This window comes from Enterobacter sp. RHBSTW-00175 (assembly GCF_013927005.1).
Taxonomy (GTDB): domain Bacteria; phylum Pseudomonadota; class Gammaproteobacteria; order Enterobacterales; family Enterobacteriaceae; genus Enterobacter.
The window spans coordinates 1,782,733-1,840,403 of the sequence record NZ_CP055930.1; the positions used below are offsets into that span (position 1 = coordinate 1,782,733).

The 57,671-nt window shown below is 50.1% G+C and carries 53 protein-coding genes and 1 pseudogene (2 of these 54 only partly in view); 15 read left to right on the forward strand and 39 right to left on the reverse strand.

Going from position 1 to position 57,671, the window contains the following annotated elements; all coding sequences use genetic code 11:
* Together HV107_RS08490 and acpT are read left to right on the forward strand one after the other, a co-directional pair.
* Positions 1-452: the end of an AI-2E family transporter gene (locus HV107_RS08490; RefSeq protein WP_182062854.1), read on the forward strand. It extends 598 nt beyond the left edge of the window; only the last 452 of its 1,050 coding nucleotides appear in the window; its start codon lies beyond the left edge, outside the window; it ends in the stop codon at positions 450-452.
* A gap of 103 nt (positions 453-555) precedes the next feature.
* The gene (gene acpT / locus HV107_RS08495) at positions 556-1,176 is read left to right on the forward strand and encodes a 4'-phosphopantetheinyl transferase AcpT (RefSeq protein ID WP_182062855.1); all 621 of its coding nucleotides are present in this window, start codon (positions 556-558) and stop codon (positions 1,174-1,176) included.
* On the opposite strand, the gene arnF is transcribed toward acpT, so the two are convergent.
* The 7 genes from arnF to arnB are packed head-to-tail and all read right to left on the reverse strand — an operon-like array spanning position 1,109 to position 8,466.
* On the reverse strand, positions 1,109-1,513 hold the full coding sequence (gene arnF, locus HV107_RS08500) for a 4-amino-4-deoxy-L-arabinose-phosphoundecaprenol flippase subunit ArnF (RefSeq protein ID WP_182062856.1): 405 nt from the start codon (positions 1,511-1,513) through the stop codon (positions 1,109-1,111). The genes acpT and arnF overlap by 68 nt on opposite strands.
* Positions 1,510-1,848: a 4-amino-4-deoxy-L-arabinose-phosphoundecaprenol flippase subunit ArnE gene (arnE, locus tag HV107_RS08505; protein WP_182062857.1), complete on the reverse strand. Its 339-nt coding sequence runs from the start codon at positions 1,846-1,848 to the stop codon at positions 1,510-1,512. Before arnE ends, arnF begins: the two co-directional genes overlap by 4 nt.
* The gene (gene arnT / locus HV107_RS08510) at positions 1,845-3,500 is read right to left on the reverse strand and encodes a lipid IV(A) 4-amino-4-deoxy-L-arabinosyltransferase (RefSeq protein ID WP_182062858.1); all 1,656 of its coding nucleotides are present in this window, start codon (positions 3,498-3,500) and stop codon (positions 1,845-1,847) included. Before arnT ends, arnE begins: the two co-directional genes overlap by 4 nt.
* A complete protein-coding gene (arnD, locus tag HV107_RS08515; RefSeq protein ID WP_182062859.1) occupies positions 3,497-4,399 on the reverse strand; it encodes a 4-deoxy-4-formamido-L-arabinose-phosphoundecaprenol deformylase in 903 nt (300 codons plus the stop codon). The genes arnT and arnD overlap by 4 nt, the downstream gene beginning before the upstream one ends.
* A complete protein-coding gene (gene arnA, locus HV107_RS08520; protein WP_182062860.1) occupies positions 4,396-6,378 on the reverse strand; it encodes a bifunctional UDP-4-amino-4-deoxy-L-arabinose formyltransferase/UDP-glucuronic acid oxidase ArnA in 1,983 nt (660 codons plus the stop codon). The genes arnD and arnA overlap by 4 nt, the downstream gene beginning before the upstream one ends.
* On the reverse strand, positions 6,375-7,358 hold the full coding sequence (arnC, locus tag HV107_RS08525; protein ID WP_182063487.1) for an undecaprenyl-phosphate 4-deoxy-4-formamido-L-arabinose transferase: 984 nt from the start codon (positions 7,356-7,358) through the stop codon (positions 6,375-6,377). Before arnC ends, arnA begins: the two co-directional genes overlap by 4 nt.
* Before the next feature lies 1 nt (position 7,359).
* The gene (gene arnB, locus HV107_RS08530) at positions 7,360-8,466 is read right to left on the reverse strand and encodes a UDP-4-amino-4-deoxy-L-arabinose aminotransferase (protein ID WP_182062861.1); all 1,107 of its coding nucleotides are present in this window, start codon (positions 8,464-8,466) and stop codon (positions 7,360-7,362) included.
* An 83-nt stretch (positions 8,467-8,549) separates the two neighbouring features.
* On the opposite strand from arnB, the gene HV107_RS08535 reads away from it, so the two are divergent.
* A protein-coding gene (locus HV107_RS08535) for an IS1-like element IS1B family transposase (protein WP_095033700.1) occupies positions 8,550-9,247 on the forward strand; the annotation gives its coding sequence in 2 pieces (ribosomal slippage) (positions 8,550-8,799 and positions 8,799-9,247; 699 coding nt in all).
* A 465-nt stretch (positions 9,248-9,712) separates the two neighbouring features.
* On the opposite strand, the gene HV107_RS08540 is transcribed toward HV107_RS08535, so the two are convergent.
* Positions 9,713-10,219 (reverse strand): phenolic acid decarboxylase, encoded by a 507-nt coding sequence (locus tag HV107_RS08540; protein WP_182062862.1) that lies wholly within the window; start codon positions 10,217-10,219, stop codon positions 9,713-9,715.
* A 99-nt stretch (positions 10,220-10,318) separates the two neighbouring features.
* On the opposite strand from HV107_RS08540, the gene HV107_RS08545 reads away from it, so the two are divergent.
* Both HV107_RS08545 and HV107_RS08550 read left to right on the forward strand, forming a co-directional pair.
* Complete coding sequence (locus tag HV107_RS08545) at positions 10,319-11,179, forward strand: LysR family transcriptional regulator (RefSeq protein ID WP_182062863.1); 861 nt, start codon at positions 10,319-10,321, stop codon at positions 11,177-11,179.
* Between the two features lie 54 nt (positions 11,180-11,233).
* Complete coding sequence (locus HV107_RS08550; RefSeq protein ID WP_182062864.1) at positions 11,234-12,028, forward strand: SDR family NAD(P)-dependent oxidoreductase; 795 nt, start codon at positions 11,234-11,236, stop codon at positions 12,026-12,028.
* A 5-nt stretch (positions 12,029-12,033) separates the two neighbouring features.
* On the opposite strand, the gene HV107_RS08555 is transcribed toward HV107_RS08550, so the two are convergent.
* The gene (locus tag HV107_RS08555) at positions 12,034-12,561 is read right to left on the reverse strand and encodes an NlpC/P60 family protein (RefSeq protein ID WP_182062865.1); all 528 of its coding nucleotides are present in this window, start codon (positions 12,559-12,561) and stop codon (positions 12,034-12,036) included.
* A gap of 239 nt (positions 12,562-12,800) precedes the next feature.
* Between HV107_RS08555 and HV107_RS08560 the strand changes: the two genes are divergently transcribed.
* Entirely contained in the window at positions 12,801-13,463 is a 663-nt protein-coding gene (locus HV107_RS08560; RefSeq protein WP_182062866.1) for an HAD family hydrolase, read from the forward strand.
* A 47-nt stretch (positions 13,464-13,510) separates the two neighbouring features.
* Here the strand turns inward: HV107_RS08560 and HV107_RS08565 are convergent, their stop codons facing one another.
* From HV107_RS08565 to rcnR, 3 genes are all read right to left on the reverse strand, one after another.
* Positions 13,511-14,536, reverse strand: coding sequence for a TerC/Alx family metal homeostasis membrane protein (locus tag HV107_RS08565; RefSeq protein ID WP_182062867.1), 1,026 nt, complete (start codon positions 14,534-14,536; stop codon positions 13,511-13,513).
* Between the two features lie 165 nt (positions 14,537-14,701).
* Positions 14,702-15,100, reverse strand: coding sequence for a potassium channel family protein (locus tag HV107_RS08570; protein ID WP_182062868.1), 399 nt, complete (start codon positions 15,098-15,100; stop codon positions 14,702-14,704).
* 556 nt (positions 15,101-15,656) lie between these two features.
* Complete coding sequence (rcnR, locus tag HV107_RS08575) at positions 15,657-15,929, reverse strand: Ni(II)/Co(II)-binding transcriptional repressor RcnR (protein WP_000019951.1); 273 nt, start codon at positions 15,927-15,929, stop codon at positions 15,657-15,659.
* A gap of 122 nt (positions 15,930-16,051) precedes the next feature.
* Here rcnR and HV107_RS08580 point away from each other — a divergent pair, with 122 nt between their 5' ends.
* Positions 16,052-17,167 (forward strand): nickel/cobalt efflux protein RcnA, encoded by a 1,116-nt coding sequence (locus tag HV107_RS08580; protein WP_001572377.1) that lies wholly within the window; start codon positions 16,052-16,054, stop codon positions 17,165-17,167.
* A 257-nt stretch (positions 17,168-17,424) separates the two neighbouring features.
* Here the strand turns inward: HV107_RS08580 and HV107_RS08585 are convergent, their stop codons facing one another.
* The 7 genes from HV107_RS08585 to pcoA all read right to left on the reverse strand — a co-directional run bounded on the left by HV107_RS08585 (position 17,425) and on the right by pcoA (position 24,276).
* Complete coding sequence (locus tag HV107_RS08585) at positions 17,425-17,859, reverse strand: hypothetical protein (protein WP_000723070.1); 435 nt, start codon at positions 17,857-17,859, stop codon at positions 17,425-17,427.
* A 217-nt stretch (positions 17,860-18,076) separates the two neighbouring features.
* Positions 18,077-19,477, reverse strand: coding sequence for a copper resistance membrane spanning protein PcoS (gene pcoS, locus HV107_RS08590; RefSeq protein WP_001211180.1), 1,401 nt, complete (start codon positions 19,475-19,477; stop codon positions 18,077-18,079).
* Positions 19,474-20,154, reverse strand: a complete 681-nt coding sequence (pcoR, locus tag HV107_RS08595; RefSeq protein ID WP_001188930.1) for a copper response regulator transcription factor PcoR — start codon at positions 20,152-20,154, stop codon at positions 19,474-19,476. The genes pcoS and pcoR overlap by 4 nt, the downstream gene beginning before the upstream one ends.
* A gap of 54 nt (positions 20,155-20,208) precedes the next feature.
* A complete protein-coding gene (pcoD, locus tag HV107_RS08600) occupies positions 20,209-21,087 on the reverse strand; it encodes a copper resistance inner membrane protein PcoD (protein WP_229692861.1) in 879 nt (292 codons plus the stop codon).
* Between the two features lie 55 nt (positions 21,088-21,142).
* Positions 21,143-21,523 carry a copper resistance system metallochaperone PcoC gene (gene pcoC / locus HV107_RS08605; RefSeq protein WP_000025662.1) on the reverse strand — a complete coding sequence of 127 codons (381 nt, stop codon included), beginning with the start codon at positions 21,521-21,523 and terminating at the stop codon, positions 21,143-21,145.
* A 39-nt stretch (positions 21,524-21,562) separates the two neighbouring features.
* Positions 21,563-22,453: a copper resistance outer membrane transporter PcoB gene (gene pcoB / locus HV107_RS08610; protein WP_074133539.1), complete on the reverse strand. Its 891-nt coding sequence runs from the start codon at positions 22,451-22,453 to the stop codon at positions 21,563-21,565.
* Positions 22,454-22,458: 5 nt separating this feature from the next.
* Complete coding sequence (pcoA, locus tag HV107_RS08615) at positions 22,459-24,276, reverse strand: multicopper oxidase PcoA (protein ID WP_000925242.1); 1,818 nt, start codon at positions 24,274-24,276, stop codon at positions 22,459-22,461.
* Between the two features lie 234 nt (positions 24,277-24,510).
* Between pcoA and HV107_RS08620 the strand changes: the two genes are divergently transcribed.
* Both HV107_RS08620 and HV107_RS08625 read left to right on the forward strand, forming a co-directional pair.
* On the forward strand, positions 24,511-24,960 hold the full coding sequence (locus HV107_RS08620; protein WP_001023257.1) for a copper resistance protein: 450 nt from the start codon (positions 24,511-24,513) through the stop codon (positions 24,958-24,960).
* 288 nt (positions 24,961-25,248) lie between these two features.
* Positions 25,249-25,986: a peptidoglycan DD-metalloendopeptidase family protein gene (locus HV107_RS08625; RefSeq protein ID WP_000287501.1), complete on the forward strand. Its 738-nt coding sequence runs from the start codon at positions 25,249-25,251 to the stop codon at positions 25,984-25,986.
* A gap of 33 nt (positions 25,987-26,019) precedes the next feature.
* On the opposite strand, the gene HV107_RS08630 is transcribed toward HV107_RS08625, so the two are convergent.
* The 7 genes and pseudogenes from HV107_RS08630 to silC all read right to left on the reverse strand — a co-directional run bounded on the left by HV107_RS08630 (position 26,020) and on the right by silC (position 35,687).
* Positions 26,020-26,217, reverse strand: a complete 198-nt coding sequence (locus HV107_RS08630; RefSeq protein ID WP_000843494.1) for a DUF2933 domain-containing protein — start codon at positions 26,215-26,217, stop codon at positions 26,020-26,022.
* Between the two features lie 40 nt (positions 26,218-26,257).
* Positions 26,258-28,705: an Ag(+)-translocating P-type ATPase SilP gene (silP, locus tag HV107_RS08635; RefSeq protein ID WP_182062869.1), complete on the reverse strand. Its 2,448-nt coding sequence runs from the start codon at positions 28,703-28,705 to the stop codon at positions 26,258-26,260.
* A 126-nt stretch (positions 28,706-28,831) separates the two neighbouring features.
* Positions 28,832-29,272 carry a DUF411 domain-containing protein gene (locus HV107_RS08640; RefSeq protein WP_000758228.1) on the reverse strand — a complete coding sequence of 147 codons (441 nt, stop codon included), beginning with the start codon at positions 29,270-29,272 and terminating at the stop codon, positions 28,832-28,834.
* A gap of 86 nt (positions 29,273-29,358) precedes the next feature.
* A complete protein-coding gene (silA, locus tag HV107_RS08645; RefSeq protein ID WP_032620969.1) occupies positions 29,359-32,505 on the reverse strand; it encodes a Cu(+)/Ag(+) efflux RND transporter permease subunit SilA in 3,147 nt (1,048 codons plus the stop codon).
* Positions 32,506-32,515: 10 nt separating this feature from the next.
* Positions 32,516-33,808, reverse strand: a complete 1,293-nt coding sequence (silB, locus tag HV107_RS08650) for a Cu(+)/Ag(+) efflux RND transporter periplasmic adaptor subunit SilB (RefSeq protein WP_000157620.1) — start codon at positions 33,806-33,808, stop codon at positions 32,516-32,518.
* A 113-nt stretch (positions 33,809-33,921) separates the two neighbouring features.
* Positions 33,922-34,274: pseudogene (cusF, locus tag HV107_RS08655) on the reverse strand (cation efflux system protein CusF).
* Between the two features lie 27 nt (positions 34,275-34,301).
* Positions 34,302-35,687, reverse strand: coding sequence for a Cu(+)/Ag(+) efflux RND transporter outer membrane channel SilC (gene silC / locus HV107_RS08660; RefSeq protein ID WP_000475511.1), 1,386 nt, complete (start codon positions 35,685-35,687; stop codon positions 34,302-34,304).
* A gap of 189 nt (positions 35,688-35,876) precedes the next feature.
* Between silC and silR the strand changes: the two genes are divergently transcribed.
* From silR to HV107_RS08680, 4 genes are all read left to right on the forward strand, one after another.
* Positions 35,877-36,557 carry a copper/silver response regulator transcription factor SilR gene (gene silR, locus HV107_RS08665; protein ID WP_000697969.1) on the forward strand — a complete coding sequence of 227 codons (681 nt, stop codon included), beginning with the start codon at positions 35,877-35,879 and terminating at the stop codon, positions 36,555-36,557.
* Entirely contained in the window at positions 36,550-38,025 is a 1,476-nt protein-coding gene (gene silS / locus HV107_RS08670) for a copper/silver sensor histidine kinase SilS (protein ID WP_000555738.1), read from the forward strand. Before silR ends, silS begins: the two co-directional genes overlap by 8 nt.
* A 249-nt stretch (positions 38,026-38,274) precedes the next feature.
* Positions 38,275-38,706, forward strand: coding sequence for a silver-binding protein SilE (gene silE / locus HV107_RS08675; protein WP_000790483.1), 432 nt, complete (start codon positions 38,275-38,277; stop codon positions 38,704-38,706).
* A gap of 143 nt (positions 38,707-38,849) precedes the next feature.
* A complete protein-coding gene (locus HV107_RS08680; RefSeq protein ID WP_000694954.1) occupies positions 38,850-39,200 on the forward strand; it encodes a DUF305 domain-containing protein in 351 nt (116 codons plus the stop codon).
* A gap of 166 nt (positions 39,201-39,366) precedes the next feature.
* Here HV107_RS08680 and HV107_RS08685 read toward each other — a convergent pair whose 3' ends face one another.
* The 8 genes from HV107_RS08685 to HV107_RS08720 all read right to left on the reverse strand — a co-directional run bounded on the left by HV107_RS08685 (position 39,367) and on the right by HV107_RS08720 (position 50,696).
* Positions 39,367-41,193 (reverse strand): AAA family ATPase, encoded by a 1,827-nt coding sequence (locus HV107_RS08685; RefSeq protein ID WP_004118028.1) that lies wholly within the window; start codon positions 41,191-41,193, stop codon positions 39,367-39,369.
* Positions 41,194-41,755: 562 nt separating this feature from the next.
* Positions 41,756-42,055, reverse strand: a complete 300-nt coding sequence (locus tag HV107_RS08690) for a helix-turn-helix domain-containing protein (RefSeq protein WP_001097217.1) — start codon at positions 42,053-42,055, stop codon at positions 41,756-41,758.
* Positions 42,056-42,417: 362 nt separating this feature from the next.
* Positions 42,418-43,344 carry a hypothetical protein gene (locus HV107_RS08695; RefSeq protein ID WP_000262426.1) on the reverse strand — a complete coding sequence of 309 codons (927 nt, stop codon included), beginning with the start codon at positions 43,342-43,344 and terminating at the stop codon, positions 42,418-42,420.
* An 11-nt stretch (positions 43,345-43,355) separates the two neighbouring features.
* A complete protein-coding gene (locus HV107_RS08700) occupies positions 43,356-44,912 on the reverse strand; it encodes a TnsD family Tn7-like transposition protein (protein ID WP_024143025.1) in 1,557 nt (518 codons plus the stop codon).
* 41 nt (positions 44,913-44,953) lie between these two features.
* Positions 44,954-46,402: an ATP-binding protein gene (locus HV107_RS08705; RefSeq protein WP_001049182.1), complete on the reverse strand. Its 1,449-nt coding sequence runs from the start codon at positions 46,400-46,402 to the stop codon at positions 44,954-44,956.
* Positions 46,402-48,525, reverse strand: a complete 2,124-nt coding sequence (locus HV107_RS08710; protein ID WP_048217579.1) for a Tn7 transposition protein B — start codon at positions 48,523-48,525, stop codon at positions 46,402-46,404. Before HV107_RS08710 ends, HV107_RS08705 begins: the two co-directional genes overlap by 1 nt.
* Complete coding sequence (locus HV107_RS08715; protein WP_020833813.1) at positions 48,512-49,354, reverse strand: TnsA endonuclease N-terminal domain-containing protein; 843 nt, start codon at positions 49,352-49,354, stop codon at positions 48,512-48,514. Before HV107_RS08715 ends, HV107_RS08710 begins: the two co-directional genes overlap by 14 nt.
* Positions 49,355-49,496: 142 nt before the next feature.
* Entirely contained in the window at positions 49,497-50,696 is a 1,200-nt protein-coding gene (locus tag HV107_RS08720; RefSeq protein ID WP_182062870.1) for an NAD(P)/FAD-dependent oxidoreductase, read from the reverse strand.
* A 228-nt stretch (positions 50,697-50,924) separates the two neighbouring features.
* On the opposite strand from HV107_RS08720, the gene pitA reads away from it, so the two are divergent.
* A complete protein-coding gene (gene pitA, locus HV107_RS08725; RefSeq protein WP_182062871.1) occupies positions 50,925-52,424 on the forward strand; it encodes an inorganic phosphate transporter PitA in 1,500 nt (499 codons plus the stop codon).
* A gap of 54 nt (positions 52,425-52,478) precedes the next feature.
* Here the strand turns inward: pitA and uspB are convergent, their stop codons facing one another.
* Positions 52,479-52,814, reverse strand: a complete 336-nt coding sequence (gene uspB / locus HV107_RS08730) for a universal stress protein UspB (RefSeq protein WP_003861224.1) — start codon at positions 52,812-52,814, stop codon at positions 52,479-52,481.
* Between the two features lie 283 nt (positions 52,815-53,097).
* Here uspB and uspA point away from each other — a divergent pair, with 283 nt between their 5' ends.
* Entirely contained in the window at positions 53,098-53,535 is a 438-nt protein-coding gene (uspA, locus tag HV107_RS08735; protein ID WP_014072197.1) for a universal stress protein UspA, read from the forward strand.
* A 141-nt stretch (positions 53,536-53,676) separates the two neighbouring features.
* On the opposite strand, the gene HV107_RS08740 is transcribed toward uspA, so the two are convergent.
* The 4 genes from HV107_RS08740 to prlC all read right to left on the reverse strand — a co-directional run.
* On the reverse strand, positions 53,677-54,831 hold the full coding sequence (locus tag HV107_RS08740; protein WP_182059485.1) for an IS481 family transposase: 1,155 nt from the start codon (positions 54,829-54,831) through the stop codon (positions 53,677-53,679).
* Positions 54,832-54,959: 128 nt separating this feature from the next.
* The gene (locus tag HV107_RS08745) at positions 54,960-55,205 is read right to left on the reverse strand and encodes a hypothetical protein (RefSeq protein WP_182059484.1); all 246 of its coding nucleotides are present in this window, start codon (positions 55,203-55,205) and stop codon (positions 54,960-54,962) included.
* Between the two features lie 138 nt (positions 55,206-55,343).
* The gene (gene rsmJ, locus HV107_RS08750) at positions 55,344-56,096 is read right to left on the reverse strand and encodes a 16S rRNA (guanine(1516)-N(2))-methyltransferase RsmJ (protein ID WP_182062872.1); all 753 of its coding nucleotides are present in this window, start codon (positions 56,094-56,096) and stop codon (positions 55,344-55,346) included.
* A gap of 7 nt (positions 56,097-56,103) precedes the next feature.
* Positions 56,104-57,671 carry the 3' portion of an oligopeptidase A gene (prlC, locus tag HV107_RS08755; protein WP_182062873.1) on the reverse strand. It continues 475 nt past the right edge of the window, so only the last 1,568 of its 2,043 coding nucleotides appear in the window; its start codon lies off the right edge, out of view; its stop codon occupies positions 56,104-56,106.

Consider the following 57,671-nt stretch of genomic DNA (forward strand, 5'->3'; position numbering starts at 1 on the left):
AAACCTTACTGAGCCTGTGGACCGGGGTGGTTGTCTGGCTCGGGCTGGTGTTGATGGACATTCAGTTTGCGCTGATGTGGGGTGTGCTGGCCTTCCTGCTGAATTATGTGCCGAACATCGGGGCAGTGATTTCCGCCGTACCGCCAATGATTCAGGCATTTTTATTTAATGGCCTTTATGAATGCATGCTGGTGGGCGCGCTGTTTCTGGTGGTGCATATGCTTATCGGCAATATTGTCGAGCCACGCATGATGGGGCACCGGCTCGGGATGTCGACACTGGTGGTCTTTTTATCGTTACTCATCTGGGGATGGCTGCTCGGCCCGGTAGGGATGCTGCTTTCAGTCCCGCTTACCAGCGTGTGTAAAATCTGGATGGAGACAACCAAAGGTGGCAGCAAGCTGGCAATTTTGCTCGGCCCGGGGCGCCCAAAAAGCCGATTGCCGGGGTAATTCCGTATCCCGGTTAGCTATTATCAGGAGCATTGGATTATAGTATTGGTTTCGCCGCGGAACTTTGCGGTTATCTCTGTTTCGACTTAAGGCCCGACTTCATATGTACCAGGTTTTTCTGGGAAAGATCTCTTCGCTGAGCACAGACCGCTGGGCACAAGCTCTTGCCCTGCACGCTCCCACGGGCGTACAGCGCGACCGCTGGCTGGCCGGCCGCGGGTTGCTTTCCCGCCTGTTTGCACCACACCCCTTGCCGGAAATCGTCTATAGCGAACAGGGAAAACCGGGCTTTGCTGACGACTATCCACTGTGGTTTAGCATCAGCCATTGTGATGACGATATCGCCCTGATTGTCAGTGATGAAGGTGATGTGGGTTGTTCACTGGAACACATACGCCCGCAGGATAACTGGCGTACGCTTGCAAATGCGGTCTTCAGCACTGCCGAACATGATGAAATGGAAAACGAAAAACCGGAGAGTCAGCTTGCCGTGTTCTGGCGTATCTGGACGCGTAAAGGCGCCATCATCAAACAGCGTGGCGCGCACTCATGGCAAATAGTGAGTATCGACAGTGCTGCCAGCACCCTCCATACGGTAAGCCATTGCCAGGTCGACTCCCTGAGTCTTGCCGTATGCACGACCACACCATTTGGCCTTACGACGGCTCTGATCCATTCGGCCGACGACGCGTCGGCAGAAAAATGGTCAGCACACCCAGAATAATAAATCCGACACCCGCCAGCCCGTGCCAGGAGAACGTTTCTCCCCAACCGGGCAGCAGAATGGCTGCACCCCACACCAGGATGTAACTGAGACTCAGCAAGGCATAGGCTTTGCTGAGCGCCAGACGATGCAGCGCCAGATACCAGCACCCCATTGAAGCCACATAGCCCATCAGCCCAAGCATCAGCGACCCGGTACCCGGAGCAAAATGCCACAGCGCGATGATAAAAGAAAAATCCTCGCCAACCGGCGGGAGTGTGACCATGGCGTACCGTAACAACAGCTGCGCGATGCTGACTAACACCACGCTGCACAACGCCCAGAATGCGCCTTTCACAGGCTCCCTCCCAACAGGATTATCCCGACCATGATGAACCCTACGCCGAGCCAGTGGTGCGCCGCGACGTTCTCACGCCAGAACGTTTTCGCCGCCAGCGTCACCCAGACAAAGTTCAGGCTCAGCATCGGGTAAGCAATCCCTACCGGAAGGCGTTGTAGCACCACCAGCCAGACCAGCATTCCGAAGCCCAGCGCCAGCAGCGCCAGGCCAAGCCAGAAGACGATATGCGCACCACGCCGCCCGGATTTCGCCGGACGGGTGGCCTGTTTCTGGCACAGCTGCCCTGCACAGCTCAGCAGGCTAGCCAATACCAGCCAGAACCAGGTCATCATTGTGGCAGATACTGCAAGTAAGCCAGACGCCCCTGAATATACAGGCTGTCAGGTTTTGGCAACTTCAGGCGCTCAAGGTCATCGTTTTTCGACAACAAGATCACCACCGAGATCCGCCCCTGCTGGCGATGTTCTTCCAGCCATTGTGGGAAATCGGCTTTGCCGACAAAGCGGTCTTTCACATCCGGATAGTCCAGCCCGTAACGCACTTCGCCGCTCTGACCATACAGAACGATGTCATTACGCTTTAACTCCCAGGCCAGGCCAGACGCGACGCCCACGTTATTCGCCAGAACGAAACGGCTCTCCTGAAGCGGCTCACGTACGGTGTCCACCAGCGACTGCGGCTGTTTTGAATCCACCACCAGATTCGGGATAGCAAAGCCAATCAGCAGCGTCAGGCCAAGCGGACACAGTGCCGCCAGCCACCAGCGCTGCTGGCTCTGGCGCAGCGTAAACCAGCCCACTGCGGCCCAGATCAGGAAAGCCACAACCGCGCAGAAGACTTTATACAGCTCAACGGACGTCCAGACCGGGTGTTTTGACAGCCCCCACGGGGAAACCACCAGCGCCGCCACCACACCCAGCACACCAAACGCCAGGTTGATCCATCCGTTGATGCGCAGCACTTTGCCGCTCTTTTCCGCCACGGTGCAGGCGTAGTGCGCCATCAGCATCGCCAGCGGTGCAAAGCACGGCAGGATATAGGTCGGCAGCTTACCTTTGGCGATACTGAAGAACACCAGTGGCATAACCACCCAACCAAGCAGGTACAATCCGCCGCCTTCGCCCTGTCGTCCACGCCAGCCCTGACGCAGCGCACCTGGCAGCAAGGCCAGCCACGGCAGACTTCCGGCAATCAGGAACGGAATGTAATACCAGAATGGCGCTTTGTGCTGGGCATCGCTCTGCGCAAAACGCTGAATATGCTCAACCCAGAAGAAGTAACGCCAGAAGTCCGGTTCACGATGGGCAATCGCCAGCCCCCAGGGCAGAACAATAAGCACGCAGCTGAGGATAGCCAGCCAGCCAAACAGCAGCACCTCTTTCCAGCGCTTCTGGGCAATCACCCACGGCAGCACGCCAATGACCGGCACGGCAAGCGCCAGGAACCCTTTGGTCATCACCCCCATTCCGCAGGCAAGCCCAAGCAGCACATAGCCACCCGCTTTTCCGGCGAACGTTTTCGCCTGTGCAGCCAGCCAGAAGCTGCACATCGCAAACACCAGCCAGAGAGTGATAATCGGATCCAGCACGGCATACGTGCCGATGCCATACACCAGGAAGAGGGTTAAGAAGATAACGCCCGAAAGCAAGGCGACGCGTTTATCGCGCCAGATGCGCCATGCGAGCCAGATAACCAGCAGCGCCGCCAGCCCGGTGGAGAATATCGCTCCCGCGCGTACGGCAAAGTTGGTATGACCAAACAGCATCTGTCCGATACTGTTAACCCAGTATCCGGCTATCGGTTTTTCAAAGTAACGAAGTCCCAGGAAATGCGGGACGACCCAGTCCCCTGATGCCAGCATTTCACGGCTAATTTCCGCGTAGCGCGTCTCATCAGGTTGCCATAACAGGCGGATATCGACGGGAATAAGGTAGTAAATGACAAACAGTGCGAAAAGCGCAAAGCCATAACGGGCTGCTTTCATGATACCGGGCTCACGGTTTGTTGATAGCCAAGCCAGCCTTCCCGGCCAGCCATTTCTTTACGAACAATTTTGCCTACAGGCAGTGTGCTGAGGTCGTCAGGCAGCAGTTCGCTGAGTGGGCAAAACTGAATACCTTCCTCTGCGGCCATCGTCAGCAGCGCATCAAAGTCATGCTGATACGCAATCCCTTCCACTTCGGCGTGGATGGTATACACCGGCGTACCGGTATCACGATGGATGCAATCCAGAATGTAACGGTTAAAGCCCTCGGCAGTCACCTCGCGTCCCACCACTTCATCCCAGGTGGGAAGCGTGACCGGGATTTGCACAGTGCCAAACAGGTTTTCACCCAGCAGAGGCAAAAACGGCCCGCTGCCGCGACAGTCGCTGTTATAGCGAAATGCGAATGGCTGTTTCGCTTTCACCACGCGCTGATCCGCTCGCCAGCCTGCCACCGCCGAACACTGCACCGGTTTACAGGTAATGGCTTCCAGCTCCATCATGCCGCGTTCAACCTCACGACCCAGACGTGGGATATCCCACACACCGGCCCAGGCCTGCCACGCATGGTGATCCCAGGCATGTAGCCCTACCTCATGCAAACGCGATGCTTCGCGGATAATGTCTTCATTACCCGCGCCGATGCGCCTGCCAGGCCAGGCGGTTCCGGCCAGCAAAATATCCCAGCCGTACAGCGATGCTGCGCGTGAGCGCAGCATTTTGAACAGAAACGCCGGTTTAATCAGACGCCATAAATGGCGTCCCATGTTATCCGGCCCCACACTGAAGAAGATACTGGAGCGCACATCATGCTTGCCCAGTAACTCCAGCAGTTTGGGCACGCCATCACGCGTGCCCCGGAAGGTGTCGACGTCTATACGTAAGCCGACTTTTTTCATGATGTCTGTTCCGACAGCTCCACTGTGCGCAGGAAGAAATCGAGCGTTTCATCGATGGTCTGTTCCATCTTCACTTCCGGCGTCCAGTTCAGGCAGCGCTTGGCGTTACGGATGCTTGGCTTACGGTGCTCAACGTCCTGATAGCCTTTACCGTAGTAGCTGCTGCTTTCCACTTCACGGAAGCCCGCAAACGGCGGGAACTGGTCACGAAGTGGATGACGCTCGAAGCTTGCCAGCAGCATCTCAGCCAGTTCACGAATGCTGGCTTCGTTTTCCGGGTTACCGATGTTGATGATTTCACCGTTGCAGCGGCCATCTTTGTTTTCGATGATGCGGAACAGCGCTTCGATACCGTCAGAGATGTCAGTAAAGCAACGCTTCTGTTTGCCGCCTTCAATCAGCTTGATTGGGGAGCCTTCAACCAGGTTCAGGATCAGCTGAGTGATCGCACGCGAACTACCAATACGCGCGGCATTCAGGTTATCCAGACGTGGCCCCATCCAGTTAAACGGACGGAAAAGAGTAAAGCGCAGGCCTTCTTTTTCACCGTATGCCCAAATCACGCGGTCCAGCAGCTGTTTGGAAACAGAGTAGATCCAGCGTTGTTTGTTAATTGGGCCGACCACCAGGTTAGAGGTGTCTTCGTCGAAGTTTTTGTCCGTACACATGCCGTACACTTCAGACGTGGACGGGAAGATGATGCGCTTATCGTATTTCACGCAGTCGCGGATAATCTTCAGGTTCTCTTCGAAGTCCAGCTCGAACACGCGCAGCGGGTTACGGGTGTATTCAATCGGGGTCGCGATCGCCACCAGCGGCAGCACCACATCGCATTTCTTGATGTGGTATTCGATCCATTCGGAGTGGATGCTGATATCCCCTTCAACGAAGTGGAAACGTGGGTTGGTCAGGAAGCGGCTGATCGCATCAGAGCCAATATCCAGGCCATAGATTTCGTAGTTGTCGTCTTGCAGCAGACGTTCGGTCAGGTGGTTACCGATAAAGCCGTTCACACCGAGGATCAGTACGCGGGTGCGGCGTTTGATGGCCACAACCGGTGCGCTGGTGATAATTGCGCCAGCAACCAGACCCAGAGACTGCGCCAGCTGCGTGCCCTGAACGTATACGCCGTTGTCAGTTTGCCCGGTCAGAATTTCCAGCGCCTGCTCGCCGCAGCTCACTACCAGCGGGGAAACAGAGACCACCGTACCCGGTTTTGCCGCCGGAATGTCGTCACGTACGCGGGATTTCCAGACAATAAATTTGCTTACGCCCGCGAAGCTGTACGCGCCCGGCCACGGGTCAGTGACCGCACGCACCAGGTTGTGCAGCTGACGCGCAGGTTTCGCCCAGTCCAGACGACCATCTTCCGGGTTACGGCGGCCAAAGCAGCTTGCTTTGCTCTCATCCTGCGCGGTCTCTTTAAAAGAACCCTGCTGAATGGAAGGCAGCACATCACGCAGCAGGTTTTGCGCAGCGCCACACAGTTTATGATGCAGTTGCAGCGCGGTTTCATCTGCTTCAATAACCACTTTCTGCTGGGCCACAATATCGCCCGCATCTGCGCGACGCACCATGCGGTGCAGAGTCACGCCGGTTTCCGTTTCACCGTTAACCAGCACCCAGTTCAGCGGCGCGCGGCCACGGTATGCTGGCAGCAGGGAGCCGTGCAGGTTGAATGCGCCTTTTGGTGCCAGGCTTAAGATATCGTTGCTCAGCAGATTGCGATAATAGAAAGAGAAAATCACATCAGGAGAAAGCGCGCGAATGCGGTCAACCCACAGCGGGTGGTTTACATCATCAGGGGCATACACCGGGATGCCACGCTCAGCGGCAATACGCGCAACGGAACCAAAGAAGTTATTTTCTCCGGCAGCGTCCGGGTGAGTGAAGATTGCAGCAATATCATAACCCGCTTCCAGCAGGGCCAGCGTGCCCGTACACCCCATATCGTGATAGGCAAATACAACAGCTTTCATGGGTGAATTTCCTCTTGAGATGCTTTGTGTTCCTGACGGACAACACGTTGAATAAAGTAGCGCGGACGTGCGCGAACATCGTTATAAATACGGCCGATGTACTCACCGAGTAAGCCCATCCCAACAAACTGGGCACCGATGAACATGAACAGTACGGCAAACAGCATAAAGACCCCTTCCGCCGCCCACTGAGGGCCGAAGATCAGTCGCAACGCGACCAGCAGGACGGAAATCGCAAACCCGGCCAGTGCGATAACACTGCCGAACACGCTTAACAAACGCAGCGGCGTGGTGGTCAGGCAGGTGATCAGGTCATACATCAGGTTAATCAGGCGCATAAAGCTGTACTTCGATTCCCCGTGCTCGCGCTCAGCGTGCAGCACCGGGATTTCAGTCGCTCTGCGGGCAAAGGTATTGGCGAGAATCGGAATGAACGTACTGCGCTCGTGGCAGTGCAGCATGGCATCGACAATGTGGCGACGGTAGGCGCGCAACATGCAGCCGTAATCACCCATTGCTTTACCGGTCGTGCGCTGGATAAGGCGGTTAATGGTGCGCGACGCCAGCTTGCGGAACAGGCTGTCCTGGCGGTTCTGGCGAACTGTGCCGACCACGTCATAGCCTTCATCGGCTTTCGCTACCAGGCGCGGGATCTCTTCCGGCGGGTTTTGCAGGTCGGCATCCAGAGTGATGATCAGGTCGCCCGTTACGTGGCTAAAGCCAGCCATAATGGCAGAGTGCTGACCGTAGTTACGGTTAAGCAGTACGGCTACGATGTGGCTTCCTTCAACCTCTGCGGCGTCAGTGAGCATCTGGGCAGAATCGTCGCTGCTGCCATCATCTACCAGCAGAATTTCGTACGCCTTGCCCATAGTGTCACAGGCTGCCGTGGTGCGGCGGATAAGTTCAGGCAGGCTCTCCTGCTCGTTGTAAACCGGGATAACAACTGAAACTTTTTGTACAGGTGGTGCGCTGAACATATCAATTTCCTGCAAGCTGATGGAGCGCGGTAATGACGCGGGTTGCGTCGTCATGCGTCATGTCCGGGAAAAGAGGGAGTGAACAAATACGCGCGCTGTTCCATTCGGAGTTCGGGAGCGAGACTTCAGGGAAACGCTCGCGATAGTATTTTTGCGTATGAGCAGCACGGAAATGCAGACCAGTACCAATGCCTTTTGCTTTCAGCGCGTCCATTAACGCGTCACGTGAGATCCCACAGCGGGCTTCATCAACGCGAATGATAAAAAGATGCCATGCATGGACATGCGGCCAGGCTGGAATACGCAGCGGCTCGAAAGGTGTATCCGCAAGCTCCGTCAGATAACGTTCAGCGATTTCGCGACGGCGCGCGTTGGCTTCGCTCAATTTACCCAACTGGACCAGCGCCAGCGCGGCGTTGATATCCGCGAGGTTGTATTTATACCCCGGGGAGATAACTTCTGCCTGCGGCGCGCGGCCGTGAGTCTGGCGGTCATAAGCATCAACACCAAGCCCGTGGAACTTGAGACTGCGGATACGCTGTGCCAGTTGTTCGTCGTCCGTCACCACTAAACCGCCTTCCGCGCAGGTCATGTTTTTGATCGCGTGGAAAGAGAAGATAGCGGTACCCTGCCAGCCAACATGGCGATTTTTGTAGTAAGTGCCTGCTGCGTGGGCTGCATCTTCAATAACAGGTATACCGTGACGTTCGCTTATCGCGTGAATTGCATCGATATCAAAAGGCGCACCCGCATAATGCACGGGGATGATGGCTTTGGTACGGGGAGTAATAGCGGCTTCGATGGCCTCTGGCGTTACCATCAGCGTGTCTTTGTCGACATCGATCATCACGGGTGTTGCGCCCAGCAGCACAATCATATTGAGGGTCGACACCCAGGTTAGAGAAGGGGTAATGACTTCATCACCGGGGCCAATGCCCATCGCCATCAGCGTGACGTGCATCCCGGCGGTTGCAGAGCAGACAGCAATCGCATGACGATTCCCCGTCAGCTTACAAAATGCCTCTTCAAGCTCCTGATTTTTTGGCCCTGTGGTGATCCAGCCCGACATCAAAACGTCCTGAAGCGCCGCAATTTCCTCAGCGCCCATCGACGGTCGCGAAAAAGGCAGAAAATCAGGTGATGCTGCCAACTTACTGATTTAGTGTATGATGGTGTTTTTGAGGTGCTCCAGTGGCTTCTGTTTCTATCAGCTGTCCCTCCTGTTCAGCTACTGACGGGGTGGTGCGTAACGGCAAAAGCACCGCCGGACATCAGCGCTATCTCTGCTCTCACTGCCGTAAAACATGGCAACTGCAGTTCACTTACACCGCTTCTCAACCCGGTACGCACCAGAAAATCATTGATATGGCCATGAATGGCGTTGGATGCCGGGCAACCGCCCGCATTATGGGCGTTGGCCTCAACACGATTTTCCGCCATTTAAAAAACTCAGGCCGCAGTCGGTAACCTCGCGCATACAGCCGGGCAGTGACGTCATCGTCTGCGCGGAAATGGACGAACAGTGGGGATACGTCGGGGCTAAATCGCGCCAGCGCTGGCTGTTTTACGCGTATGACAGGCTCCGGAAGACGGTTGTTGCGCACGTATTCGGTGAACGCACTATGGCGACGCTGGGGCGTCTTATGAGCCTGCTGTCACCCTTTGACGTGGTGATATGGATGACGGATGGCTGGCCGCTGTATGAATCCCGCCTGAAGGGAAAGCTGCACGTAATCAGCAAGCGATATACGCAGCGAATTGAGCGGCATAACCTGAATCTGAGGCAGCACCTGGCACGGCTGGGACGGAAGTCGCTGTCGTTCTCAAAATCGGTGGAGCTGCATGACAAAGTCATCGGGCATTATCTGAACATAAAACACTATCAATAAGTTGGAGTCATTACCGAAAATCACTCATTATTAATTTCCTTGCTGTATTAAAGGCGTCATCTTTTACTGCGCTGTCGTAATGGGCAGCTCAATGGGATCATGCAAGATGGAATTTAAATAAATACCAAATAAAATTTAGTCGTTGCTTCATTTATGTCAACAAACCATCAACTAAGGCAAAGTAGTCCTCTTTTCTTAGGAAAAAATTAAGACACAGCTAAATTACAATGAGATTAACAAGAAGGGGAAGCGAAAAAACCGTTTAACAACATAAAGATAGATGGAATCTCTGTTTTTTTGAATTTTTTGTGATTAGGCTCACGGCAAATTAAGGCTGTATTTCACTTGATTGCAGGGAAAATAATAAGAAAAGTAAATAAATGCTCAACCAAAATAAGAATTCCGGGCATTTCGCCTGAAAAACGAAATCACCCGGGAACTTTCTAAATAAGTGAATTGTCGCGCTTAGTTAAGATTAGCAGGGAAATCATCCGGCAATTCACTGGCAGCACAGGCAATCACCGAGTCATTGTTCGCACCGCAGTCCCGCACAAAGGTAATGGTCGCAAACTCATCAATCACTTCAGTAGGATACGCCGGCCCCTGGTCACGATACGCATTCATCAGTGGGATATGATCATTCTGGAAACAGATCGTTTTTTCCGGGTTATTAATCACCCAGCGCGGGAAGAAAATCGTACCGTGGAAGAGTTTGTCACCCAGATTCACAATCAGGCTAACATCCGTACCGGTGGGTTCAGTCCAGGAAATTTTATAAATACTCTCACCCACCCTCACGATATATGCCTGCTGGTCTTTTACCCAACGGTTCGCCACGATGCCGCTGTGAATGCGGTAATCCAGCGTGGTGTCATTTTTCACGTAGATCTCGTAGTTCCAGCCATTATCGTAGGTGTAGACCAGGTGTTTACCCACAAAGCCGCTCAAATCATGTTTGTCGAAGGTGCTCATAATGTGTCTCCTCTGTTTTGATGAGACGATCGTACTCCTTCAAAAAATGGATGAATAACGCTATGTTTGAATCAAATTCATTCAAATTTTAGATACGTTATGCACAAGACAACGCTGGAACAGTGGTCACTACTGGAGAAAGTGGTAGAGCTTGGCAGCTTTGCCAGAGCGGCAGAAGAGACCGCCCGCAGCCAGTCCTCCGTGAGTTATAACCTGTCTTTATTGCAGGAGCGGCTGGGAGTGGCGCTGCTGGCGCCGGAAGGTCGACGCGCGGTATTAACCCCTGCCGGAGAATTGCTTCTCAACCAGGTAAAGCCGCTGCTCAAGGCTTTTTCGTACGTCGAAACACGGGCGGCAACGCTGCGCAACGGGATGCGCACGCGGCTGGACCTGGTCGTAGACAACATTTTCCCGCGCCGCCGTCTGTTCGCCATTTTGCGCCAGTTCCAGCAAATGTACCCGCAAACCCAGGTAAGGCTGACGGAGGTGCTGGAAAATGCCAGCTCGGATATCGTCAATAATGAAGCCGATGTCATGGTGTTAACCCGCCGTCAGGACATCACCGGGCTTGGCGAATGGTTGATGAACATTGATTTTGTTGCCGTCGCCCATCGCGATCACCCCTTATTTGCGCTCAATACGCCGCTCAATGACGAGATGCTACGTCCGTGGCCACTAATTCATATTGCAGATAACCAGCCTGCCGCCAGCACTGCCGGAGAGTCGTGGACATTTTCGACCATCGATGCCGCGATTGAGGCCGTGATGTATCAGGTGGGCTATGGCTGGTTGCCGGAGGAACGCATTCAGAGCCAGCTTGAACAGGGCGTGCTTAAAATGCTGCCACTGAGCCACGGTACGCGCCGTGCCACGCCTCTGCACCTGATCGTAAAGCGCGCCCTGACGCCGCTGGACGAGCAGGTTGAAACGCTACTGCGCCTTTTTAGCCCACCCCGGTAAACCTCAACTGCTACGCTTTAAGGTCTGAACTTTGAAAACCACAAGGAGCAGACAATGAAAATTGATTTTACGGGCAAAGTTGCGCTGGTCACGGCCTCCACAGGCGGCATTGGTTTTGCCATTGCCAAAGGGCTGGCCGAAGGCGGCGCGGAAGTGATCATCAACGGGCGTAGCACCGAATCGGTCAATAATGGGATACAGCAATTACAGCAGGCAGTGCCGGGTGTCCAGGTGCGGGCAGCCATTGCCGACCTCAGCACCCCGGAAGGGGTTGAATCGCTGCTGAAGGTCGCAACCAGTGTCGATATTCTGGTAAACAACGCCGGGATTTACGGCCCGCTGGATTTTTACGACACCGACGATGCCACCTGGGAGCGCTACTGGCAAACCAACGTGATGTCGGGTGTACGGCTCTCCCGCGCCCTGCTGCCGGGTATGGTGCAGAAAGGCTGGGGTCGTGTGGTCTTCATTTCATCGGAATCGGCCTGCAATATTCCGGCAGATATGATCCACTATGGCGTAACCAAAACTGCACAACTCTCACTGGCACGCGGCCTGGCGAAATTCGTAGCGGGAAGTGGCGTGACGGTGAACAGCGTGCTGCCGGGGCCAACCATTTCCGATGGTTTCGCCGAGATGATGAAAGACGAAATCGAAAGAACCGGCAAATCGCTGGAACAGCTGGCGAAAGAGTTTGTGATGGCCAACCGCCCCAGCTCAGTCATACAGCGCGCCGCGTCGGTTGAAGAGGTGGCTAATATGGTGGTGTATGTCTGTTCAACGCAGGCTTCCGCCACCTCCGGTGCGGCATTGCGCGTGGATGGCGGCGTGGTGGACGATATTATCTGACCTGCTCAGGCCGAACTGCCTGCCACACGGCGGGCAGTAATAAAGTGCTCTTGCCAGTAGTTGTCGGTCAAGGTTGAAACCGTGACGCCCTGGCTGCTCGACGCATGGATAAACTGGCTATCGCCAATGTACACGCCCACGTGACGACGGTTTGGCCCAGTCTGGAAGAACACCAAATCCCCGGCTTTTAAGCGATATTGTGCCACCTGCACACCACGATGGATCTGCTCGCCTGTGGTGCGCGGCAGGTTGAGGTGCGCCGCATCGCTGAACAGGTGCTGCATCAGCGCAGAGCAATCCACCCCACGGTGCGTGGTGCCACCCCACAAATATTGGGTGCCTTTCCACTTCTGGTATTGATCAAGAATACGTGAGCGCAGCGGGCCCGTTTCCTGATGCACCAGCGCAGTCTTCGCCGGAGAAGTCGCCAGCTCGCTGTTCATGGACAACATCGACGCGGGCAGTTGAAAACTAAAGGCAGAAAAAGAAGCAAAACTTAACGAGAGTATTGAAATAAGCGATCTAAGAGTCATATCAAGAAAGAAGCAGTGAGTGAATTTTTCCTTACGCGTGGGGGCCAATGTTCCCCCGAAATATCTTTCGATGCGGTGATAATATAGACAGCTCATTTTTTACCCAATCTTTATCGGGACCAAAAATGGACTCACTTTCAGGTCGCAAGATTGATAAAAAAATGCACGTTACAGAAGGACTGATGGGGTAAAGCAGGTAAACTAATGAGCAGAATGTGTATTTCAGCTAAGACGTATTTATGACCAATATGATTGCCGACGAGGCAGTGGCCAAGTCCAACGTGCTCTCTGTCTTTGACTTTGATGGAACATTGACGCACCACGACAGCTTTATCCCGTTCCTGCGTTTTGCCTTTGGTAAACGTTACTTTGCGGGGCGCCTGGTGCGTATGGCGTTACCGACACTCCACTGCGTACGCCGTAAGCTGACGCGTGATGAGCTGAAAGAAGTGCTGATCAAAACCTTCCTGACCGGCGTAGATGAACACTGGCTGCGCCAGCAGGCCGAGGTGTTTTGCGAGAAATACTGGACGAAGCTGATGCGCCCGGCGGGTGTGCTGGCGGTTGCCGCAGAGGTCAATTCCGGTGCAGAGGTGACTATCTGCTCAGCCTCTCCGGCGCTGGTATTGCAACCGTGGGCCGATAAGCTCGGCATTAAGCTTATCGGGACACAGCTTGAAGTGAAAAACGGCAAGCTGACCGGACGGATCACCGGTAACAACTGCCGCTGTGCGCAGAAGGTCGCAAGGCTGGAAAAAGTGTATGGCAATCTGAACGATTACCATCTGCGCGCCTGGGGTGACACGCGAGGTGACCACGAACTGCTGGCGGCAGCGCAGGATCCGCACTGGCGACATTTCCATCATCCGCGTAAGCGCCGGAATTCACCGATTAAGGGTTAGTGCGCTCTGGTGCCCTCTCCTCGCCGGGAGAGGGCGAAAACAGAGCATCAGGCCGCACGTTTGCCTGGGAACATCACGCTCGTAATTATCCCCAGCGCTAACACCCCTAGCACCACAAACAGGCTGGCGGTTGCGCCAATGCTGTAACCGTGATGCCAGAAGTGATCGGTGGCATTAAGACCCAGCTTAAACGCGACAAAGAACAGCAGCAGGACCACCGCTTTCTCCAGATGCACCAGGTACTGTTTCAGCGCTTCCAGCACAAAATAGAGCGTACGCAGGCCGAGGATAGCGAACATCATCGCGCTGTAGATGATGAGCGGTTCACGGCTGACGGCGATAATCGCCGGGACCGAGTCAAACGCGAACATCACATCGGACAGCTCAACAACCGCCACGCAGAGCAGCAGTGGTGTTGCGTAACGCTTCGCCTTCTTCATGCGCCCGACCATAACATCCTGGTTTTCTGGCTTTTCAAGCTCTGCATCCACCTCTTTCTGGGTCAGGATAAACGCATTGCTGCTGATTTTCGGCCAGACCGGGTAAAAGCGCTTCACCAGACGGTAGGCCAGATGGCCGGAGTAATCTTCAACCTCGTCACTCTCTTCGTTACGTTTGAGCATCATCAGTGCCGTCCAGCCAACGACCAGCGCAAAGATGACCTCGACGTAGGGCCCCAGACTCAGCAGGCTGGTACCAATGGCGACGAAAATACCGCGGAAGACAATCGCCCCCAGTACACCCCAGTAGAGCACGCGGTGGCGGTACTTATCCGGCACGCCGAACCAGGCAAAAATCGCCATCATGACAAACAAGTTATCGACCGACAGCACCTCTTCCAGCGCATAACCGGTCAGGAACAAGCTCGCCATCTCTGCGCCATGATGCACATAGAGGAACCCGGCGAACGCCATCGCCATCATGACCCAGAAAATAGACCACATGGCGGCGCTTTTCAGCGAGACAGGTTTATCGTGACGGTGCATGAAGAGGTCGATAAACATCGCCCCGACAGCCATCACGACAAAAACAACAACGGTTTCAGTTGGGAAACCGAGATGAGCAACAGACATACACAACCCTTTTTGAAGACAAAACGCTAACCATGCAGACTGGTTAAAACCAGAAGTAGAAAAGGGTGGGCTGTTTATCAGCCTCTCACCCTCAAGGCCGCAGCCTAATCGGCTGCGCAAGGAAACGTACTTTACCTTACTACAAGGGGTGGGCGCATCTTTCGATTAGGCGCTCATTCCACGTAACCGCTGGAGCACGGCCACCAGCACCGCCACTGACCAGCCGACCATCAGGGCGCCGACCAGCCCTTCCAGCCCGCCAATCAGCCGCCAGTTTTGCGGCAGCGTTACATCGCCATACCCCACCGTGGCGTAGCTCACCAGCGAGAAGTAGAAGCTAGTGTTCCAGTCGTTAAAAGCCTCAACCAGGAAGTAGAATCCCGCAAACAGGCTGGCTTCGAGAAGATGGGCAAAGATCATTGAAATCACAATGCCGACATTGCGCAGCACAACGCGCACCGCAGAATCGACTTCCAGGTTTATGAATTTTAAAACGCAAAACATCCACAGCGAATGGATAACCACGGTTAGCGTGAGCAAAATAATGATGCTGAGTAGCTGCATGGAAGGGGCTCTGACTGAGAAAGAGAAGACTGCCCCTGCTGAACGCGCCGGGGCACCTGAACATGTTTTTCTGAGTCGAAGCTTAGTGGAAAGCCGGGGAAATGTTGGTGCAATAATTGCGTAGTGTGATTATTTCTCTGCCTGTACACAGACATTAAAGTTGTCTCCTTTAACATGAAAAAGACTTTAAAGTTGTCTACTTCTTCAGATAGACCTACTTAACAGGATACTAAGTAGGTCATCTCCTTTCTCGCGTAGCATCTCTCGACGTTCACAGCAGAGGACACGTTTCAAAATGTCATCCAAAATTTTTTTCCATTATCTGACGTTGGGTGATTTTGATGGTCAGCGAGTAGAGGCTTTAACAATGTGGGTTGCCCTGAGCAAAGTAAGGGAAGTAGATGTACCAGAAATGTACGCGTTTCCTTGCATGAAGGGGGGCATCTTAAAGCTCATTGATTAAACAAACTCACTATGCCGCTACAAACAGCCCAAAACCGTCACTTGATAACGTGTTATTTAGATAAATTAATGCTCAGGGCTTTTAGCCAAACTGTCACTTGATGTAAGAATCCAGAACCTTCAGCACAACGTCCAGGTCTTCTTCTCGTTTCTGTTCTTCACTTTCATGAACAATATGTTCAGTCAAATGTCCTTTAATCACTTCACGCAATAAACCATTCACGGCACCACGTATGGCGGCTATTTGTTGCAGTACAGCGGCACATTCGTGAGGTTCATCAAGCATTTTTTTCAGCGCAGCAACCTGCCCCTGGATCTTGCTTGTACGTGCTTTCAGTTTTTGTTTATCGCGGATGGTATGTGACATGTGGGCTCTCACTCTCCTGGATATTTTATGTAACTATACCAGCGTTATTCTACTGGGGGGTAGTATATTTTACTGGGGGGGAGTAGAATCCGGCCTACACTTAATAACCAAGAATGATTCTCATGAACGAATTTACGACACTTCTTCAGCAAGGCAACGCATGGTTTTTCATCCCCAGCGCCATTCTGCTTGGCGCGCTTCATGGACTGGAGCCCGGGCACTCCAAAACAATGATGGCAGCATTCATCATTGCTATAAAAGGCACCGTACGTCAGGCCGTGATGCTGGGTGTCGCGGCAACATTGTCGCACACTGCAGTCGTATGGCTGATTGCTTTTGGAGGGATGTATATCAGTAATAAATTTACCGCAGAATCAGCCGAACCCTGGCTACAGATGGTCTCTTCAGTGATCATCCTTGGTACGGCTTTTTGGATGTTCTGGCGAACCTGGAGCGGTGAGAAAAACTGGCTGGAGGGAATGCAGGAGAATGAACATCATCACCATGACGAAACAAGGTTGATCGATACTGGCCATGGAAAAGTTGAACTGTCCATTTTTGAAGAAGGACAACTTCCCCACTGGCGGCTACGCACTCTTAGTGGCCAAAGATGGGCTTCTGAAGATATCTCATTAACCACACTTCGGGAAAACAGTACGATCTCTCAGACTTTTGAATTTGTTGATCATGGTGATTATCTGGAGTCAACATCTCCCATCCCTGAGCCTCACAGTTTCAACGTACGTCTGTCTCTGGGACATCGTGGTCATGTCCATGACTATGATGTGGCGTTCGCTGAACACGACCATGACCATGACCACTCTGAGCTTGATGGGCTGGATGTGAATTCGAAAGAGTATCAGGACGCTCACGAACTGGCTCATGCCAATGACATAAAACGCCGCTTCGACGGGAAAGAAGTAACCAACGGGCAAATCCTGATATTTGGACTGACAGGAGGGCTTATCCCTTGCCCGGCAGCTATAACTGTATTGTTGATCTGCCTTCAGCTTAAAGCGCTTACGCTGGGTGCCACACTGGTTGTTTGTTTCAGTATCGGCCTGGCATTGACCCTCGTAACGGTTGGAGTGGGTGCGGCGATCAGCGTTCGTCAGGTCGCCAAACGCTGGAGTGGCTTCAATACCATCGCCAGAAGAGCCCCCTATATTTCAAGCGCCCTGATTGCTGCTGTTGGGATTTACATGGGTATACATGGCTGGAATGGGCTGGTGCATTAACACCGGTACTGATGACACACACTCTGGGTACTTACAAAGTACATCCTAAGCGCCACCGTTGAGGTTATGAGCAGAAAAACCCGGAATATAAAGCTGCTCTTTCCGGGACTTGTTGCTGAGGCAGGGATTAAGTAACTGATTAAATCCATTCCCATAAGACTCAATGATAAATGAAAGAATAAAAAAAACGCTCCCGAATGGGAGCGTAAGCCAGTGACTTCGGCGTCAAATGAGGGTCTAACAAGTGGAGCTGCGGGTTAATTCTGGGTGATCTGGCTGCGATGCTTTTCAGCCTGCTGCTGATGAATAACGGAAGACTGACCATTATTCGCCTTCTCGTGCACAACAGCGGCTTTTTCATGCTCGTTCATTTCTGAAAATGACGTTGCTGATTCGTTGGTGGCCCCTGGTTTGCCTTTCATCATTTTTTTATGCATCTCCGCCATGTCCTGGTGGGCAGAAGCGTTGCCGTTTTGCATCATTTCATGGGACATTGCAGCCTGATCGTGTCCGCTCATATCCATCATTGTCATACTGTCTCCCTGAACAGCGCTTTTTTCAGAGGTTGACTGCATCTGATGGGCGGGTGCCTGGGCATTATTTACCTGGTCATGCATGTTCATTGTCTCTGCAGCCATGGCGGATGAAGCGACAGCCATAATGGCAACAAATGATACAAGGATCTTTTTCATGGTTGGGTCTCCGGTGTTTTCATACCCAAACAATCAACGGCTTATAACAGAGAAAGCATTTGATCTCAGGGCGGGTTATTCATCACTCCAGGAACCAGGCGATTGCGTTATCACTCTGCTCCTGATTTATGTATGATTATAAAAAACCGCCTCTGTTTATCGCGTGACTGAATGATGACAATTTTGTCACCTTCCAGGTTTCTCCTGAAGAACGGGATTAATCCATTAACAGGCGCACTTTGAACACAATTTCCCGCCCCTGCTGTTCTGCTGACAGCTCGCCGCCGTGAGCATGAATGATCGACCTTGTAATTGATAATCCCAGCCCCGCGCCTTCCGTGTTGTAGAACCTTGATGAGTCTGCGCGATAGAACCGGTCAAACAAACGTTCCAGATTAGCGGGAACCTGGCCGGACATCGTATTCGTAATCATCACGTTCACACAGTCACTGTCACGCTCAAGGTGTATCGCTGTACAGGTGTTATCGGGAGAATACTTGATTGCATTGGAAAGCAGGTTACTGAAAGCACGTCGGAGCATATCGCTGTCTCCGGCAACAACGCCCTCTCCTTCAACCGTGATTGTCTTTCCTGTTTCGTCTGCCAGGGGCTCGAACAACTCACGTAATTCATTCAGTTCGGCTGCCAGATCCACATCATGTTTATCCAGCCGCAGCAGACCATGCTCTGAACGTGCCAGAAAAAGCATGTCACTGGTCATTCGTGACAACCTTTTCAGTTCTTCCAGGTTAGCGAATAAAATTTCGCGGTAATGCGAAACATCCCTTTCCTTAGCCAGTGCAAACTGCGTCTGCATCATCAGATTACTGACTGGTGTGCGCAGCTCATGCGCGATGTCAGACGAGAAATCTGACAGTTTCCGGAATGCCCCCTCCAGGCGATCAAACATATTATTGAACTCCTGCATGGTCTCAGAGATTTCCGGCGGAGCCAGATCGGGATTTAGACGCTGATCCAGGCTGTGTACAGTCATGGAGGAAGCCAGACTGGTCATTTCCCGTAACGGTTTCAGACCAATACGTGTGGTCAGCCAGCCCAGAAAAACAGAAATAAAGACCAGACCGATATTGAACCAGAACAGCCAGGTACTGAGTTTGTCCATAAACAGGGTGTGATACCCAGTATCCGTGGCAACCGTAATGATGACATGTTTGCTTTTACCCTGTTCCGGCGTCACGGCAACCCGCCGCGAGATACTGCGGTACACGGTGTTATTTTCTTCCGTCTGGATCATATAGTCGAGAATATCACCCGACTTATTAAGCAGGACCGCTGGAACAACAGAATTTTTGGCATAGAGTTCAACAATTTTTTCATTTTCCATGTTTTTTATAGAAATGAATAAACCATTGTGCCCTACCATCGCATCGTTTATTTTTTCTGATAATGACTTAATATCCGTTTTGTTCCGGAACGTCTCTGTTTTAAGAAACTCTTCGGTGAGCTGAAGTTTACCTGTCAGAAAATCGCGGTCCTGATTATCGAAATAGCCATTAAGGGTGCTAATCAGGATAAAACTTGATAACCACCATACCGTAAGCATCACCGCAGAAAAAATCAGGCTCAGGCGTGTGGTCAGGGAAATTTTGAACCTCACTCTTCTCTGATCTCCAGGACATATCCGGCACCGCGAACGGTATGGATCAGTTTTGGCTCAAAGTCATCATCAATTTTACTTCTCAGACGTCTCACGGCGACATCAATCACATTCGTATCACTGTCAAAATTCATGTTCCAGACCAGGGACGAGATAAGACTCCTGGGTAACACTTCTCCGGTGCGTTGCAGCAGCAACTCAAGCAGAACGTATTCTTTACCGGTGAGATGGATCTTCTTCCCCGAACGGATCACGGTCCGGCGCACCATATCAACGGTCATATCGGCGATGGTGCAGACTGTTGCGGCCTGCGAGCGTGCCCGGCGCAGTAGGGTTCTTACACGTGCAACCAGCTCCGTAAAATCAAAGGGCTTAATCAGGTAGTCATCTGCGCCAAGCTCCAGTCCTTTCACTTTGTCCCGCACGTTGTCCTTTGCGGTTAAAAACAGGACCGGTTCTTCGTGCCCGGACTCCCTCAGTGCGCTGATGATTTGCCACCCGTCGAGGAAAGGCAGCATCACGTCCAGTATTATCAAATCATACTGTCCCTTCGACGCGGCCCCGAGACCATCGCGGCCATTATTAAAGAGATCGGCCTGATAGCCTTCCTCAACCAGTCCCTGCTGCAGGTAACGACCTGTTTTTTGTTCGTCTTCAACGATTAAAATACGCTGCATGGTCAACTCGCTGATATGAAAGTAAAAATCTCACGCATGAGCTTTGGCTGTCCCCTAGCTGACCTGAGACGGAGCAAGCATTCCGAGCCACGCTACGGCGCCCAGAATGATAATCGCAACAACGAATTCTGTCAGGATGCTGTTTCGCATCAGGGCAACGCTGCGATCATAATTCCCTTCCCTGACCATAACTTCAAGCCGGGGACCCAGGTGAAACCGGTTTGCTGCAGCCAGAAGAAGCATCAGAACAAACAGAGCCGTCTTGGCAAGCAATATCCTCCCCCAGGAACTGTTGAATAAGGGAGTTAAGTTACCCTCAGCAATATACAGATAGTTGACCAGCGCACTCAGGATCAGGGCTACAACAATCACCGTTCCTGCCGTGGCAAATTTTGCCAGGGAGTCAGATATCACAATGACGCTCTGTGCATTATGCTCGTTTCTGCGCATCAGCAGGATAGCAAATGCAACCAGAGCACCTGTCCAGGCACCTGCAGCACCGAGATGGGTCAGATCGCTCAGTAAATGGAGATAGTAATGCAGACCGTCATGCATAACGGCGTGTCCTCCCCAGGCAAGTGTAGCCAGCGCCACGCCCCCACTCATCGTCATCAGCAGGCAGGACAATACTCTCTTATTAGTGTAAAGGAACAAAGCACCGAGTGTGGTAAACAGGGCACAGAGCCTGACAATCCAGCTAATACCCACATCAGTTTCTTCTATCACCATCTCGATAACATGGATGGATAATTCTCTGAGGTCAGTTACTCCACTCATGGCATTAGATACCAGGAGCATATTAATGCCAGTAAGAATGATGCCTGTAACAACAGCAAAGGTTATAAACGACCTGAAATTAGTCAGGTTATAGGTTTCATGTCTGACACCGCTTATTCCATATATCTGAAAAAATGGCAATCCAAATATTACCATCAAATCCAGATAAAGAAGAAAACGAATAACAATCATAATCAGGTCGTTCATAATATTACTTCACTGTAAAGGTGTAATTACCGGTAATAGGGTGCGTATCTGAAGAAACCGCGCGCCAGTCAACACGATAAGTGCCAGCGGGTAAAGGCTCTCGCGGAATAATGACCATCGATTTAGGGTCAGCGCCTGGCGCCACTTTTGCCGCGACCGGCATCGGAGAATGTGATGACATGCCTTTCATACCCGTCATCGTTAATTTTGCACCTGAGAATTTCACGGTCAGATTTTCCGAGAAATTAAGCTGAATCTTTTCCGGGGCCGCTACGGCTGAATCAGCCTGTGGCACAGAGCTTTTTAATTCCGGATGGGCCATAGCAGAGAAAGCAACGCCCATAACGAGGCCACCTGTAAGAATGGCTTTATTTAAAATCGACATTTTATTTACCTGTTTAGTTGAGTGTTTTATATCAGTGCGTTAAAACCAGATTCTGGCTCCCGCCAGGAATACTACCTGATGGTCTTTCTCACCTTCTCTTTTCGCCATATCGGATGTTTTCCCGTAAAGTTGATTCCAGGAAACGCCTATATAGGGTGCAAACTCACGGCGTATTTCATAGCGCAGCCGGAGCCCCAGCTCTGTGTCAGTCAGTCCCCTGCCGCGACCCCGCGATTCATCATCCTGACTGTAGAAATTCACCTCATAGGATGGCTGGAGTATGAGCCGGTTAGTCAGTAAAACGTCGTATTCTCCTCCCAGACGAAGGGCTGCTTTTCCGCCATTACTGACAAAACCCGTAATTTCAGACTCAAAATTATAGAGTGCCAGCCCCTGAAAACCGACAGCAGCCCAGGTCCGGGCAGAAGCAGGTCTGAAATCCTGCCTGACACCCGCAACCAAATCCCACCATGGGCCAACCGCATGTCCCCAGAGTAACTGCGCTTCAGCCGCCTCCGTTTCCCCATTGCTTCGTTCACCTTCACTCTTTAGCCAAATCCGATCTGTGTCGCCTCCAATCCAGCTGTTAACACTCCAGCTGAAATTGTTGGTGTTATCCGACCGTTGCCATTCCAGTTGATCCAGCAGAACCAGATAATTAATCGCACTGTCGTGAATCGCATGCCCCTGTAAATTGCCGAATGCAGCCTTCCGGTCGGCATCGGTAACAGGCGGAATTGGCGTTCTGCTCTCAGTTACAATGGGCTCCATTGACGTCATCTCAGTGAAATTCTCATCTGCTGGCATCTGCATGGCAGACATGTCGTGCCCGGCGTGGGGATCTGCAGAGACGGAGCCCGCCGCAATAGAAAGCGGTGAGGTAAACAAACCGGCGACCAGAACAGGTATGGCCTTCAAATTTCTCTTCATTCGCATCATTCCTCCACCCGGACTTCACGAAACATTCCCATTTCCATGTGATAGAGCAAATGGCAGTGATACGCCCAGCGGCCAAGCGCATCTGCTGTCACTCTGTAACTGCGTTTTGTACCAGGGGGAACATCTATTGTGTGTTTACGAACCATGAAATTACCGTTTTCATCTTCCAGATCGCTCCACATACCATGCAGGTGAATGGGGTGAGTCATCATGGTATCGTTGATCAGCGTGATCCTGAGCCGCTCACCGTATTTCAGCAGCACCGGTGCGGCATCTGAAAACTTGATTCCGTTAAATGACCAGGCAAACTTTTCCATGTGGCCGGTTAAATGCAGTTCTATGGTACGGCCAGGTTCACGTCCGTCAGGATCCTCAAAGCGGCTTTTCAAATCCGCGTACGTGAGAACCTTTCTTCCGTTATTTCGAAGACCAATACCCGGATCATTTAATTTCGGAGAGACGCTCATCGCCTGCATATCAACCAGTGGGTTATCCGTTTCTGACGCAGGATGACTTTGCATACCCGGCATTCCGGCCATCCGGGAATGATCCATACCGGCCATGCTGCTGTGATCCATGGGCGCGGAGGATGTCCCGCTATCCGGAAGGTCAGCACCGTCCATAGACATCATCTCTCCGCTGTTATCCATGCCTCCCATCTGGCTGTGGTCCATTCCTGCCATATCATGTCCCATTCCCCCCATACCCATATCTTCCATGGTCAACAGAGGACGGGGATCGAGGGGGGGAACGGCAGCACTTAACCCCTCTCTCGTGGCCAGTGTCCCTCGAGCGTAACCGGTCCTGTCCATGGATTGTGCGAAGATGGTATAGGCCTCACCCTGAGGCTCCACAATGACATCATAGGTTTCGGCAACGGCAATCCTGAATTCGTCAACGGTAACCGGGTTTACATACTGGCCATCTGCAGCCACGACCGTCATTTTCAGCCCGGGGATACGGATATCGAAATAGGTCATTGCCGAGCCGTTGATAAACCGTAAGCGTATCTTTTCACCGGGACGGAACAGTCCGGTCCAGTTTTTCAGCGGGGCCTGCCCGTTCATGAGATAGGTGTAGGTGTAGCCACTGACATCCGCGAGGTCAGTCGGATTCATTTTCATTTCAGCCCACATTTTCCGATCGGCAATGGTGGCTGACAGCCCCCTGGTATTCACGTCGCGGAAAAAAGAGCCAACGGTTGGTTTATTGAAATTGTAGTAATCCGACTGTTTTTTTAATTTTTTCAGCAGGCTGTGAGGATTTTCATCGGTCCAGTCAGACAACATGACCACATGCTCACGATCGTAAGCAAACGGTTCTGGCTCCCTGGCATCGATGATAATGGCACCGTATACCCCCTCCTGTTCCTGCAGACCGGAATGGCTGTGGTACCAGTAAGTCCCGTTCTGCTTAACCTTAAAGGTGTAAACGTAGGTATCATCAGGCTCTATGCCCATAAAACTCAGCCCCGGAACACCATCCATATTGGCCGGAAGAATAATGCCGTGCCAGTGAATGGACGTCTGTTCATTAAGACGGTTTTTGACCTTCAGGGTAATGGTGTCACCTTCTTTCCAGCGAAGAACGGGCCCCGGCAGGCCTCCATTGATTGTTTTGGCCTGACGCTCACTGCCCGTGATATTGACGGCCGTTTCACCAATGGTCAGGTCAAACTGAGTACCCTGCAGGGATGCGGCAACTGGCAGGCTCAGACTGGAACGCGCATTGAAACTCCATACGCCAAGACTTCCGGCTACGCCAGAGAGGGTTAACCCCTTCAGGAAAGTTCGTCGAGACGTTTTCAACAGCATGCGCATTCCCTTATTTAAAGTATGGTTACTGACAGAATTCGAGAACCGATTTAAATTAAATTACTGGTTCATCCACTTACAATGAAATGAATCTAGCACACCTTAAGAAACAAATTCATTACAATCGTGTAATGTACATAGCTGTATTACATTTACGTCATCTTCCCCACAGGTTGATTATTTTTATATATGATCATAAGGACATCTTTTATGTACCTCAGAAGGTAATTACACATGAATATATTAATCACGACCACTGCGTTTACAGCTTTATTTTGTGGGGCAGCTTTTGCTCAGTCCAGTGATATTGCCCATGAAGCACATCGATTTGTTAATAATGCCTCAGCCGTCAGTCATGTGAATTCCTCGACGCATGAAAACTTACCGGACAGGGTTAATAAAAACAACACGCCCTCATTCTCTGAAATGAATGAACATGAAAGGGCCATTGTTGCTCATTCATTTATGAACAACAGCGCGTCCTATGCGCATCAGAAAATGATTGAGGAACATAAAAAAATGCTGTCCGGCAGTGATGCAAATTCAAAGACCTCGTCTTCTTCTTTTAACGAACTGAATGCCGGAGAAAAAGCCGCTCTCGTGCATGAGCAGGTCAATAATGCCGGTGCGGAAGCACATCAGACGCAGGCAAGAAAGCTTCGCGGGCTGTATTCGACCAGGTAACTGCAGGCGGGTTAGTGCTTAGCGTCAGGTGCGCAGCAGGGCTTTACTGACGGGTTACGTAGCAGGACATGAGCCCCATATTGCTCTGCCGTAACCTGTTTCAGTCCCGTTAATCATCACCGTCGGGCTGGTCATACAGTTCCCAGAGCTTCAGGAGCAAACGGGAAACAAGATATGTTACAAAAATGACGACCATCAACGGTGCTCCCGATTAACTGACAGATGACACGCCTCCTGAAAACCCCTAGCATACGCCGCAGTGTTCATGCTAACGGCGAATTCCAGTAAATGTATTCTACCGATGTCGTAAAAGAAAATGCCTACCTTTCAGCCACCCGCTCGGGGCTGGAATCGAACGAGATCGCTACTCTTCAGCGCTCCTTGCCTTCCCGGTTTAATCTGCGGCATTTGAAAAAAAATGAATCATTAAAACTCGTACTGCAAAAGAAAGCGGGAAAATCACGTGTCGTGGCCTATAAATTTACGTCCGGTTCATTTAATTACACGGCGTATCGTATATCAGATAAAAAGTTCTATAACCTTTCCGATACTTCCGGGAAAGGCAGTCTCGATTATCCGTTACCGGCCACAGCAAGACTCAGTTCGCCTTTCAATCCTGCAAGGCTTAACCCGGTATCGGGAAAAGTGAGTCCCCATAATGGCATTGATTATTCCATGCCCATGAACACGAAAATAGTCAGCGTCATCGACGGAAAAATCACCCGGGCCGAATACAACAGTACCATGGGATATTTTGTTGAAGTAACGGGAAAAGCCGGTGTTAAAACTCGCTATCTCCACCTCAATAAAATACTCGTTACTAAAGGGGCCAGGGTTACACGGGGAGGTGCTATTGCGTTATCCGGTAACAGCGGACGTTCATCCGGTCCTCATCTGCATTACGAGCTGGTCATCAATAACAACCCTGTTAACTCTCTGGCGTTCCGGGCAGCGGCACCCGCTGATAACAAACTCGAACAGCATGCCTTTGCGCATGCCAGAGACTACGAACGATACCTGGACTGATAACGGGACCGCGACGCGGCCCCGTCTGCCGGATTAATTTTTTTTATCGTTTTCACTTCCGTGATGTTGATGATCTCCATGCCCTCCGTGGCCGTGGAAAAGATGCATTAGCGGGCAGACCAGCAATAACAGATATGGCCAGTAACCTGCCACATGTGACCAGTGTTCGCGCAGGAGGGCAAATGCCGCGATCGCGGCGACAGCAATAAGCGCATAGGTGGTACTTTTCATACTGGACTCCTTCTGTTCGTAACTGACCCTTCACTCAGTGTTATTTCCCGAGCCTGACACTTTTCAGACGCAACGCATTCACAATGACGCTGACGGAGGAAAGAGCCATGGCCGCCGCCGCAATAACTGGCGACAGCAGTATTCCATACACAGGATAAAGCAGACCTGCAGCCACAGGCACGCCAAGTGCGTTGTAGATAAATGCAAAAAACAGATTCTGACGGATATTTTTCATGGTGATCTCTGACAGATGACGGGCCCTGTTCAGTATCATCAAGTCGCCTTTGAGAAGGGTGACTCCGGCACTTTCAATTGCCACATCTGTACCCGTTCCCATGGCTATACCCACGTCAGCCGCTGCCAGCGCCGGGGCATCATTCACACCGTCTCCGGCCATCGCAACCACATGGCCAGACTCTTTCAGTCGGGTTATCACTGCTTTTTTGCCATCCGGCAGAATTCCGGCTTCAACCTCATCTATTCCCAGTTTCCGTGCGACTGCTTCAGCAGTAAGCTGGTTATCCCCGGTGAGCATAACAATGCGGATCCCCGCCTGACGCAAAGCTTTAAGCGCATCCGGCGTGGTTGTTTTCACGGGATCCGAGATAGCTATCAGGCCTGCAAGGTCCCCGTCTGTGGCCACATAGATAACGGTAGCGCCTTCCATCCGCAACGTATCCGCAACGGCCTTTTGATTATCAATAACGATACTGTTTTCCTGCATAGCCAGTTCATTACCAATAACAACCCGTTGACCTTCGACATCGCCTGAGACACCTTTACCCGACGGTGCATCGAAATGAGTGACTGCGGGTATTGCGATCCCCTTTTCCTGTGCTGCTTTAACTACTGCCATACCCAGCGGATGCTGCGAGCCTTTTTCCACTGCGGCTGTTACACGCAAAAGAGATATTTCCCCACCCGGATTGAGACTGATAATCCCTGTCACCGTAGGCGAACCTTCCGTGAGCGTGCCTGTTTTGTCGACAACCAGCGTGTCCACTTTTTCAAGACGCTCAAGGGCTTCGGCATTCCTGATTAACACCCCGGCCTGGGCTCCTTTGCCCACCCCCACCATTATCGACATCGGCGTGGCCAGCCCCAGCGCGCAGGGACAGGCAATAATCAGGACCGACACAGCCGCAATGAGACCGTGCGCCATCCTGGGCTCGGGCCCCCAGACAGACCAGATCACGAAAGCAACAACCGCGATAAGTATCACCAGAGGAACAAACCAGCCTGAAACGCTGTCAGCCATTCTCTGGATGGGGGCACGCGAACGCTGTGCATCAGCGACCATCTGAACAATTCGTGAGAGCATTGTTTCATCACCGACTTTCTCTGCACGGATGATGAGACTCCCTGTCTGATTAATGGTCCCCCCGATGACAGGGTCACCCTCCGTTTTGGTAACCGGCATAGATTCCCCGGTCACCATCGATTCATCAACGGTTGTTTTGCCTTCGATCACAATACCGTCGACCGGAATACTCTCTCCTGGTCTGATGCGGAGCTTATCGCCAGGCAGAACATCTTCCGCATTAATATCCGTTTCATGACCGTCATGATCCAGCCGCCTGGCGGTTTTGGGGGCAAGATTCAGTAGTGCAGTAATGGCACCTGAGGTTTGTTCCCGTGCCCGCAGCTCAAGAACCTGTCCCAGCAGAACAAGCACCGTAATAACTGCTGCGGCTTCAAAATAAACGGCCACCAGGCCATCCATGTTTCTGAACGATGCAGGAAACCAGGAGGGGAAGACGGTTGCAATGACGCTGTACACCCAGGCTACGCCGGTGCCCATTGCAACAAGGGTAAACATATTCAGGGAGCGGTTACGTAACGACATTCCGGCCCGGGCGAAGAATGGCCAGCCACACCACAACACGACAGGAGAGGCCAGAAGCAGCTGCAGCCATGTGTTGTACTGTGGCGGTACTGTATTCCTCAAGGCGGGAAACAGATGAGATCCCATTTCGAGTACCAGAACCGGAAACGCCAGCAACAACCCCAGCCAGAAGCGTCTTGTCATGTCGCGAAGTTCATCACTTGGCCCCGTGGATGCCGTAGCTACGAGCGGCTCCAGTGCCATTCCACAGACAGGACAGCTTCCGGGACCACTGCGGCGTATCTCCGGGTGCATCGGACATGTCCACACACCTTCAGAATTCTCTTTCTCCGCCTGGTGGTGAGGCTGTTTTATCTGATCAGGGCTGACTTCGTGATGATCGTGGTGATGGTGATGGGAATGTTCACTGGCATCTTCGGTAAGATAACGATCGGGATGGGCTTTAAATTTACTCTCACAGCTGGCGGAGCAGAAATAAAGTTGATGGTCCTGGTATCGAATGCTGCTGTGCGCCCTGTCGGGCAGGATGTCCATCCCGCACACGGGATCTCTCACCTTATGCAATACGTGGCCCTCGTCCGGGGATAATGTCTGCTCAGAAGCAGTCTGGTTGTTGTGTTGCACTGCATTGTCATTTTTCACAGTAACTCTCCTTATGCATACCGAAGCATCTTCTGTCTTCAGGGTATGTCATGGATGCGATTACCACGAATGCCGCCGGCATAAGAGTGCCTGCTGCCGGCGTCCCGTTATCAGCCGTTCCGCTGACTATTCGATTCGCTGGAAGACTTTTTTACTTCCATCCGGTGAGAATGCGATAACATCGTAAGCCTCTTTTCGGGCTCCCATCTCCATTCCAGGACTTCCTGCTGGCATACCGGGGGTGGCGAGACCGTATATACCTGAACCAGACTGCATTGCCTTATGTATCGTTGTCGCAGGCACATGGCCTTCAATGATCAAATTACCGGCAACCGCGGTATGACAACTTCGCAGTCCTGCAGGAATAGCATGCTTTTCTTTCAGGGCTGACAGCGCCTGATCATTCATGACGTGAGTTCGTACTTCAAACCCGTCTTTTTCCATCGCCTTGCCCCACAGGGAACAACAGCCACAGTTTTCAGATTTGTACATATCAATCACTTTTTCACTCGCCATCGCGGGCAGTGAAAGGCCGAGAGCCAGCGCCATCAGAACCACTTTTTTCATACTCACCTCTGTATATTATCGATTTAAACCCTGACGTCAGGGTGAATCAGTAAAGAAGGACACCCACAGGGGGTGCCCTTTCAGGTTCAGGACACGCTTTTTTTATGTCTGCGCAGCCAGATTAATTTGTAGGCGGCAGGAATAATGAACAGGGACAGCAGCGGAGCCGTGATCATCCCACCAATCATGGGTGCCGCGATACGGCTCATGACTTCTGAACCTGCACCGGTTCCCCAGAGTATTGGCAGCAGACCCGCAATGATCACCGCCACGGTCATGGCTTTCGGCCGGACACGCAGTACGGCACCATGATAGAGGGCTTCATCAAGGCCTTCCGGTGTGAACGTCTCTTTACGGGACAATTCCGGGTGCGCTTCAATGGCATGACGCAGATACATCAGCATGACCACGCCAAACTCTGCTGCCACCCCGGCCAGAGCGATAAACCCCGTTCCGGTTGCGACAGACATATGGAAGCCCTGCCAGTACAGGAACCATATCCCGCCAACCAGGGCGAACGGCAGGCTCATCAGGATCAGCAGGGCTTCATCAACCCGGCGGAATGCCAGATACAACAGGATGAAGATGATCATCACCGTCATCGGCACCATCAGCTTCAGTTTCTTGTTGGCATGCTCAAGCAGTTCAAACTGTCCGGAGAATGACACGCTGGTACCCGGTCTCAGTTTCACTTTCTGACTGATCGCCGTTTTAATGTCATTAACCACCGACACCATATCCCTGCCGCGCGCGTCAATGTAAATCCAGCTGGCTGGACGGGCATTTTCCGTTTTCAGCATAGTCGGCCCGGAAACGACCTTAATATCCGCAACATCGCCCAGCGTGATCTGCTGCTTCATCGGGGTCAGGATCGGCATCTGTTTCAGGGCCTGCGGGCTGTTCCGGTAATCCTGCGGATAGCGGATATTAATCGGGTACCGGGCCACGCCTTCAACCGTCTCACCCACCATAGCCCCACCGATGGCTGATGAGATGAACAGCTGCACATCGCCCACCGTCATTCCGTAGCGGGAGGCTTTTTCCCGGTTGATATCCACATCAATGTAGCGCCCGCCTTCCAGTCGCTCTGCGAGAGCAGACACTACGCCGGGTACGGTTTTGGCGACCGCTTCGATACTCTGCGCCGTTGCATCGATATCGGACAGAACCGTTCCGGACACCTTGATACCTATCGGGCTTTTGATCCCGGTTGAGAGCATATCAATACGGTTACGGATTGGCGGCACCCAGAGGTTTGCCAGCCCCGGTAAACGGACGGTCCTGTCGAGTTCTTCAATAATCTTGTCAATCGTCATGCCTGGACGCCACTGATCCTCAGGTTTGAGCTGGATCGTGGTTTCAACCATTTCGAGCGGTGCGGAATCCGTGGCGGTCTCTGCTTTACCGGTCTTGCCAAATACAGAGGCCACTTCAGGAACGCTTTTGATTAACTTGTCCGTCGTCTGCAGGAGCGCTGCAGCTTCAGCCGGAGAGACACCCGGCAGGGTCGACGGCATATACAACAGGTCGCCCTCGTTAATCTTCGGCAGAAACTCACCGCCCACCTGGCTCAGCGGCCAGATAACGGTGAAAATGGACAAGGCCGCAACCAGCAGGGTTGTTTTTGGCCAGTGGAGAACCCGCAACAGCAATGGATGATACGCTTTGATCAGTACCCGGTTCAGGGGGTTACTGGTCTCTGCAGGAATTTTCCCCCGGATCCAGAATCCCATCAGAATCGGAATGACGATGATGGCCAGCGCGGCCGCGCCCGCCATGGAGTACGTTTTCGTGAATGCCAGCGGGCCAAACAGACGTCCTTCCTGACCTTCCAGGGTAAAGATAGGAATAAAGGACAGGGTGATGATCAGCAGGCTGATAAACAGTGCGGGTCCCACTTCAACGGAGGCATCGGTAATCACCTTCCAGCGGGTGGCGTTGTCAATCTGCTCACCAGGATGCTGATGATCCCACTCCTCAAGCCGCTTATGCGCATTCTCAATCATCACAATGGCGGCATCCACCATCGCACCGACGGCAATCGCTATCCCTCCCAGCGACATGATATTGGCGTTCAGTCCCTGGAAGTGCATGACGATAAAGGCGATACACAGACCAAGCGGCAGAGAGATAATCGCCACCAGGGCAGAACGTACGTGCCACAGGAACAGGGCACAGACGATGGCCACCACGATAAACTCTTCCAGAAGTTTGGAACTGAGGTTATCAATCGCCCGGTCGATGAGCTGGCTGCGATCGTAGGTGGTCACGATTTCAACGCCTTCCGGCAGGCTGGCCTTCAGCGTCTCAAGTTTATCCCTCACTGCCGTGATAACGTCGCGTGCATTTTTACCCGACCGCAGGATCACCACGCCGCCAGCGACTTCGCCCTGGCCGTTCAGCTCGGCAATACCACGCCGCATTTCAGGCCCGGTCTGCACGCGGGCAACATCCCGCAGATAAACCGGCACGCCGTTCTCGCCTGTTTTCAGGACGATGTTATTAAAATCATCAATGCTCTGAAGATAACCGCTGGCACGGACCATATACTCAGCTTCGGCCATTTCAACGGATGAGCCACCGGCCTCCTGGTTAGACGATTCAAGGGCCTGTTTCACTTCGGGCAGGCTGATACCATACTGAGACAGTTTTACCGGATTGACCTGAATCTGGTACTGTTTCACCACGCCGCCAACCGAAGCGACCTCAGCCACGTTCGGGATGGTTTTCAGCTCAAATTTCAGGAACCAGTCCTGCAGAGAACGCAGTTCTGAAAGGTCGTGTTTTCCGCTGCGATCGACAAGGGCATATTCAAATATCCAGCCCACCCCCGTGGCGTCCGGACCGATTTCAGAACTCACACCGGCGGGCAGTTTTCCCTGTACCTGGTTCAGGTACTCCAGCACGCGGGAACGGGCCCAGTACAGATCGGTGCCGTCTTCAAAAATGACATACACATACGAATCACCGAACTGTGAAAAACCACGCACGGTTTTTGCGCCAGGCACGGACAGCATGGTGGTGGTAAGTGGATAGGTGACCTGGTTTTCTACAATCTGCGGGGCCTGGCCGGGATAGCTGGTTTTGATAATGACCTGCACATCTGACAGGTCAGGCAAGGCATCGACAGGCGTGTTAATAATCGTCCATGTGCCCCAGATGCTGAGAAACAGGGCCCCCATCATGACCAGGAAACGGTTGGCGACAGAGCGCCGGATAATCCATTCAATCATCGTCGTCTCCTCAGTGCCCTGAATGCATATTTACAGGCTGGTCAGACATTGCTGGCATACTGCTTTCTGTTTTTTCAGGGTGGCGCATACGTTCCAGTGCGCCCGTAATATTGGCTTCAGAGTCAATGAGGAACAGGCCACTGACCACCACGGTATCGCCTTCATTCAGGCCGGAGCCGATGCCGGACTGTTGCTGTGACTCATGCAGAACGTGGATCTGTTTCGGCACAAACTTGCCTTCATCATCAACAGTAATCACGCGCTGTTCTTTGCCGGTATCGATAACGGCCTGGCTTGGTATCAGCAGCATCTCCTGGCTCCTGGTATTCAGTTTCAGATAGGCATTCATGCCCGGCTTGAGAAACTCATCCTTATTAGAAACCTGGAGACGGACCTGAAGCGTACGGGTTGTCTGATCCACGCTGGGAAGAATATTCCATTTTTCGACATGGAATGTTTTATCCGGATAAGCCGGTACCGAAATTTCAAACTGCGACGTATCTTTCAGCAGATAGGCGATAGATTCTGGCACTGCAGCGCTGATCCAGACCGGGTCCATTCCCTGAATCTGAGCCACCACCTTATCTTTCGAAATATTCATGCCGGTGCGCAGGTCAAATGCAGTAATGACACCATCAATAGGTGCTTTAATGGTAAAACGGGTCTGAATGCTCCGGGTAGAACGCAGTCTCTGAATATCCTCTTCCGGCATACCTGCCAGGCGAAGCCGTTCCAGAACGCCTTTAATTTGCGTGGAAGTACCACCGGTGCTGGATAACAGAAGGAATTCACTCTGTGCTTCCACCCAGTCCGGAATGGTAATATCGATAAGTGGCGTCCCCTTCTTCACATGATCGCCAATCGTCATGGGGTAGACTTTTTCGACAAACCCGTCAGAACGCGCCTGCACAATAACAAACTGATACTCGTTATAGCTGACATTAGCCGGGATTGTCTGAGAATAATTCAGCATTCCTCGCGTGACTTTTTGCGTTTTTAATCCCAGATTCTGAACCTGGGTTGGGTCGATACGGATCCCGCCACTGCTTTTATCGCCACTGTCATCAGCATATTTTGGCACCAGGTCCATATCCATAAAGGGCGATTTTCCGGGTTTATCAAATTTGGTATCCGGTTTCATTGGGTCATACCAGAAAAGCACCTTTCGTTCCGGTGCCTTTTGTTCTGTTTTTTCTGTCTTTTGTGCTGAGTTTACATACTGCCAGGCAGTAACCGATATCAGCCCCCCTGCTATGAGGCTGCTGATAATTATTGCAGCATATTTTATCTTTAAAGAAGCCATACAATTTTCCGCTAAAAAATCAAAACACCTGGCATATGCGCCTGACGGTTAACTCACACATATACCTATGTGAATGTACAGGCGCACAGGATGTAATCGCTCCGGACAGCCAATCAGGACTGCGTCACGTTAATGCTTTTGAGTAAGGAGATATTGCCCTGCTGAATAAACGAGAAATCGACATGGTTGCCTGTTTTCAGGGCATTAATAGCATCGTCTGCATTAACAAAAGTAAAGCGCATGGTCATTGCAGGCCAGCCCACCGCTGGAATTGCTTCATGCGAAATGGTGATTTTCTTAGTATTCATATCAATGTCTTTAACGACACCGGGCCCTTGATAACTTGCTGTACCGAAGCATCACTGGCAGTATTCATATCGCCATGCTGATGTGTTTCAGCATGAAGACCGGCAGAAAACATGACAGAGAAGGCACCAAATAAAACGGCTTTAAGTGAATTACGCATTTTAATTTCCTGATTAATTAAATAAATTTACTCTACCCAACCGCCACCCAGCGCGGTAAACAGATTAATTTCGTTAACCTGCCGGGAATAGGTAAGATCGAGAATGGTTTGCTGGGTAGCGAAGAGGGAACGTTCTGCATCCAGCACTTCGATGTAACTGACAGCACCACTTGCATACAATCCTCTGGCACGCTGGAGAGTTATCTGAAGTGAATCAAGATAACGCTGCTGTGACTCAAGTTGCTGGCTAAGGCTGTCGCGCAGCGCAAGCGTGTCGGAAACATCCTTAAAGGCTGACTGAATTTTTTGTTCGTAATTAACCACCGACTGTTGCTGGCGAATTTCAGCCAGCTTCAGATTGGCTTTATTCCTGCCAGCATTAAATATAGGAATTTCAATTTTAGGGATAAAATTCCACATTCCACTTCCTGACGTAAACAGGCTGGACAGCTCCGTACTGCTTGCGGAAAGACCACTGGTCAGGGTAATTGAGGGGAAAAAGGCCGCTCGCGCTGCGCCAATATTGGCATCAGCCGCTTTCAGCTGATATTCCGCTTCCATAATATCCGGTCGCTGCAGCAAAATTTGTGAAGACAGATTTGGTGGCAATTTTACTGGGGCTATCTCCCCGCCTTTCATCCCTTTTTCTGACGGAAGTGCGCGGTACGTTCCCAGCACCAGTTGCAGGGCATTGTTTGCCTGAGCCAGATCGCCTTCTCGTTTGGCTATTTCGGCGCGGGTACTTTCGATTTGTCCTCGCGCCTGTTCAAGTGCCAGAACGTTCGTACTCCCGGTCACGAGCTGCTGCTCAACGAAAGCATAGGACTGTTGATAATTTTTCAGCGTTTCCCGCGCAATACGAAGTTGTTCGTACGCCAGTTGCTGGCTGAAATAGCTTTGTGAAACGTTGGATACCAGCAGGATGTGTACGGCCCGACGGGCTTCTTCGCTGGCAAAGTAGTTCTGGCGATCAGCATCACTCATGTTCTTAAGTTTGCCGAAAAAATCGAGCTCATAACTGAACTCCAGACCTGCGTCGTACTCCTGTGTGGTCGGCTTGTCACCTTTCAGACCACCGCTGTATGTGATCCCGGATGAGGCATTCAGCTGGGGATAACGATCTGCATCCGTGACGTTGAACTGGGCCCGGGCCTCTTCAACCTTCAGTGCAGCCATTCTCAAATCACGGTTATTAGTCAGGGCTTCAGTAATCAGCCGGGTGACCTGGGGATCGACAAAAAAGTTACGCCAGCCCGTATCCTGATAGCCATTCACCGCTGGCGTCAGGCTGTTACGGGACAGTGAAAACTGCTGGGGTACCGGTGCTGCCGGACGCTGATATTCAGGCGCCAGAGAGACACAACCAGCCAGAATGAAGATTGTGCTGATGCTGAGTAGTTTTAATTTGAACATATTGCTTCTCGTCCAGGCAGACCTGGTAAATGGTTCAAATGAAGTCCAGAGTATTGATAGGGGTACTTTACCTAACGCTCTCTGTTTGCCGAGTGACAGGATAATGACAATGTTGTCATTTTTGCTGTAATCCGTTGATAACGATCGTGGGCGCAATAGAATGACATTAGCAGCCAGCCGGGGAGCAAGATGAAAATATTGATCGTCGAAGACGAAATTAAAACAGGTGAATATCTCAGCAAAGGGCTTACAGAGGCAGGGTTCGTAGTGGATCACGCTGATAATGGTCTTACCGGATATCATCTCGCCATGACAGCCGAGTATGATTTAGTCATTCTGGATATCATGCTACCTGATGTGAACGGCTGGGATATCATCCGCATGCTGCGCACTGCCGGAAAGGGTATGCCGGTCTTACTGCTGACAGCCCTCGGCACGATCGAACATAGGGTCAAAGGACTGGAACTGGGTGCGGACGATTATCTGGTTAAACCCTTTGCGTTTGCCGAACTGCTCGCCCGGGTGAGAACCCTTCTGAGGCGGGGAAACACGATGATCACGGAAAGCCAGTTTAAGGTGGCTGACCTCTCGATTGATCTCGTATCCAGAAAAGTCAGTCGCGCCGGAAACCGCATTGTGCTCACCAGTAAAGAGTTCAGCCTGCTGGAATTCTTCATTCGCCATCAGGGAGAGGTTCTTCCCCGCTCCCTGATTGCCTCTCAGGTCTGGGACATGAATTTTGACAGCGACACTAATGCGATCGATGTCGCAGTAAAGCGACTCCGCGCTAAAATAGACAACGATTACGGGACAAAGCTGATCCAGACAGTCCGGGGCGTGGGCTACATGCTGGAGGTCCCGGATGCATAGCAAACCTTCCAGACGCCCTTTCTCACTCGCTCTGCGGCTGACCTTTTTTATCAGCCTGTCCACGATACTGGCTTTTATCGCCTTCACCTGGTTTATGCTGCATTCTGTTGAAAATCATTTTGCCGAGCAGGATGTCAGCGATCTTCAACAAATCAGCACCACACTGAACCGTATACTGCAGTCCCCGGTGGATCCGGATGATAAAAAAATAAGCAAAATAAAGGAATCAATTGCCAGCTACCGCAACGTTGCCCTTTTGCTCCTCAATCCCAGGGGTGAAGTGCTCTTTAGCTCAGCTCAGGGGGCGGCACTACGCCCGGCAGTGAATTCAGCAGATTTTAGCGAGCACAGCCGCGCACGGGATGTCTTTCTCTGGACGGTGGAGGATCCTGCGGGACCGATGGATACCGGGTCCGAAATGAAGATGGAAACATACAGGATTATCGCCTCCTCTGGTCAGGCGATATTTCAGGGCAAACAGCAGAACTATGTCATGCTGACTGGCCTATCCATTAATTTCCATCTCCATTACCTCGATGCGCTGAAAAAGAACCTGATTGCGATTGCCGTCGTGATAAGCCTGTTGATTGTTCTGATCATTCGAATCGCTGTCCGTCAGGGGCACCTGCCCCTTCGTAATGTCAGCAATGCCATTAAAAACATCACCTCCGAGAATCTTGATGCGCGACTGGAACCGACACGCGTTCCCATTGAGCTGGAGCAACTGGTTATCTCGTTCAATCATATGATTGGAAAGATTGAGGATGTCTTTACCCGCCAGGCCAATTTCTCTGCCGATATCGCGCATGAGATCAGAACGCCCATCACCAATCTGGTGACGCAGACTGAAATCGCACTGAGTCAGGATCGAACACAGAGGGAACTTGAGGATGTCCTCTATTCCAGTCTTGAAGAGTATAACCGGATGACCAAAATGGTCAGCGACATGCTGTTCCTGGCACAGGCAGATAATAATCAGCTGATACCTGACAGGGTCATGTTTGACCTCAGAGCGGAAGTCATGAAAGTCTTCGAGTTTTTCGAAGCCTGGGCCGAAGAACGCAATATCACGCTCAAATTTAACGGGATGCCCTGTCTGGTCGAGGGAGATCCACAAATGTTCAGAAGAGCGATCAATAATCTGTTATCCAATGCCCTGCGTTATACCCCTGAGGGACAGGCAATCACCGTCTCAATAAGAAAACAGGGGAGCTTTTTTGACCTTGTGATTGAAAATCCGGGGAAACCAATCCCTGAAGAGCATTTATCAAGGCTGTTTGACCGTTTTTATCGGGTGGATCCGTCCAGACAACGAAAAGGAGAAGGCAGCGGCATCGGTCTTGCGATTGTGAAGTCAATCGTGGAAGCACATCACGGAAGAGTGCATGTGGAATCGGATATACGCTCGACACGTTTTATTTTATCCGTACCCAGACTGGAGAAAATGATTCCGGATCCCCAACACTGAGAATAAAGATTTAAATGACAAAGATGTCATTAGCCTGTCATGCAGCAAACAGAAGCCATTTGATATAATTAGTGCAACTTATCAGGAAGGCTGGATTGCTTCATCAATACCCGGCGTCAGAGTACGCCAGGAATGAATATCCAGCCATCTCCCGGAGAAATAATAACTGCCGAACCTGTTTAAGTTATGAAACTGAAAACACCGGTTGTACTTCCCCGGACATCACTAATTCAGAAATGGAGAGTTATCATGAAAAATATCGTATTAGCATCTTTGCTGGGCTTTGGTTTAATTTCATCGGCCTGGGCCACTGAAACCGTGAATATCCATGATCGCGTCAACAATGCACAGGCTCCTGCTCACCAGATGCAGTCTGCTGCGGCTCCTGTCGGGATCCAGGGGACTGCTCCTCGTATGACCGGTATGGACCAGCATGAACAGGCCATTATTGCTCATGAAACCATGACGAACGGCTCGGCGGATGCGCACCAGAAAATGGTGGAAAGTCATCAGAAGATGATGGGAAATAACACGGTATCCACGACCGTCCCGTCAACGTCTTACGCGGCGATGAATGAGCATGAAAGAGCAGCGGTTGCCCATGAATTCATGAATAACGGGCAATCCGGCCCACATCAGGCCATGGCCGAAGCGCACCGCCGCATGATCAATGCAGGCTGAATGCGACGGTAGTATCCGTGCTGTTACCTTTTCCCTGATAGATTTTCCTGAAACAACGTTGCTACATTTTTGCCCCCCGTCAGGGGGCTTTTTTGTCTGACTCAGCTACACTTAACCGGTACCTGTCTGAAAGGAATTATTATATGAAAATCAAAAACACCCTTTTTGTAATATTAATGTTATCCCTGCCAGCCATTTCTGCTGAACATTCGGAAATGAAAATGTCAGATATGCACTCATCGGCATCATCACAGGAATATATGGCTGGCATGAAAAATATGCATGAAAAAATGATGGCCGCCGTTAATGAATCCAATCCCGATAAGGCCTTTGCAAAAGGTATGATCGCACACCATGAAGGGGCAATCGCAATGGCTGAGACCGAGCTCAAATACGGAAAAGATCCCGAAATGAGAAAGCTTGCGCAGGACATCATTAAAGCTCAGAAAGGTGAAATCGAGCAGATGAATAAATGGCTTGGCAGTCAAAAATAAAGATTGCAAAAAAGCCATAATAAGCGTAATTTTAATTCACTCCCGGGCACGGGAGCCTGTTAAACGTTAAATAATTAAAACCCGATTAATTTCGGGTTTTTTATATACTATACTCCGGTCCTTTGCTGTGGACCGGAATATATGCAGCTGCGATAATTTTTACACATTATCTCGTCATGGCAACAATATCGCTCAGGATCTCAACCAGCTCAATCCTTTCCTGCATTCCGTCATGATAGGTTGATCTTGAGATGATTCTTTCCGCTGTCATCCGGGGCCAGAATTTATCAAGCACATTATCGGGTTTCATTCCCACCGCCCGGCCAATTATTTTTTTAGCATCACAGGTGTCCGTAAACGTGACGGCTACACCGGTCATTTCTTCAATCAGATCCGGGCAGAGATAGTTCTCTATTTCACGTTTGCGCGTGGCGAAGAATACCTTACCGGCATCCTCCACTTCTTTTTTACGTTTCTGAATGGACAGAACCTGTGCAGGGTCTCCCCCAATATCGGAGTCCAGAAATACGCACCAGGGAAGCCCCAGATCGTTGGCCAGATTCAATGTCACCCAGTGTTTGACGCTGCCACACCCTCCTATGAGGACTGGCACTATTTTCACGTCCTCCAGAGAGGCTGGCAACATACCTGACTGTTTTAATGAACTGGCCGCATGCCTCAGGAAAGTGACATCCGACTTTCCCTCTACCAGAACTATCCCCTGCGCCCTTTCCATACCGGTCTCTGGCAGCACCCCCAGGCTTTCAGTGGCTTCCTTCAGCACAGCGTCATCCGGCATTTTTACTACGGGTTCACCCGCCTCATTTCGGGTGACATAACGTACGCCTTCGACAGGGATCAATCCGGCCAGCGCCGGGACATGGGTGGTGACGATAATCTGACGGTGCGGCTGGCCTGCCAGTGCCAGTAACGCTTTCATCAGCATCATCTGATAGTTCGGATGCTGTGACGTTTCAGGCTCCTCTATGGCATAAATCACATTTCTGGGCGTCCCCGCGACATGCTTCTCGGCCTCAGCCCGGAAAAAATTCAACAGGATAAGCCTCCTTATCCCGCTGCCGCGCTTATTGATGGGGATGCCATTTTCCCCGTCCAGGGTGAAACTGAAGGTCCACTTGGGTTTCTCCTTAAATCGTGGAGTCAGTTCACTGGCGAGTTCGGGGGCCATTTCACGTAATTTATCCAGCGTTCTCTGTGCGACATCCAGTACGCTGTCCTGGATCTCATTTTCCAGCGCTGTAATTTTGTCCTGCAGCGCAGCCTGAGCGTCTTTTACGGCCTGCTGTAAGGGGTTTTTAGCTTCTGAATCCCCGTCGCTGCTTTCCCTGTCGGCTTTGAAAATCGCATACGTGGGCAGCAAATCGAGGATCTTACCCCATAATGATTTTGTGTCGGTTCCAAACTCTTTATCGACATCCAGCAACATTTCAGAACAGGTATAGGGAGCGGCGGCTTCCCTGATGGCCTGACGCCATAACGATGCAGTGCGTTTATCCGCCACATTTTTTTCAGCTTCTTTTCCCACCGCCCTGAGCTCGGAAATTTTCATTGCCAGTAAGTTTCTCAGGGGCTCCTCTTCGGGATGGATGCAGCGGATGCAGGTCTGCTCCGGTTTTCCTGAAGTCGTTGCTTTAAACGTTTTGACGATTTCAAAATTGCCGTCTTCATTCAGCAGATGTTCTGAGGCGAGCGTGGTCTGCACCCTGTCGTCGATCATGATAAAATCGGGCAGGTCATCAAATTCACAGGCTATTTCAAAACGGCCGTCCCCTTCTCTTAGGCTGAAACAGTTCATGTCATTCTTGTCAGCCTTCATTCCTTCTGTTTCAAAAAAAATAGCCAGCGCTTCCAGAATCGTTGACTTCCCAAAGTCATTACGACCGACAATACCCGTCATGCTTTCATCAATAATGATTTCAGTAGAGTTTCTGTAGCCTCTGAAGTTTTTCAGTTTTAATTTTCTGAGCCGCATATGAAGTCCTGTGTGTAAGAAAGCGTTTTGCTGCAACCTGAATACAAAATATATTTTCAAATGCCTGCCAACATGCAGGGATAACCGTTATTCAGAATATCTTAACGACATTTCTGGATTATGATCTGGTCGCGCTTTCTGAACTTTACTGCTCCTCAAAACACCGGAAGCCAACTTGTGGTTCGATACATGGCTAAGTTAAAACTCCAGAATGATGGGTAATAATTTCAATGCTCATTATATTTTTTGGAACTGACTCATGGCTTTTATGACTTAAATGATAATAATACACATTCTTTGATATTAATTATGTCGTACGGACATTGATAAATTTAAAGGTAGATAGATTTTCATTTACGGATTATTTCCTAAATTCATCGATAATGTGATCGACATAAAATTTTCATTTAAGAGTGAAGAGATAATTTATGGTTGTCCGAAACAGCTCAAACTGGTGTATTTAACATAACAGAAGAAACGAAAGGCTTCATAGCAACCTGATACTTCAGGCCGCTAAGGGGTTAATATTGCTGCAGACAATTAGACCGGGAAGCGCATGGCGTCACCATTTCTCCCGCCTGGCTGGAAGTGAAGAATCATTGTGCAAAGCTCCGTATTCGGGCTTTGCATCTGACAATGGTTCCCTGGATGAAAGTACGATCTCCACTCCAAGGACGCTGAACACTCTAAACAAACGCTCAAAACCCACACTTGCAGGGTTGGCCTCCAGTCGGGCATAAGTTTGCTGTGTTACACCCAAACGTTCAGAAACATCTCTTTGCGTCAGTCCATTGGCTTTGCGAAAGCCGATTAAAACAGGACGCAACTGATTCAAGGTCTTCAAAGCGTATTGAGTGTTCATAAGTGATCTTCCGTATCGACGGGTTAACAAGCACAACGAATGGATTTACAGCAGATAAGCTGTAATACTCATTAACAGACTATAGGCTGTAATACGCCTCTTGCCAAGATTCGGCATCTTTCAAAAACAAGGCCGTGTTGAGTAAGCAGTACTGGTATCTAGCACCCCTGACCACTTTGCTTGAGAGTGACCCAGTGACATTTATCGTGATCGTAGGTCTTTTAGACGTTGTTGCTAACCGGCATCATACTCAGGTGGTAACCCCCAGGGATACTCGGGAAGTGATAATTTATTCCCGCCCTAATCAAAATATATAACCCTATCTTATTAGCTTTCTTAGTAGTTTATAAATGAAGTAAAAATTAGCGAAGAAGCTTTACATTAAAAAGTGAGCAAAAATTTTTACCATTGAACCGGCAAAATTTGCAATCTGCGGCTTTTAGCCTGAGAAAATCCACATTAACAGAATAATCATCAAGTCCAACAGAGGCATAACTTACGTCCTCGAATAAATCGGTAATAAATGAGTTGAAATTACAAAAATTAACCTCACTCAATATCCTGAACACCGCAGAAATATAACTACTATGCATTATCCTGACTTCAATAACCTTTAATAAACTAGAATGCGATTTACTTTTAAAGAGGTCAAAGAGAAAGTAAACCAGCTCATTTTTATTGTCAGAAATCCATTTTAAAATTTTATCCCTGGCACATGGCAATAAATACACTGGAGTTTTGAAAGGATTTGAAATGTCAACCACAAGGGAACAATAACCATGAGGATTTATTCCACTTATAATTAAGTCACTAAGTCCTTTCACTGCATCCAAATAGTTGTCAAAACAAACCTCATATAAACAGGTACTATGAGCTGCACATTTAGATTCAAACAACCATCTATGACGAAGATAACCAATGCCTTTAGAGTGTATATCTTCAATAATACATTTATGGCAGTAACGAATCTTTGAGATGTTTACCAATGGATATGAATTAGTTATGTGTAAATTATTTCGACAGGCATCTTCAACAGCGTTGAAATACCCGTAAACACCAGAAGATAACGACACTATATTGGAAGTTAGTATATAACCATTTCTTGTGGCAAGAATGTCATATATATCCTGCAAACTATGCAATTTGTACATATCAATCAGTTCGAGCCGAGGAAAGGCATCGTACCTTAGTTCACCATGCTTAGATATTATGTTCCTGCAATTGGATAAGTTATACATTATCTGTGAACGCAGAAGAAAACTGTGCCACAATTCATTTTCGTAAACCATATCACTCCCTCTTATTTAATTAGATTCTTTTTCCTGAGAAGTGTCATTGTCATTGGTAGTTTATCTCTGTATTTCAAAAGCCAGTTATGCCCCCCCAGTAAAGCATCCAGGCTTGTAAGTGACATCGGGTATTGCCCCTGAGATAAAACAACATTTATTAATGATGATGAGATTATATCTCTCTCGCTCCAGTCTACTCTTTTATTTCTATAACATCGTACTGCTTTAGGAAGACAGGAATTAAGCCAGCCATTTTCATGTTTATTTAGCCAAAAGAAACTAGCATAACAACTTTCCTTGACTAACTTTCGCGTTACAGAAATGGATTGATTATGTATAAATCTTAATATTTTCTGCTTATGACGCCGTCTTAAAGAATCTTTTTTACATTTTTTACGCCATGAGCATAAACCGTAACAAGATGAAATTACAGAGGATACAGTTCCTTCCGATAATGAGTTTTTCTCAGCTATGGATGCCAGACTAAACCCCCTTACAGCCATAGACTTGATAAGCAATTCAGTGAATATATTAATTTTTGTGTTTCGCTTAAACGCCCTCAGGTATTTTTTATAAATAAGTGTTTTAATGTAACATCTGCTGCGATTAAATTCTCTCCCAAGGTTGCTAACACTAGTATTATTTTCAGCCATATGAAAGCTGTATTCCTTATGACTTTTAAAGATTTCTTTCTTTTTATTAGGACGACTTCCTGCATACGTTGGCCAGCAAGTATTTAACAAACAATAACAAAGCAAAAGGTGCTTTGTGGGATGCTGACAACATTTATCTTTGAGTATAGGCTCCCAGTAGTGATAATCAGTAAGGGATGTCGGTAGAAGCTCCGATGAACCCTCCCCAAATAACTGGCACTTAGCATAAACATGTGCGTAAAATACATTTTTCTTCAGATTCCCGTCCAATGATAATAAATTTAACTTTTTAAGTACATCCATGTAATTTGGGTGACAAATTTCTTTTCTTCTGATTATATTTATGGACTCATAACAAAATTTAGCAAAATCGAAGTCTGTCTCATTGCTGAGTTGTTCTGTATACGAAACAGGAGGCATCAGTCCAATACGTATGTGCGGTGCAGAAGGGACATTGATGCTTTCAAGCACTACCTGGTGCCGATGGCAGGTTGTAACCCCATGAAGTTGATGCGCCAGATGCCAATAAGTAACACCATAATGAAAAGTATCTTCACGAGCGCAAACCGGGCAAAACTTCAATAGTGTCCGCTGTCCTAGTGAAAAATTACTAAGGCGGCACAATCGATTAAGCCTGGCAGGGGTCGTGTTGAAATCCATAATTTCATTACGACTGATTGGTAGTGCCCAGGCAAACAGAGGGAGTAAAGTCTGTTCATGCCAGAGCTGGTCTGCACTTTCGGATGTATGAAGAGAAATAGCCTTTAATCCTGAATTGAGAATTGGATGGACGCTCATATCAGGTTTGTGGAAAATGATCGTTAACAGAGAAGATGGGGACATACCGTACACGGTAGCTGTCCGACAAAACCGACTGAACAAGGATTCATCAGGTAAAACAGACAACATTCTCATTTACCCCACCTCTCTTTGACCGTTACGAACTGATGACCTCATTACAATTTATTAAGTGGATCTGTATTTATAAGCCCGCAACGCTGAAGAGCATCGTAGGTATTTTTCTTTTCAGCTGTTCTGGTGATAACAAGATCATGGTCAAGAGACAGTATTTTCTCGTCGAAATTGCGCATAACCTCGTCTATTTTTCTTACGAATTCCTTGTGCTGTGGCCTGTCTATATCTCCAGGGATCAAAGCTTTTAAGGGCTTCTCTGACATGAACTTAGCCGAAGCATCACTTTCATTAGATGCAGAGAGCCATTTGGCTTCCTCGTCTTCAGTCGCTGCCCCCGGGAGTAAAGTATCCTTATATTCCTCCGTATGGCTTACGAGTACCGGTACAGAGGCCGACAAGACTGCACCAGTTATGATTTCATTACCGCTACCGATAACCTTTAATTGTGCCCCCCGATAAATCATCTGAGCCAATCCAATGTTGCCTTTAGATAAAATGAATAATTTTTCGTTTAACTCATCATTTAATGGTGTTTCAACATTTGTCCATTGTAATGGCCATAAATAATGAATAAACGATTGCCAGTCTTGTGAGTCGTATCTGACATTTGAAATTTTCATATAACCACCAGACTCTGCCCGCCTGGCAATTCTCATTTTCTTTGTCAGAGTCTCGTCAAAAGGATGATTTCCACAAAAAACCATAGATACCCCCATCGAATCTACAATTTCATGTAAAAAATCAATCAACTTACTCTCACCTCCAGTTCTTGAAAATTTTAGCCTCTGCATTTCATCAATAACAAGGATACCTAAAAATGATGATTTTATTCTTTGCGCAATCTGGCGAGCCAGAGCACCATTTCTAATCTCTGGTGTAGTTCGTTCAATACCAATTGCATCATCTAATTTTTGTAAAATCTCTTCACAAAGGTCTCTCACACTTGAGTTGTATGGACAATTAATCTTTACCCATACGATTTGCTTACTGAAGCCGGGAAAAACTCCTTTATAGCTGCTGTGTTCTATAATCTGAGGGAAATGATCCATGACTTGCTCGATCATGGTAGTTTTTCCAGAACCACTCATTCCAACTATCGTAATGGTTTCAGCCTGGGATTTAAAATATCCACTTTCGGGTTCAATATCAGGACGCTCAGTCCCATAGTAATGAAGATATTGAATAGTTCCGCTTTTTAAAGGATTACGGGCTGCATAGCTTTCCCTAAGTGCCCGTAAAATCATTTTATAAGCCTGGATAAGATTGGTTTGAGGGCAACGGAATTTCTTTATACGTTCGACATACTGCTCTCTAACATTCGCCGGGGCAGTCCAGCGGATTTTTTCGTCAATTTCGGGAAAATAACTCATTTCCAGAAGTACTTCATCTTCCGTAAGCGCTTCAGGAAGTGCTTCAATTAAGGGGTTGCCACGATACTCAGGTAACTCCTGTTCTTTATATATCGCTGAAACGCTCCGTATAAGGTTCATTATTCTGCGTCCTCAGTCTTCTTCTTACCTTTTAACCATCTTTGTTTCTCCTCCCGGCCAGGCAAAAGCAGAACCTTACTGGATGACGGAAGTAGGGGTTCAGGTCTTCCATTAGCAACATCAGTTCGCCCTAATGAATCAAGTTCATTTTTCCTGTTCTTTTTAATATCTTTACCATGTACCCGTCGAGATTCGTATATTTCATTTAATCTTTCGTTACCTTTCTTGTTAAAATCATCTTTATTATTGATATTGCTGAGTGAATCCAGAGTAAATAAATTAATTTCTTTTTGAGTATCTACCCAATCAGCCATTACATCTGTATCAAGATGAGCTTTACCTTTAAATATATCTCTTTTCTTAAGCAGGTAATGCTTTTTGAAAATGCTATTTTTGTCAAATCTTACATATATATAATCTACGCAATTGTCATCTATTCTTGCTTCACAAGTGGTTCTTCCAAATACTCTGGCACCTGATGCAATGTCTGGATCACATTCATAAAAAAGATTATTGTACTGAATCCCACCGGCGGTAATGTTAGCGTTCACAGGGATCAACAATCGTGCGATCACTTCGTCGGCCCCAACGGCTCTTGCGCTGAATCTCCCGTGCTTTAAGCTTATCATCCAACTATTTTTTGGTGATATTACGAGATCATTTTCAATCAGTAAGGGATTGATATAAGCCAGTTCTTCATATGTTCTCTGATTATGTGCAAGTATCTCCCGAATCAGTAAAGACGTGACCTCCTGAATCGTTAAACAAGCCCTGGATTGCGGTGTTGGCGCTCCTTTAACAATCTTACCCCTTCGTGTTGTTCCAATAAGCCTATGAATAACTTCATCATTTAGAATACCGAAACAGCGTTCAACAATGCTTTTTCTGTCGCCTCTACCGACTGGCGCAAACTCAAGTTTTGTCAGGGGGGTCATCTTTTCCTGAGGTTTAAGACCAATCATCTCCCCGTTGTCACACATCAATGTTAATGGAATATGAGAACAAGGCCAATCATCATTAGTAATAGAGATTCCAAATAATCTACAATATTCTTTTTTTGGCATAAAGCAATTTGCTAACGCTTGTCGGGCAGCTCGCCATGAAGCATGGTATAAAGAAACATGAAGGCCAACAATCATTCTTGTTGCGCGATCCACCACTGTATAAATAGTTGGGCGCCCAATGACTTTTCGTCTGTTTAAACTCGAAATAAGATGTACATCAGCGACAGTTGAGTCTATTTCGAAAACATCACCCGGTAAAACAGTTGTATTAGCCGCACTACCTAAAAGCGCCCGCATTTTGAGGTCTATTTCTTTTTTCGTGTTCTTCTTCTTTATCGAGAAATCTTTAGTGAAGAGTTTTTTATTCCAGTATGAAAATTGTTTTAAAGAAGGAACATATGGAGCTCTATTTTCTAAGTTCGCTGTTTTAATTTCATCCCTAAAATACAAATCAATATGTCTCTCTAATGTTTTCTTTATCGTATCTCCGTTAACTTTATAATGATACATAATGAGAGATTTTCTAATATTATTTATATCTCTTTCATTAAGAATGAAAACACGTGAACGTTCATTAGGTAATGCTCTGTTTTTCTTGGAATTCCCAAGTTTAATTTCATGTTTGATTCTACTTTTCCCAGCGGCACCACAGTTCGAGAATGCGGGTAGTAATGCATAAACATCCTGCCCATGTCGCCAGTACAACGCCAGAAGCGTTCTGATAGTATATTGTGATATTTTTTTATTTCTGGAGTAGTCCATTAAAAGGTGAGACTTTTTATGTAATGCATAGTCGAACAGAAACATTCTGTCATCTACAAGATCTTTAATGATATTGTAATTTTCATCTCGCCTTCCCCTGTCTTCATCTGTTATTTCTTTCTCATCTACTAACATATATGAAGGGTATATATAATCTTTACAAGTTATGCTATTTGATTCAATATAATATTTAAACAATGAAAATGAGAAAGGAATTGGCTTACCCGTTCTTTCTGATTTTATTTTAAACAAAATTAACAAATCAACCTTTTTGTCAAAATCCAAAACACGATAAAGCCCCTCTGCAAGCAAATCAGTGCCTTGAGAGAGCCAGACTGAATTTCTAATAATATCCATTTGCGTTCAGTCCTATATAGTGGCCATTGGATATTATCTTTATCAGACCGGTTTCGAGTATTGGATATGATAAATCAATTTTTATCATTTTTAATCCAATCATTGCCTGCAATAACATCATCGCTTCTTGTGCATCTACCCCAATGATTGATGAAATCATTGCACGTAGTCCCACTATGGGATAAACATCTGGTTTAAGCTTCCATAGGATTTTATCAAGAGGATATTTATCATAAAATACAGAACCATCTCTTAATACAGAAGTAACCCAACAAATATTTTTACCGACGACGTTATTGAGTTCCGAGCCAACATAAATTTGAAACTCAACATCAATCAACTGCCAAAACATCCTCTCTATTTCAAGTTTTTGGGCTTCGCGTTCAGGTATGCTCTCGTTTTGTTTTACTGCTACAGCTTTGTATCGAAGTCCGCCTTCAGGAGTTCTCAAGGTCAGTAAAAAATCGGTTGTCATAACATTCAGAACTTCGACAGGTACTCCTCTTACTCCCCTCACCATAGGATGTTGAAAATGTAGATGATTTGCTATTTGTTGGGTAAGCCGGAGAGGAAAGAGTGGGAATTGTTCCCGGATATCAATCACCGAGTCATTAAACTCAGCCAGATAGAAAAAGTTACTTTCGACAGAAGAAAGGAGATGATGGTTTCGAAACGTCTTAAGGCCAAAGACTATCGAACGGTTTCCACGGGATTTAACGTCCTGAGCTCTAAGCCAGGGCTGATAACTTTGGCCATAGCCCACTCCTATGCCGTCACCTAGCGCATTTTCATAATCCAAATAGGATTTGAGACGCCTACCCCTACCCATGATCGTACCCAAAAAACGACATTGATACGTACCTATATGTGCATTTTATAGTCTCCAACCCTATAACCACACATTCAGTAAGTATACAACATTAGCGTCGTTTTTTGAGAATGGTTACAACTTTAGTGCTTTGTGTACAACTTTATTGTCTTCGGACAGCCAGAGCCTGCGCGCATGCCCATGCGCTCGCCCAGGCCCACTGGAAGTTATACCCACCAAGCCAGCCGGTAACGTCCATCACTTCACCAATAAAATAGAGGCCCGGCACGTCACGCGCTTCCATGGTGCGCGAAGAAAGCCCATCAGTATCGACGCCGCCAAGCGTCACCTCTGCCGTACGGTAGCCTTCGGTGCCGTTGGGTTGCACGCGCCAGTTTATCAGGGTATCGACCAATGCCTGCTGATCGCGGCTGTTGAGCTGCTTAAGAGACACATCCGGCACCTGCCCTAACACCTGCAAGCACTCAACCAGGCGCTTCGGCAACTGCATCGCCAGCGTGTTTTTCAGGCTTTGATTAGGATGTGCACTGCGCTGCTCGTCCAGGAAGCTTTCCAGGTCGCAATCAGGCACCAGATTGACCGTCACAAACTCGCCCGGTTGCCAGTAGCTGGAGATCTGTAACACCGCCGGGCCGGAAAGCCCGCGATGGGTGAAAAGCAGATTTTCGCGAAATACCGTGCCATCTTCGGCAGTGATGACAGAGGGAACAGACACACCGGAGAGCGTCTGAAGTTGTTCAAGTAATGGCTTATGCAGCGTAAACGGCACCAGCCCGGCGCGTGTAGGCAGTACCTTCAGGCCAAACTGTTCGGCAATCTTGTAGCCAAAGGGTGACGCACCCAGCCCCGGCATCGACAGCCCGCCGCTGGCAATCACCAGATTATCCGCGCTGACGGTTTCACCGTTCAGTTGCAGCGTATAGCCTTGCTCATCGCGCGATACCTCCAGCACTTCCGTACGCAGGCGCATGACCACATCGCCTTTTTCGCACTCGGCCACCAGCATATCGACAATCTGCTGGGCGGAGTCGTCGCAGAACAGCTGACCCAGCGTTTTTTCATGCCAGGCGATACCGTGTTTACCCACCAGATCGATAAAATCCCATTGGGTATAGCGCGCCAGCGCAGATTTGCAAAAATGACGGTTTTGACTCAAATATGCCGCGGGTTCGACATACAAATTGGTAAAGTTGCAGCGGCCCCCGCCAGACATCAGGATCTTGCGTCCGGGTTTTTTACCATTATCCAGCAGCAGTACCCGACGGCCCGCTTGCCCGGCCATTGCCGCACAAAACATACCCGCCGCACCGGCCCCAATCACAACGGCATCAAACCTTTCCACGTCAAAACCCTCTTCGTTAACTGCGCGGATTGTAAAGTTTCCGCTGTGGTCGCACCAGCGCAAATAAGCCAGATATCAGTCATATATTTGAAATATAAAATATATTTCTTTACCTAAGTCCACCAAAGCCGAAGGAATATCAAAAAAAAGCTATATTTCACTTTGCCCGTTGCGCATTTGTCCTGGATAATGCGCCGCGTTCATGTCCTCAAAATGGCGTAACGTCCTATGCTACATTTGTTTGCTGGCCTGGATTTACATACCGGGCTTTTATTATTGCTTGCACTAGTTTTTGTTCTGTTTTACGAAGCAATCAACGGCTTCCACGACACTGCAAACGCAGTAGCAACGGTTATCTACACTCGCGCAATGCAGTCGCAACTTGCGGTTGTTATGGCGGCGGTATTTAACTTTTTTGGTGTCCTTCTGGGCGGACTGAGCGTTGCGTATGCCATTGTGCATATGTTGCCAACGGATCTGCTGCTTAACGTTAGTTCTGGCCATGGCCTTGCTATGGTGTTCTCAATGCTGCTTGCTGCAATTATCTGGAACCTCGGTACCTGGTATTTCGGCCTGCCTGCATCCAGTTCTCACACCCTCATCGGCGCGATTATTGGTATTGGGTTAACGAATGCCCTGATGACCGGTACATCGGTTGTCGATGCGTTGAACATCCCGAAAGTGATTGGGATTTTTGCCTCACTTATCGTCTCCCCTATCGTGGGTCTGGTGGTAGCAGGTGGATTGATTTTCATCCTGCGTCGTTACTGGAGCAATACTAAAAAACGCTCCCGTATTCACCTGACACCGGCAGAGCGTGAGAAGAAAGACGGCAAGAAAAAACCGCCATTCTGGACGCGTATTGCCCTGATCCTTTCCGCTATCGGCGTGGCCTTCTCACACGGCGCGAACGATGGTCAGAAAGGCATTGGTCTGGTGATGCTGGTCCTGATTGGTGTTGCTCCGGCAGGCTTTGTGGTCAACATGAATGCCTCCGGTTACGAAATCACACGTACTCGTGATGCCGTGAACAACGTCGAAATTTACTTCCAGCAGCACCCTGAGCTGCTGAAGCAAGCGACCGGTGTTGACCAGTTGATCCCTTCACCGGAAGCAGGCGCAACCACCGCACCTGGCGAGTTCCACTGCCACCCGGCGAATGCGATTAATGCTCTGGAACGTGCGAAAGGTATGTTGGGCGACATCGAAAGCTACGACAAACTTACCGTTGAGCAGCGCGGTCAGCTGCGTCGCATTATGCTTTGCATCTCTGATGTGACGGATAAAGTGGCGAAACAGCCTGGCATAAGCGCTGACGACCAGCGACTGCTGAAGAAACTGAAAGGCGATATGCTCAATACCATTGAGTACGCGCCAATCTGGATAATCATGGCGGTTGCGCTGGCACTGGGTATCGGTACGATGATTGGCTGGCGCCGTGTGGCAACAACAATCGGCGAGAAGATTGGTAAGAAAGGCATGACGTATGCGCAGGGTATGTCCGCGCAGATGACAGCGGCGGTTTCTATCGGTCTGGCGAGCTACACCGGGATGCCAGTGTCCACCACCCACGTACTCTCCTCCTCTGTGGCGGGTACCATGATTGTTGACGGTGGTGGTCTGCAACGCAAAACGGTTACCAACATTCTGATGGCCTGGGTGTTCACACTCCCGGCATCCATCCTGCTGTCTGGTGGTTTGTACTGGATTGCGCTGAAGCTGATTTAATTCGTTAAGCGCAACAAAAAAGCGGGCCAGGAAACTGGCCCGCTTTTTTTATGCTCAGTGCCAAATCATCAACGCAATCATACTGACCACAACCAGGCCGCACAGGGCGCTGGTTAAAATAAACTGACGACGCAGGCGCTCACAGCGACGGATAAACTCTTCATCGTGATGATCGCGGTAGCGCTGGTAATAGATATACCCCACCAGACGCATCTGCTTGCTGGGCTGTCCATGCGAGGTGAAGAACCCTCCACCGTCCACATACTGATAAAGCAACGGATCGCAACCACGAAGTACCACTAATAGCGCACGTAACGATGAGAAGTAGCGCGCCATATTCACTATGCAAACTACGCATAACGCCCAAAACAATGCGACGGTGCTAATCATACATCCTCCCCGGCGTCCGCCCTCGAAGCAAAGCCCCTGAGCTACCGCACCCAATGCCCTGACAGACAGTTCAGTGAAAGAATGACTCAAAAGTCGATCCGGTTCGCGTTTTAATATCCGAACGGCTCATTAAATAGTGTAGGAGATCCGTTAATTTTTTTGCCACAAGGTTAATCGTTATCAACGCGAAGGCTTGAAAAATTTGTTGAACTGAGCCGTAATGAAAGCAACAGACGACGGCTTTCTCTTTTAGTCATCGATAACTTAAGGAAGGAGTAACACTATGGCTTACAAACACATTCTCATCGCGGTAGACCTCTCCCCGGAGAGCAAAGTGCTGGTTGATAAAGCGGTATCCATGGCGCGTCCCTATAACGCGAAAGTTTCTTTGATTCACGTTGATGTGAATTACTCCGATCTCTATACCGGTCTGATCGATGTGAATCTGGGCGATATGCAAAAGCGTATCTCTGAAGAGACTCACCATGCACTGAGTGAGCTGTCTACCAACGCGGGCTACCCTATTACCGAAACCTTAAGCGGTAGCGGCGATCTGGGTCAGGTACTGGTTGATGCAATCAAGAAATACGATATGGATCTGGTGGTTTGCGGTCATCACCAGGACTTTTGGAGCAAGCTGATGTCTTCAGCGCGTCAGCTGATCAACACCGTTCACGTGGATATGCTGATTGTTCCACTGCGTGACGAAGAAGAAGAGTAAGTGGATTAAATTCCCCTCACCCTCTCCCACCGGGTTGAGGAATCCCCACAAAAATACGAGCACGGACGGCTCCCTCTCCTTTTTGGGGTGTACGGTCCGGGGACATGGTAGACAGGTGTTCGGGGACATGGTGAACACTTTTTAACATCCTTTACCCATGGTGATCGACTTTTTCTTCAGGTCGATCACCCCCACTTTCGTGCTGTACCACCACACCTCGTAGCTGCCGTCTTCCTGCATCTCCTTCAGCCCGACCCGTTCTCCCCTGAACGCCTTGCCTGCGCTCAGACTTACCCCTTTCACGCTCAGCTTTCCGCTGATATCCACTTTCCTGACCATCACGCCCTCGTCGTATTCCGGGGGCGTGGTGTTGCCGCTGTACTGCCGCTCTGACGGCTTATACCGCGACCCCGGTACCGCCATATCCAGCGCCTCATGCGGGCGTTCAAGGTTATAGACTGTCCGCCAGTGGTCGAAGGCGCGCTGCAGTTCGCCCCCGCTCGCGAACCACTTCCCCTGCAGCACTTCTGCCTTCAGGCTCCGGTGAAAACGCTCCAGCTTACCCTGCGTCTGCGGATGATACGGCCGGGAGTGCCCCACCCGGATACCCAGACGCATCAGCCACAGCTCCAGCGCCGTCCAGGTGCCGGTGGTGTCTCCCCACGGAGAACCGTTGTCCATCGTCATCCGGTCCGGCAGGCCGTAGCGCTCAAACACGCTGACCAGCTGCTGCTGCACGGTCTCGCGCCGTTCATCGGTACAGTGCGCCAGGCACAGGGAAAATCGGGAGTGGTCGTCCAGCAGGGTGAGCGGATGGCAGCGGCCGCCTCCAAAGGGAAAGTGGCCCTTAAAATCCATCTGCCAGAGGCGGTTCGGCGCGTCATGTTCGAACCGTCCCGTGGCGGGAATGCCCGGTGAAGTGCCCGGCAGCAGACCGTGACGGGCCATGAGGTTATGGACGGTGCTGAAGGCGGGCATGGTGTGCCCCTGGTCTTCCAGCCAGCGCTTTATCTTGCGTGCGCCCCAGCGTTCATGGCGGTCATGCGCCATACGCAGCAGGGCAGTGATGTCGTCAGATGAGCGGTTCGGGGAATGGTGCGGTATGCGCGGGCGGTCCTGAAGGCCAGAGGCCCCTTCCTCCGCCCAGCGGCGAAGCCACTTATAGCCAGTGGCAGGTGAAATGCCGAAGCGACGGCAGAGGGAACGGATGTTCGCCCCGTCCTGCGAGGCGAACAAAACAAACTCGGTACGTAATGACATGGTATCTCTCGCATCCCAGGACATAAGCGACTCCATAAACGGGTTCTTATGCCTTAGTTGTAAGTGTCTACCATGTCCCCGAACAAGTGTTCACTATGTCCCCGGACCGTACAGGGGAGAGGGCTGGGGTGAGGGGGAACATACGGCTCAGGTGGTCATTCCGTTCACTTTACGTTCCTTGCTACTCTGTCACCACAATACCGGTGAACGTGCCAGGGTAGCTCACCGCCGCTACCCTGGCGACCCGGGCTCCCGGCAAGAAAATCGTCGCTTCGCGATGCCCTCAGCGTTTGCTCCAGGCTAATCGGGGACGGGCGGATGAAACGTCCCTGTAAAGCCGCCCTCGCCGCGCATCCATGCGCGTCGCCCCGGCCTTCCGTAAACGCTTCGGCGATTTTCAGCCGGACCATGACACCGCTGTAAGTCCCTTAATTCAATGGCGTAATATCATCGCTGAATTAAAGACAAAAATTACTGGGGATCCCTCAGCCCACCGGGAGAGGGAATAGAATGTAGGCCGGGTAAGGCGAAGCCGCCACCCGGTTTTTTTATTCCGCTGTCCCCGAATAAATATCAAACCGGTGCCCTTTGGTGGTCACCGCGTTGGTCGTGGCAACATCCGCCAGCGGTGGCGCATAGTCCGGGCGCTTCACCACCACACGCTTTGTCGCGAGCAGGCGGGCAGGCTCCAGCAGACCATCGGCATCCAAATCTGGCCCCACCAGCGACTGAAACACACGCATCTCTTTTTTCACCAGCGCGCTTTTCTGCTTATGCGGGAACATCGGGTCGAGGTAGACCACCTGCGGGCGCGGGGTGATATCCGTCAGCGCCGTCAGGCTGGAGGCGTGAATAAGCTGCAAACGCTCCTGCAACCACGGGCCGATTTCCGGGTCCGCATAGCCACGCGCAAGCCCATCGTCCAGCAACGCCGCCACTACCGGATTGCGCTCCAGCATCCGCACACGGCAGCCAACAGACGCCAGCACAAAAGCATCGCGCCCCAGCCCCGCGGTGGCATCAACCACATCCGGCAGATAACTGCCTTTGATCCCGACCGCTTTCGCTACCGCTTCGCCACGACCGCCGCCGAACTTGCGCCGGTGCGCCATGGCACCACCCACAAAGTCGACAAAGATGCCGCCAAGCTTCGGCTCGTCGCGTTTACGTAGTTCCAGATGTTCTGGCGTCATCACCAGCGCCATCAGGTTTTCGTCATCGTGCTCCAGTCCCCAGCGGGCGGCCAGAACAGATAAGGCGCCGTCTCCGGCGCCTGATTCATCTACTAAGCAGATCTTCACGTAACAATCAGCCTTTGATCCCGTAATGCTCAAGCATCGCATCCAGCTGCGGCTCACGGCCACGGAAGCGTTTGAACAGCACCATTGGCTCTTCAGAGCCGCCACGCGTCAGGATGTTATCCAGGAACGACTGGCCGGTTTCACGGTTGAAAATGCCCTCTTCTTCGAAACGAGAGAAGGCGTCTGCCGCCAGCACATCGGCCCACAGGTAGCTGTAATAACCCGCCGCGTAACCACCTGCAAAGATATGGCTGAACGCGTGCGGGAAACGGCCCCAGGTTGGTCCTGGAATAACGGCGACCTGTTTTTTAATCTCGGCCAGGGTTTCGAGGATTTTCGCCCCTTGTTCCGGGCTGAACTCAGCGTGCAGGCGGAAGTCGAACAGGCCGAACTCCAGCTGACGCAGGATAAACATCGCCGCCTGGTAGTTCTTCGCCGCCAGCATTTTATCCAGCAGTTCTTTTGGCAGCGGTTCGCCGGTTTCAAAGTGACCAGAGATGAACGCCAGCGCGTCCGGCTCCCAGCACCAGTTTTCCATAAACTGGCTTGGCAGCTCGACTGCATCCCACGGCACACCACTGATACCGGCAACGCCTGCGGTTTCAATGCGGGTCAGCATATGGTGCAGGCCGTGACCGAATTCGTGGAACAGGGTGATCACTTCGTCGTGTGTAAACAGCGCAGGTTTACCATTCACCGGACGGTTAAAGTTACAGGTCAGGTAAGCGACCGGTTTTTGCAGCGAACCATCCGCTTTACGCATCTGGCCCACGCAGTCGTCCATCCATGCTCCACCGCGTTTGTTTTCACGCGCATAGAGATCCAGATAGAAGCTGCCGCGCAGCTCGTTCTTCTCGTCATACAGCTCGAAGAAACGCACGTCCGGGTGCCAGACTTCGATGTCAGTACGCTCTTTGGCGGTAATGCCATAGATACGTTTCACCACTTCGAACAGACCGTTTACCGCTTTGTTTTCCGGGAAGTACGGGCGCAGCTGCTCATCGCTGATGCTGTAGAGATGCTGTTTCTGTTTTTCGCTGTAGTAAGCGATATCCCACGGCTGTAGCTCATCCACACCGAATTCCGCTTTCGCGAAAGCGCGCAGCTGAGCCAGCTCTTTCTCGCCCTGTGGACGGGCGCGTTTTGCCAGGTCGGTTAAGAAATCCAGCACCTGCTGTGGGTTTTCCGCCATTTTGGTGGCGAGAGATTTGAAGGCATAGCTTTCAAAGCCCAGCAATTGTGCCAGCTCGTGACGCAGGGCGAGGATTTCAGCCATCACCGGGCTGTTGTCCCATTTGCCCGCATTTGGGCCTTGATCGGACGCGCGGGTGCTGTAAGCGCGGTACAACTCTTCACGCAGCGCCTGGTTGTCGCAATAGGTCATTACCGGCAGGTAGCTTGGGATATCCAGCGTTAACAGGAAACCTTCCAGCTCTTTCGCTTCGGCCTGTGCTTTCGCTGCCGCCAGCGCGCTTTCCGGCATCCCGGCAAGCTCTGCTTCGTCGGTTACCTGCTTCGTCCAGCCCATTGTGGCATCCAGCACGTTGTTGCTGTACTGGTTGCCCAGCTCAGACA

Coding starts and splice junctions, on each gene's coding strand:
- arnT (WP_182062858.1), bottom strand. CDS start 3,500: ATGAAAGCAGCCCGTTATGGCTTTGCGCTTTTCGCACTGTTTGTCATT.
- silE (WP_000790483.1), top strand. CDS start 38,275: ATGAAAAATATCGTATTAGCATCTTTGCTGGGCTTTGGTTTAATTTCA.
- arnA (WP_182062860.1), bottom strand. CDS start 6,378: ATGAAAGCTGTTGTATTTGCCTATCACGATATGGGGTGTACGGGCACG.
- arnE (WP_182062857.1), bottom strand. CDS start 1,848: ATGATGACCTGGTTCTGGCTGGTATTGGCTAGCCTGCTGAGCTGTGCA.
- HV107_RS08625 (WP_000287501.1), top strand. CDS start 25,249: ATGTATTCTACCGATGTCGTAAAAGAAAATGCCTACCTTTCAGCCACC.
- HV107_RS08545 (WP_182062863.1), top strand. CDS start 10,319: ATGCACAAGACAACGCTGGAACAGTGGTCACTACTGGAGAAAGTGGTA.
- pitA (WP_182062871.1), top strand. CDS start 50,925: ATGCTACATTTGTTTGCTGGCCTGGATTTACATACCGGGCTTTTATTA.
- HV107_RS08620 (WP_001023257.1), top strand. CDS start 24,511: ATGAATATATTAATCACGACCACTGCGTTTACAGCTTTATTTTGTGGG.
- pcoD (WP_229692861.1), bottom strand. CDS start 21,087: ATGGTAATATTTGGATTGCCATTTTTTCAGATATATGGAATAAGCGGT.
- HV107_RS08690 (WP_001097217.1), bottom strand. CDS start 42,055: ATGAACACTCAATACGCTTTGAAGACCTTGAATCAGTTGCGTCCTGTT.
- pcoA (WP_000925242.1), bottom strand. CDS start 24,276: ATGCTGTTGAAAACGTCTCGACGAACTTTCCTGAAGGGGTTAACCCTC.
- arnB (WP_182062861.1), bottom strand. CDS start 8,466: ATGGGCGCTGAGGAAATTGCGGCGCTTCAGGACGTTTTGATGTCGGGC.
- HV107_RS08570 (WP_182062868.1), bottom strand. CDS start 15,100: ATGCAGCTACTCAGCATCATTATTTTGCTCACGCTAACCGTGGTTATC.
- pcoR (WP_001188930.1), bottom strand. CDS start 20,154: ATGCAGCGTATTTTAATCGTTGAAGACGAACAAAAAACAGGTCGTTAC.
- HV107_RS08560 (WP_182062866.1), top strand. CDS start 12,801: ATGACCAATATGATTGCCGACGAGGCAGTGGCCAAGTCCAACGTGCTC.
- pcoC (WP_000025662.1), bottom strand. CDS start 21,523: ATGTCGATTTTAAATAAAGCCATTCTTACAGGTGGCCTCGTTATGGGC.
- HV107_RS08685 (WP_004118028.1), bottom strand. CDS start 41,193: ATGCGGCTCAGAAAATTAAAACTGAAAAACTTCAGAGGCTACAGAAAC.
- HV107_RS08715 (WP_020833813.1), bottom strand. CDS start 49,354: ATGGGTAGGGGTAGGCGTCTCAAATCCTATTTGGATTATGAAAATGCG.
- silC (WP_000475511.1), bottom strand. CDS start 35,687: ATGTTCAAATTAAAACTACTCAGCATCAGCACAATCTTCATTCTGGCT.
- HV107_RS08745 (WP_182059484.1), bottom strand. CDS start 55,205: ATGGTCCGGCTGAAAATCGCCGAAGCGTTTACGGAAGGCCGGGGCGAC.
- rcnR (WP_000019951.1), bottom strand. CDS start 15,929: ATGTCACATACCATCCGCGATAAACAAAAACTGAAAGCACGTACAAGC.
- HV107_RS08740 (WP_182059485.1), bottom strand. CDS start 54,831: ATGGAGTCGCTTATGTCCTGGGATGCGAGAGATACCATGTCATTACGT.
- arnD (WP_182062859.1), bottom strand. CDS start 4,399: ATGAAAAAAGTCGGCTTACGTATAGACGTCGACACCTTCCGGGGCACG.
- HV107_RS08700 (WP_024143025.1), bottom strand. CDS start 44,912: ATGAGAATGTTGTCTGTTTTACCTGATGAATCCTTGTTCAGTCGGTTT.
- silB (WP_000157620.1), bottom strand. CDS start 33,808: ATGGCTTCTTTAAAGATAAAATATGCTGCAATAATTATCAGCAGCCTC.
- HV107_RS08630 (WP_000843494.1), bottom strand. CDS start 26,217: ATGAAAAGTACCACCTATGCGCTTATTGCTGTCGCCGCGATCGCGGCA.
- HV107_RS08550 (WP_182062864.1), top strand. CDS start 11,234: ATGAAAATTGATTTTACGGGCAAAGTTGCGCTGGTCACGGCCTCCACA.
- HV107_RS08540 (WP_182062862.1), bottom strand. CDS start 10,219: ATGAGCACCTTCGACAAACATGATTTGAGCGGCTTTGTGGGTAAACAC.
- uspA (WP_014072197.1), top strand. CDS start 53,098: ATGGCTTACAAACACATTCTCATCGCGGTAGACCTCTCCCCGGAGAGC.
- acpT (WP_182062855.1), top strand. CDS start 556: ATGTACCAGGTTTTTCTGGGAAAGATCTCTTCGCTGAGCACAGACCGC.
- HV107_RS08565 (WP_182062867.1), bottom strand. CDS start 14,536: ATGTCTGTTGCTCATCTCGGTTTCCCAACTGAAACCGTTGTTGTTTTT.
- arnC (WP_182063487.1), bottom strand. CDS start 7,358: ATGTTCAGCGCACCACCTGTACAAAAAGTTTCAGTTGTTATCCCGGTT.
- HV107_RS08580 (WP_001572377.1), top strand. CDS start 16,052: ATGAACGAATTTACGACACTTCTTCAGCAAGGCAACGCATGGTTTTTC.
- uspB (WP_003861224.1), bottom strand. CDS start 52,814: ATGATTAGCACCGTCGCATTGTTTTGGGCGTTATGCGTAGTTTGCATA.
- HV107_RS08585 (WP_000723070.1), bottom strand. CDS start 17,859: ATGAAAAAGATCCTTGTATCATTTGTTGCCATTATGGCTGTCGCTTCA.
- HV107_RS08710 (WP_048217579.1), bottom strand. CDS start 48,525: ATGGATATTATTAGAAATTCAGTCTGGCTCTCTCAAGGCACTGATTTG.
- HV107_RS08555 (WP_182062865.1), bottom strand. CDS start 12,561: ATGACTCTTAGATCGCTTATTTCAATACTCTCGTTAAGTTTTGCTTCT.
- silS (WP_000555738.1), top strand. CDS start 36,550: ATGCATAGCAAACCTTCCAGACGCCCTTTCTCACTCGCTCTGCGGCTG.
- silA (WP_032620969.1), bottom strand. CDS start 32,505: ATGATTGAATGGATTATCCGGCGCTCTGTCGCCAACCGTTTCCTGGTC.
- pcoB (WP_074133539.1), bottom strand. CDS start 22,453: ATGAAGAGAAATTTGAAGGCCATACCTGTTCTGGTCGCCGGTTTGTTT.
- HV107_RS08695 (WP_000262426.1), bottom strand. CDS start 43,344: ATGGTTTACGAAAATGAATTGTGGCACAGTTTTCTTCTGCGTTCACAG.
- HV107_RS08640 (WP_000758228.1), bottom strand. CDS start 29,272: ATGAAAAAAGTGGTTCTGATGGCGCTGGCTCTCGGCCTTTCACTGCCC.
- HV107_RS08705 (WP_001049182.1), bottom strand. CDS start 46,402: ATGAACCTTATACGGAGCGTTTCAGCGATATATAAAGAACAGGAGTTA.
- silR (WP_000697969.1), top strand. CDS start 35,877: ATGAAAATATTGATCGTCGAAGACGAAATTAAAACAGGTGAATATCTC.
- HV107_RS08680 (WP_000694954.1), top strand. CDS start 38,850: ATGAAAATCAAAAACACCCTTTTTGTAATATTAATGTTATCCCTGCCA.